The sequence below is a fragment of the Variovorax sp. GW821-FHT09B05 genome (assembly GCF_059418265.1).
Genome location: NZ_JBWKPN010000007.1, coordinates 277651 through 333890, shown reverse-complemented (window position 1 = coordinate 333890; position 56240 = coordinate 277651). Strand labels below are relative to the sequence as shown.

47 protein-coding genes and 2 riboswitches (2 of these 49 only partly in view) are annotated in these 56240 nt (G+C 70.5%); of the genes, 23 read left to right on the top strand and 24 right to left on the bottom strand.

The window, feature by feature from the left end:
- The 10 genes from AC07RM_RS20465 to AC07RM_RS20420 form a co-directional block, all read left to right on the top strand.
- Positions 1 to 54: the 3' end of a shikimate dehydrogenase family protein gene (locus AC07RM_RS20465; RefSeq protein WP_495335681.1), read on the top strand. It extends 780 nt beyond the left edge of the window; 54 of the gene's 834 nt are visible here — the last part of the coding sequence; its start codon lies beyond the left edge, outside the window; it ends in the stop codon at positions 52 to 54.
- Between the two features lie 20 nt (positions 55 to 74).
- The gene (gene pcaB, locus AC07RM_RS20460) at positions 75 to 1274 is read left to right on the top strand and encodes a 3-carboxy-cis,cis-muconate cycloisomerase (protein ID WP_495335680.1); all 1200 of its coding nucleotides are present in this window, start codon (positions 75 to 77) and stop codon (positions 1272 to 1274) included.
- A 159-nt stretch (positions 1275 to 1433) separates the two neighbouring features.
- Positions 1434 to 1859, top strand: a complete 426-nt coding sequence (locus AC07RM_RS20455; RefSeq protein WP_495335679.1) for a carboxymuconolactone decarboxylase family protein — start codon at positions 1434 to 1436, stop codon at positions 1857 to 1859.
- Complete coding sequence (locus tag AC07RM_RS20450; protein WP_495335678.1) at positions 1856 to 3085, top strand: MFS transporter; 1230 nt, start codon at positions 1856 to 1858, stop codon at positions 3083 to 3085. Before AC07RM_RS20455 ends, AC07RM_RS20450 begins: the two co-directional genes overlap by 4 nt.
- Positions 3082 to 3846, top strand: coding sequence for an alpha/beta fold hydrolase (locus AC07RM_RS20445; RefSeq protein WP_208509884.1), 765 nt, complete (start codon positions 3082 to 3084; stop codon positions 3844 to 3846). The genes AC07RM_RS20450 and AC07RM_RS20445 overlap by 4 nt, the downstream gene beginning before the upstream one ends.
- 191 nt (positions 3847 to 4037) lie before the next feature.
- Complete coding sequence (locus AC07RM_RS20440) at positions 4038 to 5921, top strand: bifunctional sugar phosphate isomerase/epimerase/4-hydroxyphenylpyruvate dioxygenase family protein (RefSeq protein WP_495335738.1); 1884 nt, start codon at positions 4038 to 4040, stop codon at positions 5919 to 5921.
- A 55-nt stretch (positions 5922 to 5976) separates the two neighbouring features.
- On the top strand, positions 5977 to 7389 hold the full coding sequence (locus AC07RM_RS20435) for an MFS transporter (protein WP_208509885.1): 1413 nt from the start codon (positions 5977 to 5979) through the stop codon (positions 7387 to 7389).
- A 61-nt stretch (positions 7390 to 7450) separates the two neighbouring features.
- The gene (locus tag AC07RM_RS20430; RefSeq protein ID WP_495335677.1) at positions 7451 to 8146 is read left to right on the top strand and encodes a DsbA family oxidoreductase; all 696 of its coding nucleotides are present in this window, start codon (positions 7451 to 7453) and stop codon (positions 8144 to 8146) included.
- Positions 8147 to 8312: 166 nt separating this feature from the next.
- Positions 8313 to 9851: a DUF1800 domain-containing protein gene (locus AC07RM_RS20425; RefSeq protein WP_495335676.1), complete on the top strand. Its 1539-nt coding sequence runs from the start codon at positions 8313 to 8315 to the stop codon at positions 9849 to 9851.
- A 25-nt stretch (positions 9852 to 9876) separates the two neighbouring features.
- Positions 9877 to 11088: a DUF1501 domain-containing protein gene (locus tag AC07RM_RS20420; RefSeq protein ID WP_495335675.1), complete on the top strand. Its 1212-nt coding sequence runs from the start codon at positions 9877 to 9879 to the stop codon at positions 11086 to 11088.
- 3 nt (positions 11089 to 11091) lie between these two features.
- Here the strand turns inward: AC07RM_RS20420 and AC07RM_RS20415 are convergent, their stop codons facing one another.
- A complete protein-coding gene (locus AC07RM_RS20415) occupies positions 11092 to 11718 on the bottom strand; it encodes a hypothetical protein (protein WP_093344946.1) in 627 nt (208 codons plus the stop codon).
- A gap of 15 nt (positions 11719 to 11733) precedes the next feature.
- Entirely contained in the window at positions 11734 to 12657 is a 924-nt protein-coding gene (locus tag AC07RM_RS20410) for a hypothetical protein (RefSeq protein WP_495335674.1), read from the bottom strand.
- A gap of 224 nt (positions 12658 to 12881) precedes the next feature.
- Between AC07RM_RS20410 and AC07RM_RS20405 the strand changes: the two genes are divergently transcribed.
- The 3 genes from AC07RM_RS20405 (at position 12882) to AC07RM_RS20395 (ending at position 15753) form a co-directional block, all read left to right on the top strand.
- Complete coding sequence (locus tag AC07RM_RS20405) at positions 12882 to 13943, top strand: NAD(P)H-dependent flavin oxidoreductase (RefSeq protein ID WP_495335673.1); 1062 nt, start codon at positions 12882 to 12884, stop codon at positions 13941 to 13943.
- 29 nt (positions 13944 to 13972) lie between these two features.
- Entirely contained in the window at positions 13973 to 14641 is a 669-nt protein-coding gene (locus AC07RM_RS20400; RefSeq protein ID WP_495335672.1) for an alpha/beta hydrolase, read from the top strand.
- 179 nt (positions 14642 to 14820) lie between these two features.
- Positions 14821 to 15753: a DUF3014 domain-containing protein gene (locus tag AC07RM_RS20395; protein ID WP_490877653.1), complete on the top strand. Its 933-nt coding sequence runs from the start codon at positions 14821 to 14823 to the stop codon at positions 15751 to 15753.
- Here AC07RM_RS20395 and AC07RM_RS20390 read toward each other — a convergent pair.
- The 5 genes from AC07RM_RS20390 to AC07RM_RS20370 are packed head-to-tail and all read right to left on the bottom strand — an operon-like array spanning position 15750 to position 22605.
- Positions 15750 to 16346 (bottom strand): glycerol-3-phosphate responsive antiterminator, encoded by a 597-nt coding sequence (locus AC07RM_RS20390; RefSeq protein ID WP_057596439.1) that lies wholly within the window; start codon positions 16344 to 16346, stop codon positions 15750 to 15752. The genes AC07RM_RS20395 and AC07RM_RS20390 overlap by 4 nt on opposite strands.
- Before the next feature lie 10 nt (positions 16347 to 16356).
- Positions 16357 to 17907, bottom strand: coding sequence for an FAD-binding oxidoreductase (locus AC07RM_RS20385; protein WP_495335671.1), 1551 nt, complete (start codon positions 17905 to 17907; stop codon positions 16357 to 16359).
- The gene (locus AC07RM_RS20380; RefSeq protein WP_495335670.1) at positions 17904 to 19583 is read right to left on the bottom strand and encodes a glycerol-3-phosphate dehydrogenase/oxidase; all 1680 of its coding nucleotides are present in this window, start codon (positions 19581 to 19583) and stop codon (positions 17904 to 17906) included. The genes AC07RM_RS20385 and AC07RM_RS20380 overlap by 4 nt, the downstream gene beginning before the upstream one ends.
- Positions 19580 to 21139 (bottom strand): FGGY family carbohydrate kinase, encoded by a 1560-nt coding sequence (locus tag AC07RM_RS20375; protein WP_495335669.1) that lies wholly within the window; start codon positions 21137 to 21139, stop codon positions 19580 to 19582. Before AC07RM_RS20375 ends, AC07RM_RS20380 begins: the two co-directional genes overlap by 4 nt.
- Positions 21136 to 22605, bottom strand: coding sequence for an MFS transporter (locus tag AC07RM_RS20370; protein ID WP_431509387.1), 1470 nt, complete (start codon positions 22603 to 22605; stop codon positions 21136 to 21138). The genes AC07RM_RS20375 and AC07RM_RS20370 overlap by 4 nt, the downstream gene beginning before the upstream one ends.
- Before the next feature lie 270 nt (positions 22606 to 22875).
- On the opposite strand from AC07RM_RS20370, the gene AC07RM_RS20365 reads away from it, so the two are divergent.
- Positions 22876 to 24441 carry an alpha/beta fold hydrolase gene (locus AC07RM_RS20365; RefSeq protein WP_495335668.1) on the top strand — a complete coding sequence of 522 codons (1566 nt, stop codon included), beginning with the start codon at positions 22876 to 22878 and terminating at the stop codon, positions 24439 to 24441.
- Here the strand turns inward: AC07RM_RS20365 and AC07RM_RS20360 are convergent.
- The 9 genes from AC07RM_RS20360 to AC07RM_RS20320 form a co-directional block, all read right to left on the bottom strand.
- A complete protein-coding gene (locus tag AC07RM_RS20360; protein ID WP_495335667.1) occupies positions 24384 to 25115 on the bottom strand; it encodes a Crp/Fnr family transcriptional regulator in 732 nt (243 codons plus the stop codon). The two genes, AC07RM_RS20365 and AC07RM_RS20360, sit on opposite strands and share 58 nt — an antisense overlap.
- Positions 25116 to 25120: 5 nt before the next feature.
- Entirely contained in the window at positions 25121 to 28033 is a 2913-nt protein-coding gene (gene gcvP, locus AC07RM_RS20355) for an aminomethyl-transferring glycine dehydrogenase (RefSeq protein WP_495335666.1), read from the bottom strand.
- Between the two features lie 75 nt (positions 28034 to 28108).
- Entirely contained in the window at positions 28109 to 28480 is a 372-nt protein-coding gene (gene gcvH, locus AC07RM_RS20350; protein WP_093344930.1) for a glycine cleavage system protein GcvH, read from the bottom strand.
- A gap of 83 nt (positions 28481 to 28563) precedes the next feature.
- The gene (gene gcvT / locus AC07RM_RS20345; protein WP_495335665.1) at positions 28564 to 29763 is read right to left on the bottom strand and encodes a glycine cleavage system aminomethyltransferase GcvT; all 1200 of its coding nucleotides are present in this window, start codon (positions 29761 to 29763) and stop codon (positions 28564 to 28566) included.
- A 15-nt stretch (positions 29764 to 29778) separates the two neighbouring features.
- Positions 29779 to 29885, bottom strand: a riboswitch (glycine riboswitch).
- Between the two features lie 20 nt (positions 29886 to 29905).
- A riboswitch (glycine riboswitch) is annotated at positions 29906 to 29989 on the bottom strand.
- Positions 29990 to 30011: 22 nt separating this feature from the next.
- The gene (locus AC07RM_RS20340) at positions 30012 to 30971 is read right to left on the bottom strand and encodes an alpha/beta hydrolase (RefSeq protein WP_495335664.1); all 960 of its coding nucleotides are present in this window, start codon (positions 30969 to 30971) and stop codon (positions 30012 to 30014) included.
- Complete coding sequence (locus tag AC07RM_RS20335; RefSeq protein WP_495335663.1) at positions 30968 to 32311, bottom strand: amidohydrolase family protein; 1344 nt, start codon at positions 32309 to 32311, stop codon at positions 30968 to 30970. The genes AC07RM_RS20340 and AC07RM_RS20335 overlap by 4 nt, the downstream gene beginning before the upstream one ends.
- Before the next feature lie 4 nt (positions 32312 to 32315).
- The gene (locus AC07RM_RS20330) at positions 32316 to 33839 is read right to left on the bottom strand and encodes an FAD-dependent oxidoreductase (protein ID WP_495335662.1); all 1524 of its coding nucleotides are present in this window, start codon (positions 33837 to 33839) and stop codon (positions 32316 to 32318) included.
- Between the two features lie 24 nt (positions 33840 to 33863).
- On the bottom strand, positions 33864 to 34937 hold the full coding sequence (locus AC07RM_RS20325; protein WP_495335661.1) for a porin: 1074 nt from the start codon (positions 34935 to 34937) through the stop codon (positions 33864 to 33866).
- A 32-nt stretch (positions 34938 to 34969) separates the two neighbouring features.
- On the bottom strand, positions 34970 to 36292 hold the full coding sequence (locus AC07RM_RS20320; RefSeq protein WP_495335660.1) for an MFS transporter: 1323 nt from the start codon (positions 36290 to 36292) through the stop codon (positions 34970 to 34972).
- A gap of 153 nt (positions 36293 to 36445) precedes the next feature.
- Here AC07RM_RS20320 and AC07RM_RS20315 point away from each other — a divergent pair, with 153 nt between their 5' ends.
- Positions 36446 to 37405, top strand: coding sequence for a LysR family transcriptional regulator (locus tag AC07RM_RS20315; RefSeq protein WP_495335659.1), 960 nt, complete (start codon positions 36446 to 36448; stop codon positions 37403 to 37405).
- Positions 37406 to 37407: 2 nt separating this feature from the next.
- Here the strand turns inward: AC07RM_RS20315 and AC07RM_RS20310 are convergent, their stop codons facing one another.
- From AC07RM_RS20310 to AC07RM_RS20300, 3 genes are all read right to left on the bottom strand, one after another.
- Positions 37408 to 37950 (bottom strand): hypothetical protein, encoded by a 543-nt coding sequence (locus AC07RM_RS20310; protein WP_495335658.1) that lies wholly within the window; start codon positions 37948 to 37950, stop codon positions 37408 to 37410.
- A gap of 145 nt (positions 37951 to 38095) precedes the next feature.
- The gene (locus AC07RM_RS20305; protein WP_395351619.1) at positions 38096 to 38659 is read right to left on the bottom strand and encodes a L,D-transpeptidase Cds6 family protein; all 564 of its coding nucleotides are present in this window, start codon (positions 38657 to 38659) and stop codon (positions 38096 to 38098) included.
- 148 nt (positions 38660 to 38807) lie between these two features.
- Entirely contained in the window at positions 38808 to 40001 is a 1194-nt protein-coding gene (locus AC07RM_RS20300; RefSeq protein ID WP_495335657.1) for an MFS transporter, read from the bottom strand.
- Positions 40002 to 40140: 139 nt separating this feature from the next.
- On the opposite strand from AC07RM_RS20300, the gene AC07RM_RS20295 reads away from it, so the two are divergent.
- Positions 40141 to 40938, top strand: coding sequence for an AraC family transcriptional regulator (locus AC07RM_RS20295; RefSeq protein WP_495335656.1), 798 nt, complete (start codon positions 40141 to 40143; stop codon positions 40936 to 40938).
- Positions 40939 to 40953: 15 nt separating this feature from the next.
- Here the strand turns inward: AC07RM_RS20295 and AC07RM_RS20290 are convergent, their stop codons facing one another.
- From AC07RM_RS20290 to denD, 4 genes are all read right to left on the bottom strand, one after another.
- Positions 40954 to 42246 (bottom strand): TRAP transporter large permease, encoded by a 1293-nt coding sequence (locus tag AC07RM_RS20290; RefSeq protein ID WP_495335655.1) that lies wholly within the window; start codon positions 42244 to 42246, stop codon positions 40954 to 40956.
- Between the two features lie 11 nt (positions 42247 to 42257).
- Positions 42258 to 42770 (bottom strand): TRAP transporter small permease, encoded by a 513-nt coding sequence (locus AC07RM_RS20285; RefSeq protein ID WP_203201622.1) that lies wholly within the window; start codon positions 42768 to 42770, stop codon positions 42258 to 42260.
- A gap of 93 nt (positions 42771 to 42863) precedes the next feature.
- Positions 42864 to 43838 carry a TRAP transporter substrate-binding protein gene (locus AC07RM_RS20280; protein ID WP_203201621.1) on the bottom strand — a complete coding sequence of 325 codons (975 nt, stop codon included), beginning with the start codon at positions 43836 to 43838 and terminating at the stop codon, positions 42864 to 42866.
- 45 nt (positions 43839 to 43883) lie between these two features.
- Entirely contained in the window at positions 43884 to 44903 is a 1020-nt protein-coding gene (gene denD, locus AC07RM_RS20275; protein WP_208510015.1) for a D-erythronate dehydrogenase, read from the bottom strand.
- 87 nt (positions 44904 to 44990) lie between these two features.
- On the opposite strand from denD, the gene AC07RM_RS20270 reads away from it, so the two are divergent.
- The 6 genes from AC07RM_RS20270 (at position 44991) to AC07RM_RS20245 (ending at position 54213) form a co-directional block, all read left to right on the top strand.
- On the top strand, positions 44991 to 45896 hold the full coding sequence (locus AC07RM_RS20270; RefSeq protein WP_057597662.1) for a LysR family transcriptional regulator: 906 nt from the start codon (positions 44991 to 44993) through the stop codon (positions 45894 to 45896).
- 88 nt (positions 45897 to 45984) lie between these two features.
- Positions 45985 to 46800: a putative hydro-lyase gene (locus tag AC07RM_RS20265; RefSeq protein WP_495335654.1), complete on the top strand. Its 816-nt coding sequence runs from the start codon at positions 45985 to 45987 to the stop codon at positions 46798 to 46800.
- Between the two features lie 140 nt (positions 46801 to 46940).
- Complete coding sequence (locus AC07RM_RS20260) at positions 46941 to 48200, top strand: MFS transporter (protein WP_495335737.1); 1260 nt, start codon at positions 46941 to 46943, stop codon at positions 48198 to 48200.
- A gap of 44 nt (positions 48201 to 48244) precedes the next feature.
- Complete coding sequence (locus AC07RM_RS20255) at positions 48245 to 51901, top strand: hydantoinase B/oxoprolinase family protein (RefSeq protein WP_495335653.1); 3657 nt, start codon at positions 48245 to 48247, stop codon at positions 51899 to 51901.
- 348 nt (positions 51902 to 52249) lie between these two features.
- Positions 52250 to 53137: a 6-bladed beta-propeller gene (locus tag AC07RM_RS20250; RefSeq protein ID WP_495335652.1), complete on the top strand. Its 888-nt coding sequence runs from the start codon at positions 52250 to 52252 to the stop codon at positions 53135 to 53137.
- Positions 53134 to 54213: a hypothetical protein gene (locus AC07RM_RS20245; protein ID WP_495335651.1), complete on the top strand. Its 1080-nt coding sequence runs from the start codon at positions 53134 to 53136 to the stop codon at positions 54211 to 54213. Before AC07RM_RS20250 ends, AC07RM_RS20245 begins: the two co-directional genes overlap by 4 nt.
- A gap of 183 nt (positions 54214 to 54396) precedes the next feature.
- On the opposite strand, the gene AC07RM_RS20240 is transcribed toward AC07RM_RS20245, so the two are convergent.
- Complete coding sequence (locus tag AC07RM_RS20240; RefSeq protein ID WP_495335650.1) at positions 54397 to 56100, bottom strand: electron transfer flavoprotein-ubiquinone oxidoreductase; 1704 nt, start codon at positions 56098 to 56100, stop codon at positions 54397 to 54399.
- Between the two features lie 139 nt (positions 56101 to 56239).
- Between AC07RM_RS20240 and AC07RM_RS20235 the strand changes: the two genes are divergently transcribed.
- A protein-coding gene (locus tag AC07RM_RS20235) for an SDR family oxidoreductase (RefSeq protein ID WP_490878697.1) crosses the window boundary here: on the top strand, position 56240 shows a 1-nt sliver of it. Its footprint extends 782 nt past the window's final position; only 1 of the gene's 783 nt is visible here; only part of the start codon is in view: it crosses the right edge, with 1 base visible at position 56240; its stop codon lies off the right edge, out of view.

Here is a 56240-nt window from a genome sequence, read left to right as displayed (position 1 = left end):
TTCGGCAGCGCCACGGCCGACGAGCTGCGCGCCAGCGCGAAGCTCCAGTACTGACATCCCACGACAAGAACACCATGAGCATCTTCGAAGGCTTCCTCTCCACTTCCGAAACCCTGGGCGCCTTCAGCGACCGCGCCTTCGTCGACGCGATGCTGCGCTTCGAGGCCGCGCTCGCGCGCGCGCAGGCGGCCGAGGGGCTGATCCCCGAGAGCGCGGCGCACTCGATCGTCGGCAGCTGCAAGGTCGAGCTGTTCGACGTCGCCAAGATCGTGCGCGAGAGCGGCCGCGCGGGCAGCGTGGCGATCCCGCTGGTGAAGGCGCTGCGCGAGGCGGTCGGGCTCTTCAATGCCGAGGCCGCGCCTTTCGTGCACTTCGGCAGCACCAGCCAGGACGTGATCGACAGCGCGATGTCGCTGGTCACGCGCGAGGCGGTGGCGTTGATCGAGACCGACCTCGCGAAGGCGGCCGAGGCGCTGCTGCAGCTCGCGGTGCAGCATGCCGCCACGCCGATGCTCGCGCGCACATTGATGCAGCCGGCTTCGGTCACCAGCTTCGGCTTCAAGTGCGCGGGCTGGGCCGCGCCGCTGGTGCGCGGCCGCCTGCGGCTGCGCGAGGCCGCGCGCCATGCGCTGCAACTGCAACTCGGTGGCGCGGTCGGCACGCTGGCGCAGATGGGGCCGCAGGCGGGTGCGGTGCGCGCGCGCATGGCGAAGGAACTGGGGCTGGCCGATCCCGGCGCGACCTGGCACACGCAGCGCGACGAATGGGTGGCGCTGGGCTGCGAGCTCGGCCTCATGACCGGCAGCCTCGGCAAGATCGCGGTCGACGTGTCGCTGCTGGGCCAGTACGAGGTGGCCGAGGTGGCCGAGCCCAGCGAGCCCGGGCGCGGCGGCTCGTCGGCCATGCCGCACAAGCGCAACCCGGTGGCGTCGATGGTGGCGATCGCCGCCGCGCATCGCGCGCCGCAGCGCGTGGCGGCCTTGCTCGGCGCCATGCCTCAGCAGCACGAGCGCGCGCTCGGCGCCTGGCAGGCCGAGCTCGGCGAATGGCCGCAGCTGCTGATGTCGGCGCACGGCAGCGTGCGCGCCATGGCGGCGGCGCTGCCGGGCCTGCAGGTGGATGCCGCGCGCATGCGCGCCAACATCGACCGGTTGCGCGCCGAGCTGCCGCGCGACGCGGCCGACGAATGGTTCGATCCCGCGCTGGCCGTGCGTGCCGGCGAGATCGCGCTGGCCGAGGTGAAGGCGCTGCGCGCGCGGCTGCCGGCCACCTGACAAGGTGTGAATAAACCTACTGCGCGCCCCGATCTCGCACCTGCGGTCCTCACCGTACGTGAGTACGGCTGCGGTCCTCGGCGCGACCTCGGGGCGCTCGCTACGGTTTCTTCACACCTTGCGAGATTTGCAAGAACACACGAACAAGGATTCCCTGACATGACTTCCTCTTCCGACACCCCCGCCGACGACTACGAATCGGGCCTGCTCAACCGCCGCCGCGTGCTCGGCGACGCCTGGGTCGACCGCTCGCTGGCCAACCGCAACAGCTTCAATGCCGAGTTCCAGGAACTGATCACGCGCCATGCGTGGAACGACATCTGGGGCCGCCCCGCGCTGGGCGACAAGACGCGCCGCTACATGGTGCTGTCGATGATGCTGGGCATCCATGCCTATGAAGAGTTCGCGATGCACGTGCGCGCGGCGCTCGACGGTCCGCCCGAGTCGCGGCTCACGCCCGAGGACATCAAGGAAGTGATCATGATGGCCGCCATCTACTGCGGCGTGCCGGTCGCCAACCACGCCTTCGGCATCGCCACCGGCATCCTGCGCGAGAAGGGCCTGCTGCCTGCGGCGGCGCAGTGAGCGCGCCGCAAGGACCGCCAGGAAACCTGAAGGGCCGCTGGCACGCCGGCTTCGCGCTGCTGCTGCCGTTGCTGCTCGCGGCCCAGCCGGTGGCCACCGACAGCTACCTGCCGGCGCTGCCCGCGATCGCCAAGGAGCTCGGTTCGGCCAGCACCAGCCTCACGCTGTTCGTGCTGGCCTTCGGCTTCGCGCAGCTGCTGTGCGGACCGCTGGCCGACCGCTTCGGCCGCCGGCCGGTGCTGTTGGCGGGCCTGGGCTGCTATGCGCTGGCCGCGCTCGGCGGCGCCTTCGCGGGCAGCGTGTTCATGCTGGCCGGCTGGCGCACCTTGCAGGGCTTCTCGATGGCGGCGATCCTGGTCTGCGCGCGCGCCGCGGTGCGCGATCTCTATCCGGCCCACGAGGGCCCGCACGTCATGGCGCGCGGGCTCACGGGGCTGGGCGTGGTCGGGCTGGTGGCGCCGCTGCTCGGCGCCTGGCTGGTGCAGGGCGCGGGCTGGCGCTGGGTGATGGGCGCGATGGCGCTCTATGCGCTGGTGCTGTTCGCGCTGTGCTGGCGCTCCTTCGGCGAGACCCGGCCGACCTTCGTCGACACGCCCTCGGCGCCGCGCGGCAGCACGCGCGTGGTGTTCGCGAGCCGCGCCTTCCGCGCCTGGGCCTCGGTGGCGGCCTCGACCTATGGCGGGCTGTTCTGCTTCCTGCTGCTGTCGCCGATGGTCTACATCGGCTACCTCGGCTGGTCGCCGGCCTGGTACGGCTGGATCCCGGCCGGCGGTTCGCTGGTCTACATCTTCAGCACCACCATGTGCCGCCGGCTGCTGCGCCGCCACGGGCCGGTGCGCACGGTGCAACTGGGCGCCTCGCTGAGCATGGCGGGCGCCACGATCCAGGCGCTGGGCTGCTGGCTCGCGCCGCTGAGCGCGGTGCCGCTGCTCGCGGGCCACGCGGTCTATTGCCTGGGCCACGGCATCCACCAGCCCTGCGGCCAGGCCGGCGCGGTGGGCGACCTGCCGCAGCTCGCGGGCCGCGCCGTCTCGTGGTCCGGCTTCGGCATGATGATGGTCGCCTTCTGCGTCGGGCAGTTCGCCGCGCTGTTCGTCGATGCCGAGTATTCGAACGGCGCGTGGCCGATGGTGATCCCCATGGTCGCCGCCGCCTGCTCGCTGCTGGCCATCGCCTTCTTCTGGCTCCCCCGTCTTCATCCCCTCTCGAAGGAACCCGCCCCATGACCCGTCTGAACCTCGTCCGCGAAGGCAATGGCCCGATCGTCGTGCTGAGCCATGCGCTCGGCTGCGACCTCCGCATGTGGGACGGCGTGGCCGCGCAGCTCGCGCGTGCCCACACCGTGCTGCGCTACGACCACCGCAACCACGGCGCCTCCGAGCGCGTGCCGGGCGCGCTGCGCATCGAGACGCTGGCGCAGGACGCGGCCGAGCTGATCCAGCGCGAGGCCGGCGGCGAGCCGGTGCACTTCGTCGGCCTGTCGATGGGCGGCATGACGGCGCAGGCGCTGGCCGTGCGCCATCCCGAGCTGCTGCGCACCGTGACCATCGCGAACTCCTCGGCCCACTATCCCGACCAGGCGCCCTGGCGCGCGCGCGCCGAGACCGTGGCCGCGCGCGGCGTGGCCGCGATCGCGCCGGGTGCGGTGTCGCGTTGGCTCACGCCGGCCTTCGCCGCCACGCCCGAGGGCCAGGTGGCCGCCCAGCAGCTGCAGGCAGTGCTGCTGGCCAATGATCCGCAGGCCTACATCGAGAGCTGCAACGCGGTGGCGGCGATCGATTTCCGCGACAGCAACCGCCGCATCGCGGTGCCCACGCTGGTGATCGGCGGCCTGCAGGACGAGGCCACGCCGTTCGCGATGTCGGAAGCCATCGCCGCGGCGATCCCCCACGCGCGGCTCGCCAGCATCGATGCGGCCCATGTGAGCGCGGTCGAGCGGCCGGTCGAATTTGCGCAGCTGCTGATCGATTACTGGCGCAGTCTCTGATTCGGCGGGGTCATCGACGGTCCTTCGGACCTAGGTGTAACCCCTGATTCGTGCGAAATTCGCACGATAGCGTTCGATGATCGATCAAAGGCGACGCTAAATGGTTGTGGGCACGGGCCGGCGTTCCTAAAGTCGCTCCCGTGAACACGCTCCAGCCCTCCGCCGACCTTTCGCAGCGCACCGCGCGGCGCATGCACCGCTCGATCGCCACCGTCTCGCTCAGTGGCACGCTGCGCCAGAAGCTCGAGGCAATCGCCGCAGCGGGCTTCGACGGCATCGAGCTGTTCGAGAGCGACTTCGTCAACTTCAAGGGCACGGCCGCCGACCTGCGCGGCCTCGCGGCCGACCTGGGCCTGGCGATCGACCTCTATCAGCCGTTTCGCGATTTCGAAGGCATGCCCGAGCCGCAGTTCCGCCGCGGCCTGGAGCGCGCCGAGCGCAAGTTCGAGCTGATGGCCGCGCTGGGCGTGCCGCTGATGCTGTGCTGCTCGAACACCTCGCCGCTCGCCATCGACGATCCCGCGCGCGCCGCCGCGCAGCTGCATGCGCTGGCCGAACGCGCCGCGGCCCATGGCCTGCGCGTGGGCTTCGAGGCGCTGGCCTGGGGCCGCTTCACGTCGCGCTATGGCCAGGCCTGGGACCTCGTGCGGCGCGCCGGCCATCCCGCGCTGGGCCTGATCCTCGACAGCTTCCACACGCTGTCGCTGCGCGACGACCCGGCCGGCATCGCCGACATCCCGGGCGAGAAGATCTTCTTCCTGCAGATGGCCGATGCGCCGCAGCTCTCGATGGACGTGCTGCAGTGGGCGCGCCACCACCGCGTGTTTCCGGGGCAGGGCGATTTCGACGTGGCGGGCTTCCATGCGCAGGTGCTGCGCGCTGGCTACACCGGGCCGCTGTCCCTCGAGATCTTCAACGACCTGTTCCGCGAGACGCCGAACCGCCGCACCGCGGTCGATGCAATGCGCTCGCTGCTGTACCTCGAGAGCCAGGTGCGCGAGCGCGTGGCCACTGCGCCGGCGCAGCCGCTGCTGTTCGCTCCGCCGCAGGCGCCGGCCTTTCGCGGGCTGTCCTTCATCGAGTTCGCGGCCGACGAGTCTTCGGCCGGCGCGCTCGGCACGCTGCTGCAGCAACTGGGCTTTCGCCGCGCGGGCCGCCATCGCTCGAAGGCCGTCACGCTCTACCGCCAGGGCGACATCCACATGGTCGTGAATGCGCAGCCCGAGAGCTTTGCGCGCACGCGCTTCGAGGCGCACGGCACCTCGGTCTGCGCGCTGGGCGTGTGCACCGACGATCCGCAGGCGGCCGTGGCGCGCGCCACCGCGCTGTGCTCGCAGCGGCACGACAGCCCGGTCGGCCCCGGCGAGCAGGCCGTGCCCGCGATCGTGGTGCCGGGCGGCAACCTGCTGCATTTCATTCCGTCGTCGCTCGGCGCCACGGGGCTCTACGAGGCCGACTTCATCCTCGAGCCCGGCGAAGCGCAGGGCGAAGAGGAGGGCGATGGCGCCGGCCTGCGCGCCATCGACCACGTCGCGCTCGGCCTCGCGCTCGACCAGCTCGACACCTGGGTGCTGTTCTCGCGCGCCGTGCTCGGGCTCGAGGTCGGCGAGAGCCTCGAGCTGGCCGATCCCTTCGGCCTGATCAAGAGCCGCGGCGTGGCCGATGCCGCGCGCAGCCTGCGCCTGGTGCTCAACGTGTCGCTGAGCCAGCGCACGCGCACCGCGCGCACCGTGCATGCGCAGGGCGGCGGCGCGGTGCACCACGTGGCGCTGCGCAGCGACGACATCTTCGCGTCGGTGGCGCGGCTGCGCGCCAACGGCGTGCGCTTCGTGCCGATCTCGGACAACTACTACGACGACCTCGCCACGCGCATCGATCTCGATGCCGCGCTGCTCGAGCGCATGCGCGCGGCGGGCGTGCTGTTCGACCGCTCGCCGGCCGGCGACTACCTGCACATCTACACCGAGAGCTTCGAGGACGGCCTGTTCTTCGAGGTGGCGCAGCGCATCGGCGGCTACGACGCCTATGGCGCACTCAACGCGCCGGCGCGCATGGCCTCGCAGGCCCAGGACTGATTTCCCTTCGTTCATTCATTCACCCGCTCATCCTCGTCCACACCGGAGACAACCCATGGCGAACACCACGGCTCACGAGCCTCAAGGCAAGCACCAGTCGAAGAAGGCCGCCGCCAGCGGCTGGATCGGCTCGGCGCTCGAGTACTACGACTTCTTCATCTACGCCACCGCCGCGGCGCTGATCTTTCCGCAGATCTTCTTTCCCAAGGGCGACCCGACCACGGCGATCATCGCCTCGCTCGCGACCTACGGCGTGGGCTATGTCGCGCGGCCCATCGGCGCCTTCGTGCTCGGCCACTGGGGCGACACGCACGGGCGCAAGCAGGTGCTGATCCTGTGCATGTTCCTCATGGGCTTCTCGACCGTGGCCGTGGGCCTGCTGCCCACCTACGACCAGATCGGCCTGGCGGCGCCCGTGCTGCTGGTGATCCTGCGGCTGATCCAGGGCTTCGCGGTGGCCGGCGAGATCTCGGGCGCGAGCTCGATGATCCTCGAGCACGCGCCCTTCGGCCGGCGCGGCTTCTTCGCGAGCTTCACTTTGCAGGGCGTACAGGCCGGCCAGATCATGGCGGCCGCCGTGTTCCTGCCGCTCGCGCACTACATGCCGGAAGAGGCGTTCAATTCGTGGGGCTGGCGCATCCCGTTCCTGCTGAGCTTCGTCGTCATCATCGCGGGCTACATCATCCGCCGCGAGGTCGACGAGACCCCGGCCTTCGCCGAGGCCGACAAGAAGGGCGAGGTGCCGCGCTCGCCTATCGTGCAGGCCTTCACCGACAGCTGGGCCGACATGCTGCGCGTGGTCTGCATGGCGCTGATGAACGTGATCCCGGTGGTCGCCACCATCTTCGGCGCCGCCTACGCGGTGCAGTCGGCCTACGGCATCGGCTTCCAGAAGGACGTCTACCTGTGGATCCCGGTGCTCGGCAACATCCTCGCGGTGCTGGTGATCCCGTTCGTGGGCAATCTCTCGGACCGCATCGGCCGCAAGCCTCCGATCATCGTCGGCGCGCTGGCCTCGGGCCTGCTGTCCTTCGCCTACCTCTATGCCATCAGCGTGCGCAACGTGCCGCTCGCGATCTGCATGTCGCTGCTGATGTGGGGCATCGTCTACCAGGGCTACAACGCCACCTTCCCGAGCTTCTATCCCGAGCTGTTCCGCACCCGCAACCGGGTGTCGGCCATGGCCATCTCGCAGAACATCGGCACCACCTTCACGGCCCTGCTGCCCGCGCTGTTCGCGACTGTGGCGCCTCCGGGCTCGGCCAACATCTGGCTCACCGTGGGCAGCATCACCTTCGCCGTGACCGTGCTGGCCGCGCTGGCGGCGATGAGCGCGCGCGAGACCTACCGCGTGCACATGAACGACCTCGGCGACCCCGATGCGGTGCCGGTCGACAAGGCCGAGTACGACCGCCTGCGGGCTCAGACCCTGGGCGCGAGCCCGGTGGCGGCGCGCGCCACGGCCTGACGCCGCAGGGCTGGGGCGGCGGAAGACCTTGCACCTGACAAGGCCGCCGCCGCGCGGAAGAATGGCGGCCATGACGACCCCATCCTCCTCCCACCTCAAGATCGATTTCGTCTCGGACGTCTCCTGCCCCTGGTGCGCCGTCGGCCTGGGTTCGCTCGAGGCCGCGATCGCCCGCGTGGCGCCCGGGGTGACGGCCGAGCTGCACTTCCAGCCCTTCGAGCTCAACCCGCAGATGCCGCCCGAGGGCCAGGACACCTTCGAGCACCTGAACCAGAAGTACGGTTCCACGCGCGAACAGCAGGCCCAGATGCGCGAAGCCATCCGCCAGCGCGGCGAGGCCGTCGGCTTCGTCTTCAACCCCGAGGGTCGGCCGCGCATCTACAACACCTTCGATGCGCACCGGCTGCTGCACTGGGCCGAGCTCGAGGACGCGGCCAAGCAGGTCGCGCTGAAGAAGTCGCTGCTCAAGGCCTACTTCACCGATGCCGAGAATCCCTCCGACCCCGAGGTGCTGGTGCGGCTCGCGGCCGCGGCGGGGCTCGATGCGGTGCGGGCACGCGAGATCCTCGCGAGCGACGAGTACGCGGCCGAGACCCGCGCGCGCGAACGCATGTACACCGACGCCGGCATCCACTCGGTGCCCGCGATCATCATCAACGACCAGCACCTGATCTCGGGCGGCCAGCCGGTGGAGGTGTTCGAGCGCGCGCTGCGGCAGATCGCGGGGGCGCAGCCCAGCGGGGTGGTGTCGGCCTGAGGCCTGCAAGCCGTCTTGGGCCGCAGGCGCGTTTCGCCTTGAAACGAAGCTGACTCGCGGCTTTACACGGCGCTGGCATGCTGGGGTCAACCGCGCACCGACGGCGCGGGTTGAACCCACCATGCACATCTCTTCGATCAGGTCGCGCCTCGCGAGGGGCGCATGGATGGCGGCCGCCACACTGTGGCTCGCGGGCTGCGCGCTCGGCACGCGGCCCGATGCGCCGCCGCTCGCTTTGCGCGGCGCACCGCCCGATGCACTGACCCAGCTGCGCTGGCTCGACCGCGTGAGCTGGGGAGCGAACGCCAGCGGCCAGGCCGAGGTTGCGAAGCAGGGCCTGGCGGTGTGGATGGGGCGGCAACTGAAGCCCGCACCGCAGCCGCTGCCGCGCGAAGCCCAGGCGCAGATCGATGCGATGGAGATCGTGCGCACCCCTGTCGACACACTCGCGATCGCGCTCGATGCCGAGCGCAAGGCGACCGACGCGTTGCCCGACGAGGACCAGAAGAAGGCCGCGCGCCAGGCCTACCAGCAGCACCTGAACCGGCTCGCGCGCGAGGCGCAGCAGCGCTCCATGCTGCGCGCGCTCTATTCGCCGAACCAGCTGCAGGAGCAGATGACCTGGTTCTGGACGAACCACTTCAACGTCAGCCTGCGCAAGGGTGGCGACATGCGCGCGCTGATCGGCGACTACGAAGAGAACGCGATTCGTCCGCATGCGCTGGGGCGTTTTCGCGACCTGCTCGGCGCCACGCTGCACCATCCCGCGATGCTGGGCTATCTCGACAACGCGCAGAACGCCGCCAACCGCATCAACGAGAACTACGCGCGCGAGCTGATGGAGTTGCACACGCTGGGCGTGGGCAGCGGCTACTCGCAGGCCGATGTGCAGGAACTCGCTCGCGTGCTCACCGGCGTGGGCGTGAGTCTGCAGCCGGCCGATGCACCGCCGCCGAAGCTCAAGGCCGCGATCGCCGCCGACTACCGGCGCCAGGGCCTGTTCGAGTTCAATCCCAACCGCCACGACTACGGCCCGAAGACGCTGCTCGGCGAGCCGATCCGCGGCCGCGGCCTGGCCGAGGTCGACGAGGCGCTCGACCGCCTCGCGCGCGCGCCGGCCACCGCGCGCTTCGTCTCGCGCAAGCTCGCCGTCTATTTCGTGGCCGACGATCCATCGAATGCGCTGGTCGGGCGCATGGCGGCGAGCTTCACGCGCAGCGATGGCGACATCGCCGCCACCTTGCGCACGCTGTTCGAGTCGCCCGAGTTCGCGGCCTCGCTGGGCCGCAAGTTCCGCGACCCGGTGCACTATGCAGTGGCCGGCGTTCGGCTGGCCTACGACGGCCGCGTGGTGGCGAACGTGGGCCATATGCTTAACTGGATCGATCGCATGGGCCAGCCGCTCTATGGCCACGAGACGCCCGACGGCTATCCGCTGCACGAGGCTGCGTGGGCCAGCGCGGGGCAGATGAACACGCGCTTCGAGATCGCGCGCATTCTGGGCGCGAGCGGTGCCCTGTTGTTTCGCACCGACGCCAAGGCACCGCTCGAGAGCCCGGCCTTCCCGCCGCTGGCCGAGTCGCCCGCGGTGCGCGAGATGCAGACCGGCTTCGGCGCCGGCACGCGCGAGGTGCTCGCGCAGGCGAAGAACCCGCCCGAATGGAACACGCTGCTGCTGGCCGCGCCCGAGCTGATGCGCCGCTAGCGCCCCCTCGAAAAAGGACAAGTCCATGCAACGCCGAGAACTGCTCCGTTTCGCCGCCGCCGCGCCGCTGGCCGGCGCCGCCGCCCGCCTGATCGCCGCGCCGGCCGCCGAGGGCGCCAAGCTGTTGGTCGTGTTCCTGCGCGGTGCCTACGACAGCACCAGCTTGCTGGTGCCCACCTCGAGCGACTTCTACTACGCCTCGCGGCCCGGCATCGCGATCGGACGACCGGGCACCAGCGGCGGCGCGCTGCCGCTCGATGCCGACTGGGGCCTGCATCCATCGCTGGCGCAGAGCGTGATGCCGCTGTTCCAGCAGAAGCAGGCCGCGTTCATCGCTTTCGCCGGCACCGACGACCTCACGCGCAGCCACTTCGAGACGCAGGACGGTATCGAGCTGGGCCAGGCGCTCGACCGCCGGCGCGACTACCGCTCAGGCTTCCTCAACCGCCTCGCGGGTGTGCTCGGCGCGGGGCCGCTCGCCGACGTCTCGCCGATGGCCTTCACCGACCAGTTGCCGATCTCGCTGCGCGGCGATGCAAGGGCCGCCAACATGGCGCTCGCGGGCAATGCGCGGCCCGGCCTCGACGCCCGCCAGAGCCAGCTCATCGCCTCGATGTACCGCGATACCCCGCTCGCGCAGACCGTGGCCGAGGGCTTCCAGGTGCGCGACGAGGTGCAACGCGCCATGCAAGCCGAGATGGACGCCGCCAGCCGCAACGCCATGACCGCCAAGGGCTTCGAACTCGTCGCCCGCCGCATGGCCGCGCTGATGCGCGAGCGCTACGACCTCGGCTTCGTCGATGTCGGCGGCTGGGACACCCACGTGGGGCAGGGCGCGGCCACCGGCTACCTCGCGAACCGCTTCGAGGAACTGGGCCGCGGTCTCGCGGCCTTCGCGCAGGAGATGGTGCCCGAGAACTGGCGCCAGACCGTGGTGGTGGTCATCAGCGAGTTCGGCCGCACCTTCCGCGAGAACGGCAACAAGGGCACCGACCATGGCCATGGCACGGTCTACTGGGTGCTCGGCGGCGGCCTCTCGGCGCAGGCCGGCGGCCGCGTGGTCGGCGAGCAGCAGGCGCTGACGGCCGCCACGCTGTTCCAGAACCGCGACTATCCGGTGCTCAACGAGTACCGCGCGGTGCTCGGCGGGCTGTTCCAGCGCATGTACGGGTTGTCGCCCGCGCAGGTCGCGAAGGTGTTCGACGGCGTGACGCCGAAGGACCTGAAGCTGGTGTGAGGCTCACCAGAACTTCCACCAGGGCCTGCGCACCGGCGCGGGCGCGGCCGAGGTTGCGGGCCGCTTCGCGCGCCCGGGCGCGCCGCCCATCGCATTCGCGCTGAAGCGCACGCTCGGCGAGCCCTTCGCGGTGGCCGCGGCGCGTGCGCGGCCGTAGTTCATCGTCGGCGGTGCGAAGTTAGACGGCATGCCGTCGTCGTGCACGGCCAAGGTGCCGCCCGCGCGTTCCACCAGCAGCTGGTAGTAGTGCCAGACGTTGTCCTCGGGGCCGTTGACGATGCGGTTGTAGGCGCGGCGCCAGGGCCAGAACAGCTGCTCGCGGTGAGTGCTGCGCATGCCGGGGTAGCTGTCGTCGCCGAGCGCGACCACGCCCCATTCGGCGCCATGGTTGCGGCGGAACACCTCGCCCACGTAGCTGCCCAGGCCCTTGGCGTAGTCGAAGACCTGCGCGTCGCTCGGCTTGTCGTTGCGCGCGCGCAGGTGCAGCTGCTGCAGCAGCGCCTCGACCTTGCGGATGCTGGCATCGGTGAAGTCGAGCGCCACGTCGAAGTTGCGGCGCGCGCGCTCGATCATCTCGGTCGCGGCCTCGGTGGCCTCGGCTTCGATGCGGCGGTCGGGGATGAAGCCCATCGCTCGGCGCCCGTCTCAGAACGAGGGCACGGGATTGCGGCCCTGCACCAGCGCATAGGCGCCGTTGCGCAGGCTGTAGACCAGCTGTTCGTCGACGGTCTCGACGCGCAGGTTGTTTGCATCGCGCGTGCGCGCGCCCTTGAAGACGATCTGCAGCTCGCCCGGATCGTCCTGCGTGCCGAGCGCGAACTCGGGCTTGCCATCGATGCGGTAGCAGGCGCCGCGCGGCGCTTCCTCCGGGCGCGTGGCCTGCAGCACCGGCTCGCAGGCGCCATCGGCACCGCCGTTGTCGGCGCCCAGCGGCACGCCCTCGATCAGCTGTCGCACTTCGGCGGCGCCGATCTCGTAGACCGAGAGCCAGCTGCCGCAGTAGCCCTGCCAGCAGCTGCCGCTCGTGACGGTCAGCACGAAGCGCTGCGGCGCGATGCGTTCCACGCGCGTGAGGCCGATGTTGCCGGAGAAGCCGAGGTAGTCGACGCCGTCGTTGCGGCCCGCGAGCTTCCAGCCCGCGTCGCCATGCTCGAAGAAATAGGCGCCCAGCCATGCACCCGCCACGTGGGCGTCCATCGGCTGGCCGCGGTCGTCCACCGGCACGGTCTCGGTGAGCAGCACGGCATGCGTGTCGTCGAGCCGGACCACCTCGCGCGGCGAGACCTGGGCGCGGGTCGGCGCGAAGCCCTCGGTCATCGGCTTGCCGTCGTTGCCGATCTCGGGCAGCTGCACGTCATCGGTGCGGCTCGCGGTCTCGCCGGCGGGCGGCGGCTCGAACAGCAACGCCATCAGCGCATCGCGCTGCAGCGTGGCCGAGAACTCGGGCCGGGGCGTGGCGGGTGGCGCCGGGTCCGCGGCGGCGGGCGCGGCCTCCACGGCGGCGGTGTCCTGCGCCGATGTCGCACTTTCGGATTCGTTCTTCGTGCAGGCCGTGAGCAGAATGAACATCACGGTACTCACGGCGAGCCCCGCGAGCGATGCAAGGGGGCGGCGGTGCCGAGCAGGGCGGTTCGACGGGGTCGGTGTGCGCATGCGGGCATTGTTGCTCAAGCCGCGGCGATGACCCCGCGCGGGCGGCCCGACCGCGCTTCCCTTCAGAATCGGGGCGTGCGGCGCGCGCATCGGCACGCCGCGCCTTCCGAAGAATCCCCGTTCGCACTGGAGCATCTTTCATGACCACCACCTCGACGCTGTTGCAACTGCTGGGCACCGAACTGCCGCTGATCCAGGCCCCCATGGCGGGCGTGCAGGGCAGCGCGATGGCGATCGCCGCGAGCAACGCGGGCGCGCTGGGCTCGCTGCCCTGCGCGATGCTCTCGAACGACGCGATCCGCGGCGAGGTCGCGGCGATCCGCGCGGGCACGACCAAGCCCTACAACCTCAACTTCTTCTGCCACCAGCCGCCGGTGCCGAGTGCCGAGCGCGAAGCCACCTGGCGCACCGCGCTCGGTCCCTACTACGCCGAGTTCGGCATCGATCCCGCGGGCATCGCGGCCGGCCCGGGCCGCAACCCGTTCAGCGCCGAGATCGCCGAACTGCTGGCCGAGTTCCGTCCGCCGGTGGTGAGCTTCCATTTCGGGTTGCCGTCGGCCGAGCTGCTCGCGTGCGTGAAGGGCTGGGGCGCCAAGGTGCTGGCCTCGGCCACCACGGTCGAGGAGGGCCGCTGGCTCGCGGCGAACGGCGCCGACGCGGTGATCGCGCAGGGCCTCGAGGCCGGCGGGCACCGCGGCCATTTCCTCTCGCACGACCTCACGGCGCAGCTGGGCACCTTCGCGCTGCTGCCGCAACTGGCGCAGACCTTGCGCGTGCCGGTGATCGCCGCGGGCGGCATCGCCGATGCGCAGGGCGTGGCGGCCGCGATGGCGCTGGGCGCGGCGGGCGTGCAGGTCGGCACGGCCTACCTGCTGGCCAACGAGGCCACCACCAGCGCCATGCACCGCGGCGCGCTCAAGAGCGAGGCCGCGCGCCACACCGCGCTGACCAACCTGTTCACCGGCCGGCCCGCGCGCGGCATCGTCAACCGCGTGATCCGCGAGCTGGGCCCGATCGGCCCCGCGCCCGAATTCCCGCTCGCCACCTCGGCGATCGCGCCGCTGCGCGCCAAGGCCGAGGCCCAGGGCAGCGGCGACTTCTCGCCGCTGTGGTCGGGCCAGAACGCGAGCGGCTGCCGCGAACAGCCCACCGCCGAGATCACGCGCTCGCTGGCCGAAGGCTTCAAGGCTTCGGTGCGCTGACAGGACCTTTTGCTTTCTCTTCCATCGACATGACCACGCTCCAACTGCCGCTCCAATTCCTCGAACAACCGACCGCCGCGGGCACGCGCGATCCCTGGCTGCTGGTGCTGATGCATGGCGTGGGCAGCAACGAGCAGGACCTGTTCGGCCTCGCGCGCCTGATGCCGCCGCAGTTCCACGTGCTGAGCCTGCGCGCGCCCTATGTGCTCACGCCGGGTTCCTATGCCTGGTTCGAGTTCGAGGTGCTGGCCGATGGCCAGCGCCGCATCGACGAGGACCAGGAGCGCGAGAGCCGCTTCCTGGTCGGCGAGATGCTGGCCTCGGCCTCGGCGCAACTGGGCATTCCGCCCGAGCGCGTGGTGGTCGGCGGCTTCAGCCAGGGCGGGATCATGGCGCTGTCGCTGCTGCTGACCAAGCCCGCGTCGATGCGCGCCGCGATGGTCTGGCACAGCCGGCTGCTGCCGCAGGTGCTGCCCCAGGTGGCCGCGCCCGAGGCCTTCGAAGGCAAGTCGCTGTGGGTGAGCCATGGCAGCGCCGACAACGTGATTCCGCCCGCGGCCGCGCAGGCCACGCGCGAGCTGGCGCGCGGCCTGCCGCTCGCGCTCGCGGGCAGCGATTTCCCTGGCGGCCACGAGATCCGGCCGGCCGAGCTGCAGGGCACGTTGGCCTGGCTGCAGTCGCTGACGGCCGCGCACTGAGCGCCGAGCGCGCGCCCCGGAAACCGGTGGCGCCACCTGCATGTCGAGGGCGGGGCTGAACTTCCGTGTGGCGAGGGCGTCACACGGGGTTACGAGGCCCCGGGCTCCCGGGGGCCCTTGTTGGTGCAACATGACGGTTCGTCATCACGCACCGCACGCCACAGGAAAGACACGCCGACATGCCCGAGAACGACAACAACGAACTCCGTGCCGAACGCGACATGAGCACCGCGGGCGAGACCCGCGACTACGCACCGCGTCGCGAGCGCTCCATGCTGCCGTGGGCGCTGCTCGTGCTGGTGCTGCTGGTGGCCGGCTACTTCGGCTGGCGCTGGTACCAGCAGCAGCAACAGCCCGTGGCGCCGCCGGTGGCCGCCACCACGCCCGAAGACGCACCGCCCGCGCCCGCGCCGGCCCCCGTGGCCTCGGGGCCGCAGAACCCGGTCGACGCGCTCGCGCCGCCCGATGCCGCGCTGCCCTCGCTGGCCGACTCCGACTCGCGCGTGCTGAAGGCGCTGGCCGAACTGCTCGGCGGCAAGAACGCCAACACCTTCCTGCGCCCCGACGGCGTGGTGCGGCGCTTCGTCGCCACGGTCGACAACCTCGCGCGCGAGCAGGCACCCGCGAGCGCCTGGCCGGTGCAGCCCACGGGCCAGCGCTTCATCACCGAGGGCCAGGGCGCCAACCAGACCATCGCGGCCAACAATGCCGCGCGCTACAACGGCTTCGTGCTGCTCGCCGAATCGGTCGACCCGGCCAAGGCCGCGGGCGTGTACGCGCGGCTCTATCCGCTGTTCCAGCAGGCCTATGAAGAGCTCGGCTATCCGGGCCGCTATTTCAACGACCGGTTGATCGCGGTCATCGACCACCTGCTGGCCGCGCCCGAGCCCAAGGGGCCGGTGCAGGTGCGGCTGGTCGAGGTCAAGGGCGACTATCCCTCGCAGCGCCCGTGGACGCGTTACGAGTACGTCGATCCCCAGCTCGAGTCGCTCAGCGCGGGCCAGAAGATCATGGTGCGCATGGGCCCGGAGAACGAGCGCAAGCTCAAGGCCAGCCTGCGCGCGCTGCGCCAGCAGATCGCCACCGGCGAGGTCGCGAAGAAGAAATCCTAGCCCGCCGCGCCGGTCTTCGGCGCCTGGATGTCGAGGCTCCACATCGCGGTGTCGCTGGTCGACACCGCCACCGCGCCGGCCGCGAGCGCGCTGCGCACGTCGTTGGTGGTGATCACGAAGCCCGAGGCGACGATCGGCGGCAGCGCGTTGCGCTCCTTGATCGAGATGTGCGGCAGCATCGGCGCGGGCATCAGCTGGACCAGGTTCGGGTCGCTCTGCTCGAGCGCCTTCACGCTGCGCGGCCAGGTCGAGCGGTCGGTCACGAACACCTTCTGCATGGTCAGCAGGCCGGCGCGGTTGGCGCGCTGGATGGTCGCCACGCGCGTGGACACCAGGCTGGTCGCGCCGATCTCGGCCAGGTACTCCACGCCGCCCTTGTCGGGCGAGATGCCCTCGCAGCTGTCGATGTTGACGATGGCGATCTTGTCCGCGCGCGTGATGGTCGCGACCACGGCCTGCAGCCGGCGCAGCTCCACGTTCGCGACGATGGCGATCTCGCTCGCGCTGTCGACGAAGCTGTCGATCTGCTCCGCGCCGTAGAGCGTCGCGATGATCGGGTGCCGCGCGAGGCGCGCGCCGAGGGAACGGTCCATTCGATGGGGCTCAGTCTGCGGAAGGGGGCAGCTCGTCGGTGAGGCCGAGCTTGCCCGGGTTCAGGATGTTCTTCGGGTCCAGCGTGCGCTTGATCGCCTGCAGCACCGGGAAGGCGCTGCCCAGCGAGTCGGCCATGTAGGGCGCACGCAGCAGCCCGACGCCATGGTGGTGGCTCAACGCGGCATTGTGGCGCACCAGCACCGCGTTGGCCGCGTCCCAGGCCGCGCGGTACCAGCGCGCGCGGTCCGCCACCTCGACCTCGCCGCGCAGCGAGAAGTAGAGGCAGGCGCCGTCCACGTAGGCATGCGACTGGTGGGCCGAGCCGGCCAGCGTGCCGGGCACGGCGTTGATCGCGGCCACCACCTCGTCGTAGATCGCGGGCAGATCGCTCCAGCGGCCGCTCATCTCGAGCGTGTCGGCCACGAAGCCCGGGCTGCGCTTGAAGCCCTCTGCGCTCTTTCCCGTGAGGTAGCGGGTGTCGAGCCAGCGCTCGAAGATCACCGGGCCGTCGAGTTCGCGGCCCAGCTCGCGGCAGGCGCGCTCGCTGATCGCCATGACGGCATCGACCATCTCGGGCGTGCCCTCGTCGGCGATCAGCAGCACGTGCGTGTCGGCCAGCTCGAACTGCACCTTGCTCTCGAGCGCGTCGTACAGCCGCAGCGCGGCCGGGTTGGCGCCGCGCTGCATGATCTGGCGGCAGGCCTCGAGGCCGGAGGCGAAGCTGTCGAAGCCGAAGGCGATGGCGCGGCCGTAGTCGGGCAGGCGGTGCAGCTTGAGCCGCACGCGCACGATCACGCCGAGCGTGCCCTCGGAGCCGATGAACAGCTGCTGCAGGTCGGCGCCGACCGCGGCGCGCGAGTAGCCGCCCACGGTGACGAGGCTGCCGTCGGCCAGCACCACGTCCATGCCGAACACCATGTCCTCGATCTTGCCGTAGCGCGTCGAGAGCTGGCCCGCGCCGCGGCAGGCGACCCAGCCGCCGACCGTGCTGATGCCGAAGGACGAGGGCCAGTGGCCCATGGTCATCCGGTGGTCGCGCTGGATGGTCTCCTCGAACACGTCGCCGAACATGCCGGCCTCGACCTCGACGATCTGGCTCTCGGCATCGAAGCCGATGAACCTGTTGAGTTCGCAGACGTCGAGCACGATGCCGCCGCGCACCGGCAGCGCCGCGCCGGTCACGTTGCTGCGGCCGGCCGACACGGTGACGGGGATCGATGCCGCGTGCGCGATGCGCATCACGGCCTGGATCTGCTCGACGGTGGAGACACGCACGATCGCGGCCTGCGGCGTCGCGGGCCGTCCGCCGGTCTCGCTGACCATGGAGCCGGCCCACCAGTCGCGCGTCCAGGCCACCACGTCGGCGGTGGCGGTGAGCACCTCGTCGGCGGCCTGGCGCAGCGCCTCGAGCTGCGCGGGCGGCACCGCGATCGGCGCGCGCTGCAGGCCCGGCGGGCCGTCGGTGGCCGCGATGGTCTTGGCATAGGCCGGTGGTGTGTGCGCACCGACGATGTAGTTGCGGCGGTTGTAGCCGCGCTGGATGGCGTCCTTGCTGATCATCTGCTTTCTCCCATGAGGATGGATTTTTCGTGTGCGAGGGCGGCGCGGTAGCTGGTGACCTGCTGCGCCGTCTCGGCGGGGGACAGGCCGAGTTCGGCCTGGAGGATTTCGCCCACGCGGTCCGCGGCGCGGCCCGAGGCGTCGCGCGCCATCAGGCGCGCGCGGATGCGCCGCGACAGCACGTCGTCGACGGTGCGGGCGAGTTCGTGGCGCACCGCGTAGACGATCTCGGCCTCGCTGTAGGGCAGGCCTTCGACGATCGGCTTCTGCAGGCCGGGGTCGTCCTGCAGGATGTCGCTGACGAAGCGCGCCTCGGTGCCGTAGCGCTCGCCCAGGTGGGCCGAGAGCCCGCCCGAGGCGGTGATCGCCTGCGCGTCGTAGCCGGCCGCGCCGAGCAGGAAGGCCGACTTGGTGGTGCAGCCGGCGCGCCGGCCCAGCACCTTCTGCGCGGCATCGATGGTCTGCTCGGCCATGTGGCGCGAGGTGGTGAGCTTGCCGCCGACGATGGTCAGCAGCCCGTCGGAGGTGGTGCGGATCTCGTGGTTGCGCTTGATCTCGAGCGTCTTGCCGCCGGGGGGCGCCACCAGCGGTCGGCAGCCCGCGATGCTGCCGACCACGTCCTCGGCGCGCAGGTCGGTCTTGAGCGCCGAGCGCGCGCCCTCGAGCAGGAAGTCGAGCTCCTCGCGCGTGCAGCAGACGTCGTCGAGGTTGCCCTCGTAGTCCTCGTCGGTGGTGCCGAGGTAGGAGACGTTGCCCCAGCGCGTGATGGTCGCGCGCCGGTTGCGGCCCGGCACCGGAATGGTCACGGTGCAGTCGTTGCGGATCTTGAGCCAGGGGATCGCCACGTGCACGCCCTTGGCCGGGCGCACGTTGAGCGTCTTCTCCTCGTTCTTGCGCCGGCCGTCCCAGTCGCGCAGCCAGACGCCGGTGGCCATCACCACGACGCGGGCGCGCGCGCGGATCTCGCGGCCGTCGGCCTGCACGATCGCGCCGTCGACCTTGCCGTGCGCGTCGCGCGTGATCTCGATCGCCTTCGCGTGATTGAGCACCGCGGCACCGTGGAAGGCGGCGGTGCGCGCCACGTTGAGCGTGAGGCGCGCATCGTCCACGCGCGCGTCGAAGTACATGAAGCCGCCGGTCAGGTGCTCCTCGCGGAAGGTGGGGCAGTGCGACAGCACCTCGGCCTTGCTGAGCTTCTGGTGCAGGATGCCCTCGCGCCAGCCGCCCGCGATGTCGTAGGTCCACAGCAGGCTCTCGAAGGCCTTGGCCAGGCGCTTGTCGAACACGCCCTCGCGCTCCATCACGGGGAACAGGAAGGGCAGGCGCTGCACCAGGTGGCGCGCGTTGCGGCGCAGGCGCTGGCGCTCGAGCAGCGAGTGCCGCACCAGGCCCAGGTTGCCCTGCTCGATGTAGCGCAGGCCGCCGTGCACCATCTTCGAGGACTTCGACGAGGTGCCGAAGGCGAAGTCGTCCTTCTCGACCAGCGCGACGCGGTAGCCGCGCAGGCTGGCATCGAGCGCGGCATAGGCGCCGGTGATGCCGCCGCCGACGATCAGCATGTCGAAGTGCTCGTCGCCCAGGCGTGCGAGCAGGTCGGGGCGGTGCAGGCGCAGGGGCTCGGTGGCCGTCATCTCGGCGCGGTCCCTGGCCGGTCGAAGGGATGGCAGGACCCTCATCGTGGAAGTTCTCCTGGCGTGGTGGAAAGTGGTGGGTTCTTGAAGCGCTGCGCATGCGCGAGCTCGGAGTCGACCCGTGCCTGCCATTGCGCGCGCCGGGCCTCGCGCTCGTCGGCGCCGATCGCGGGTTCGAACACCGCGTCGGTGGCCAGCGTGGCGCGGGCCTCCTGCAGCGAGGGCCACAGCAGGCCCGAGGCACCCGCGAGGAAGGCGGCGCCGCGCAGGCTCGCGCGCTCGGTCTCGGCCATTCGGCGCACCGGCATGCCGCTGAGGTCGGCCTGGATCTGCAGCAGGGTCGAGCTGCCCGACAGGCCGCCGCCGACCACGAGTTCGGACACCTGCAGGCCCGAGACCTGCTCGTTGGCCGCGATGCACGCGGCCACCGAATGCGCGATGCCCTCGAGCACCGCGCGCGCCACCTCGGCGCGCGTGGTCGCCATCGAGATGCCGGTGAGCGAGGCACGCGCGGCCGGCTCCATCGCGGGCACGCGCAGGCCCGTGAGGGCGGGAACGAAGCAGACGCCGTTCGCGCTCGCGGCCTCGGCCGCCAGCGCGCCGATCTGCGCCGCGTTCTCGAACCACTGCAGCTTCTCGCAGACCCAGTTGAGCGCGGAGCCGGTGGTGGCCACATAGGTCTCGACCGCGAAGTGCGAGACGCCGCCCGAGCGTCGCGCCGTCATGGCGAGCGTGCCCGGATGCAGGCCGGCGTCGAGGGGCGGCACGGTGCCGGTGATCACGTCGACGAAGCTGCCGGTGCCGTGCACGCACATGGCCTGCGCGCGGTCGAGACAGCCCAGGCCGACGGCGCCCGCATGCTGGTCGCCCGCGCAGGCGAGGATCGGCACCGCGATGCCGAGCAGCTCGGCGCGCGTGCGGCCCAGGTCGCCGGCATCCTCGCGCAGCGCGGGCAGCAGCGCGCGCGGAAAGCCCAGGGTGTCGATCCACTCGAGCTGGTAGCGGTGCTCGGCCAGCACGTAGGCATTGCCCGAGGTCACGTTGGTCGGCGTGGTCACGCATTCGCGCCGCTCCGACAGGTGCCACAGCAGCCAGCTGTCGATGGTGCCGAAGCCGAGCCGGCCCTGCTCGAAGGCATGCGCCACGGCCGGCGTGTCGCGCAGGTGGTGCGTGGCCCAGAGGTAGGGCGAGCGCACGCCGACCGGGCGGCCGAGCTGGCGCATCAGCGGCGCGTCCCATTCGGGCGCGAGGCGCGCCAGTTCGTCGACATGGCGCGTGTCCTGCCAGACCATCACGGGCACCAGCGCGCGGCCCGTGTGGGTGTCCCACAGCACGGCCGAGCAGCGCTGGGTGGCGATGGCGAGCGCGGCGATGCGCTTGCCCTCGGCCTGCGCGCGCGCCACGCTGGCGCGGCACACGGCCAGGGTCTTCGCGAGGATCGCGTCGGCGTCCTGCTCGACCACGCCGGGGCGCGGCGTGTCGACCGAAAGGGGCGCGTACTCGAGGCAGGAGACGTGGCCGTCGCGGCCGACGACCGCGGCGCGCGTGCCCGAGGTGCCTTCGTCGATGGAGAGGATCACGTCCTCGGTGGTGGAGCTCATCGGTTCATTTTTCCCACGGCGGGTTGGAGCGATTCGGAGGCGATGCCGGCGCGCGCGTCGTCCTTGAACTGCGGCGCGCCGGCTTCGTTGTCGGGATTGATTCCGGTACGGGTCGGGTCCCAGCGGATCGCGAAGCAGATCGCGCTCGCGATCAGCGGCACCACCGAGAGGATCAGGAAGGTGTGCTCGAGCCCGTACTTCTCGCGGAACAGCGGGAACACCAGCAGGCCCAGGGCCGCGCCGATGGAGCCGAGCGCGCCGATGATGCCGTTGGCGCCCGCGCGCAGTTCGCTGCGGAAGGACAGCGAGGACAGGCTCTTGCCGTTGGCGCCCGGTCCGCCCGAATGGAACAGGATGAACAGCGAGGGCACCGCCACCGCCAGCCACAACGGCATGCGGCCATGGAACAGGCCGAGCGTCAGCAGCATGAGGAACACCATCGCGAAGCCGAAGGCCGAGGCGCGGCGCAGGCCGAGCTTGCGGCCGATCCACGGCGAGAGGAAGCCGCCGAAGATGCCGAACACGTTGAAGGCCAGCGCGCCGATGGTGGCCTGCGCGAAGTCCTTGCCGAACAGCGTGGCGCTGATCAGCGGCAGGTACCAGCCGACCGCGAAATACTGGATCGACTGGCCGATCTGCACCGTGGCCGCGAGGATGGTGCGCGGCAGGTAGACGCCGCGAAAGATCAGCAGCACGTTGGCCGCGCCGCGGCGCGCCTGGTTCGTGACCGGCACGCGCTCGTGGCGCGGCGCGGCGGCGAAGCGCTCGGCATAGATGCGGCTCATGGCGGCGGCGGCCTCGTCGAGCCGCTCCTTGCGCGCGAGCCAGACCGGGCTCTCGACCAGCAGCGCGAACTGCAGCAACAGGATCGCGAGGCCGAACACCGCGGTGGCGGCCACCGAGTAGCGCCAGATCGAGTCGCCCACGTTCCACGAATAGAACATCAGCGCCAGCAGCAGGTTGCTGCACACGGCCAGATACCACATGCCCTGCCAGGTGTTGAGCCGGCTCTTGAAGCGCGCCGGCGTGAACTCGGCCAGCACCGCCATCGCGATCGCGAAGTCGATGCCGTAGGCCGCGCCCACGAAGAAGCGGCCGACCAGGATCGTCTCGAAGCCCGGCGCGAACACCACGATCACCGCGCCCGTGACGGCCAGCACCTTGGCGAGGATCAGCGGCCGGATGCGGCCCCAGCGGTCGGCCATCCAGCCGCCGATGGGATTGAAGGCGATCGCGACCCACGAGGCCATCGAGGTCATCAGCGCGACCTGCGCGGCGCTCAGCGAGAGGTTGCGCGTCATGGGCCCGAGGCCCGCGCTCAGTGCGGAATTGGAAAAGGCGTCGAGGAACAGTCCGCCGAGTGCGAGCCACCAGATGACGGCGGCCCGGCCCTTGATGCCCTGGCGTGAATCCAGGTAGGCGATGACATCGTCGATGCCGCGGATCTTGAGCGCGTTGGGTTGCACAGTTGTCTCCATTGGAATAATCCGCAAGAAGACGATGCAAACCATGCAGGCGCGACAAAGCCATCTCACAGATGGTCTTTAAATCTGAACCTGCGCCGAAATTCTAAGTGCGAAGTTTTCAATCCGTCAATGAATGTGATTCGAGGCGGTGTTAACCACTAGAACCGCCAGAAGCCACCGTGTTGCATCTGTTCCCGCGGGGACAAACAGCGGCGGCCCGCGTTCCTAGAGTCGCGTGCTTCGAAAGACACGACGAGGAGCGAACGAGACATGAAGACCCTGATCCACGCCATCGCGCTGTGCGCCGCCGCCTGCATGGCCTTGCCGGCGGCGCACGCGGCCACGGTTCGGCAGCACGCGCTGCAATCGACGGTGCCCGATCCGCTCGCGGGCGCTGATGCCGCCAGGGGCACGAAGGTCGCGTTCACGCTGTTCCTGCCCGATGCGAAACCCGAGGGCGGCTATCCGCTGGTGCTGCATGCGAGCGGCTTCGGCCTCGGCCGGCTGCGCGAACTGCCGCCGCGCGACACCGACCCGGGCGCGAGCTACTGGTCGCGCGTCGACCGCCTCGTGCCCACGTTGGTCGAGCGCGGCTATGCGGTGATCAGCTTCGACCACCGCGGCCATGGCGACAGCGGCGGCGACAGCCGCATCATGGATCCGCAGGCCGAGATCGCCGACATCCGCAGCCTGATCGACTGGGCCGAGCGCGAGCTGCTGCTGCGCAAGGGCGCCGACGGCAGGCCGCGCATCGGCAGCATCGGCGGCTCGTACGGTGGCGGCTACCAGATGCAGCTCGCGCAACTCGAGCCGCGCATCGCGACCGCGATCCCGTCGATGACCTGGTACGACCTGCAGCATTCGCTCGCGCCGCAGGGCGTGCTCAAGCAGGGCTTCGTGCAGTTCGAATGCTTCATGGCGCAACGCGGCAAGGTGCGCGACGGCGGCCTGCTGCGGCCGCTGTGCGAGACGGCGCCGAAGCCCGGTGCCTGGGCCTGGAACGACATGGGCACCGATGCGCAGCGGCTGCGCGATGCCTATCAGGCGCACGGGCCCTCGGGCCTGAGCTGGGCCGGGCAGCCGTCGCGCCGCGTCGATGCGCTGGTGGTGCAGGCCAGCGAGGACGTGCTGTTCGACATGGACGAGGGCCTGCGCAACTGGCGCCAGCTGAAGGCCGGCGGCGGCGACGTGCGGCTCATGGTGCTGCGCTCGGGCCATGTGAATCCGCGCGCGGGGCAGCGCGACAAGCCCGCGCGCTGCGGCGGCGTCGATGCCATGGACGCGATGCTCGGCTGGCTCGATGCCAAGCTGCGCGACATCGAGCCGGCCGCGCCTTCGGTGCCACGGCTGTGCATCGCGCTCGACGACGGTACGGCCTTCGAGGGCACGGCGCCGATCGCGGCGCGGTTCGGCGCGGCCCTCGCGCTCACCGAGGTGCGCGCGGGTTCGCCGGCGCCGGTCTTCGTTCCCTTGCCCGCCGATGCGCCGCGCGGCGCGGTGCTGGCCGGCGTGCCCGAGGCCGAGCTCGACGTGCGGGCGGCCGGCGGACCCGGTGTGGCGCTGGTGGGGCTCGCGCTGCGCCGCAACGGCGAGCTGATGCTGCTGTCGGACCAGGTGGTGCCCGCGCCGCCGGGGCGGCAGCGCATCGCGCTCGGCGGCGTGGCCGCGCGCCTGCGGCCCGGCGACGAACTCGGCGTGGCGCTGTTCGCCACCCATGCGCAGTACGTCTGGGCGCCCGCGTCGGGCGCGCCGGTGGCCGGCATCGCCGGCGACAACGCCTATGCGGTCTCGGGCCGCGTGTGGCTGCCGCTCGCGGCCGATGGCGCGGCGCGGTAGGCACGCAGCGCATCGAGGTCGCGCAAGGTCACGACCTGGTAGCCGAGGGTGAGCAGGCCCTCGGCCTCGAGCCGCCGCAGCGCCGCGTTGAGCCGCGGGCGCGACATGTTGCAGTAGAGCGCCAGCTCGGCCTGCGACACCTGCAGCTCGAGCGAGCGCGGCGGAAAGGCCGCCGGGCTGAACAGCGAGGCCAGGCTCTGCGCGACCTTGGCGACCGGGTCGAGCGTGCGGTCCGACAGCGTGACGGCCATCGACTGCATGAGCCGTTCGCTCAGCAGCTGCAGCACGAAGCGGTTGAAGGCGCGGTTGCCGTCGAGCAGGTGGAAGAAGGCCGCCTTCGGCATCTTGATGATCACCGCGTCGGACAGCGCGACCGCATCGCAGAAGCGCGGCTCGTTGCGGATCAGCTCGACCTCGCCGACCCAGCTGAAGGCCTGGCCCATGAAGGTCACGGGCTTGCCCGAGGCCGAGGTGGTGCACAGCTTCATGCTGCCGCGCCCCATGCCGACCCAGTGCTCGGCCGGGTCGCCGCGGTGCCAGATGGCCTGGCCCGCGGCGAGCTCGACGAAGCGCAGCTGCGGCAGCAGCACTTCGGCCTCGTCGTCGCTCAGCGTGTGGGCCCAGACGCAGCCGCGCCAGCGCGACTTGAGCGAGGCGATCTCGCCGGGGTCCATGCGGCTCAGGCCGCTTCGGTTTCCTGGTACTCGCCCACGGGCACGCAGCTGCAGAACAGGTTGCGGTCGCCGTAGACGTTGTCGACGCGGCCGATCGGCGGCCAGTACTTGGCGTCCTTGAGCCCGGCCAGCGGGAAGGCGCCGAGTTCGCGCGCATAGGGATGGTCCCATTCGCTGCCGAGCAGGCTCGCGGCCGTGTGCGGCGCGTGCTTGAGCGGGTTGTCGTCCTTCGGCCAGACGCCTTCCTCGATGCGGCGGATCTCGCCGCGGATGGCGATCATCGCCTCGATGAAGCGGTCGAGCTCGGCCAGCGGCTCGCTCTCGGTCGGCTCCACCATCAGCGTGCCCGGTACCGGGAAGCTCAGCGTGGGCGCATGGAAGCCGTAGTCGATCAGGCGCTTGGCGACGTCCTCGGCGGTGACGCCGCTGGTGTCCTTGAGCGGGCGCAGGTCGAGGATGCACTCGTGCGCGACGTGCCCGTTGGGGCTCGCGTACAGCGTGGGATAGTGGTCCTTGAGCCGCGCGCTGATGTAGTTGGCACTGAGGATCGCGGTCTCGGTCGCGGCCTGCAGGCCCTTCGCGCCCATCATGCGGCAGTACATCCAGCTGATCGGCAGCACGGCCGCATTGCCCAGCGGCGCCGCAGACACGGCACCCACGCCATGGCCCGACACGCCCGCGGTCGCATGGCCCGGCAGGTAGGGCACGAGGTCCTCGACCACGCAGACCGGGCCCACGCCCGGGCCGCCGCCGCCGTGCGGGATGCAGAAGGTCTTGTGCAGGTTCAGGTGGCTCACGTCGCCGCCGAACTCGCCCGGCGCGGCCACGCCCACCAGCGCGTTCATGTTGGCGCCGTCCACATACACGCGCCCGCCGTGCGCATGCACCAGCTCGCACAGCTCCTTCACGCGGGTCTCGAACACGCCGTGCGTGCTCGGGTAGGTGATCATCACCGCGGCCAGGTTCTTGCCGTGCTTCTCGCAGGCGCGCTTGAGGTCGTCGAGGTCGACGTTGCCCTGCGCGTCGCAGGCCGTCACCACCACCTGCAGGCCCACCATCTGCGCGCTCGCGGGATTGGTGCCGTGCGCCGACGAGGGGATCAGGCAGATGTTGCGGTGGCCCTCGCCCTGGGCCTCGTGGAAGGCTCGGATCGCCAGCAGGCCCGCATACTCGCCCTGCGAGCCGGCATTGGGCTGCAGGCTGATGCCCGCGTAGCCGGTGGCTTCGCAGAGCCAGGCGCGCAGCTGGGCGTCGAGCTGGGCATAGCCCTGCAGCTGCTCGGCCGGCGCGAAGGGATGGATGTTCGCGAACTCGGGCCAGGTGATCGGGATCATCTCGCTGGTCGCGTTGAGCTTCATGGTGCAGCTGCCCAGCGGGATCATGCTGCGGTCGAGCGCGAGGTCCTTGTCCGACAGGCTGCGGATGTAGCGCAGCATCGCGGTCTCGCTCTTGTGGGTGTTGAACACCGGGTGCGAAAGGAAGGTGCTCGCGCGGCGCAGTTCCTGCGGGATGCGCGGCGCGGTGTTGGCGGCCAGCTCCTCGAAGCGCGGCATCGGCGTGCCGGCGGGCACGAACAGCGCCCACAGGGTCTCGACGTCGGCGCGCGTGCTGGTCTCGTCGAGCGAGATGCCCAGGTGCTGCTGCAGCCGCTGGCGCAGGTTCACGTTGGCGGCCTGCGCGCGCTCGAGGATCTTCGCGGTGTCGTCGCCGGTGCGGATGGTCAGCGAATCGAAGGCGGTCTCGTTGACCGGCTCGCGGCCCATCTGGGCCAGGCCGCGCGCGAGGATCGCGGTGAGCGCGGCCACGCGCTGCGCGATGCGCGTGAGGCCGTCGGGGCCGTGGTAGACCGCGTACATGCTCGCGACCACCGCGGGCAGCACCTGCGCGGTGCAGATGTTCGAGGTCGCCTTCTCGCGCCGGATGTGCTGCTCGCGCGTCTGCAGCGCGAGGCGGTAGGCGGGGCGGCCATGGGTGTCGACACTCACGCCGACCAGGCGGCCCGGCAGCGAGCGCTTGAAATCGTCGCGGCAGGCCAGGTAGGCCGCGTGCGGGCCGCCGTTGCACAGCGGCATGCCGAAGCGCTGGGTGGTGCCGCAGACGATGTCGGCATCCCATTCGCCGGGCGGCGCGAGCAGGGTCAGCGCCAGCAGGTCGGCCGCGACGCAGAAGGCCGCGCCGTACTGGTGGGCGTGGCCCGCGAGCGGGCGCAGGTCGTGCACATGGCCGGTGGTGGCGGGGTACTGCGCCAGCACGCCGAAGAATTCGCCGCTGGCCATCAGGTGCGGCAGGGTTTCGGAAGCGGTGCTGACCTTGACCTCGATGCCCAGCGGCGCGGCGCGGGTCTTCACCACCTCGATGGTCTGCGGATGGCAGTCGCCCGAGACCAGGAACACGTTGCTCTTGCTTTTCACGCTGCGCTTGGCCAGCGTCATCGCCTCGGCGGCCGCGGTGGCCTCGTCGAGCATCGAGGCATTGGCGATCGCCATGCCCGTGAGGTCGCACACCATGGTCTGGAAGTTGACCAGCGCCTCCATGCGGCCCTGCGAGATCTCGGCCTGGTAGGGCGTGTAGGCCGTGTACCAGGCCGGGTTCTCGAGGATGTTGCGCAGGATCACGCCCGGCGTGTGGGTGCCGTAGTAGCCCTGCCCGATGAAGTTGCGGAACACCTTGTTCTTCGCCGCGATCGCCTTGAGCTCGGCCAGCGCGTCGGCCTCGGTGGCCGGTGCCGGCAGCCGCATCGGCTTGCTGCGCCGGATCGCCGCGGGCACGATGCCGTCGATGAGTTCGGCGCGCGTGGCCGACCCGATCACGGGCAGCATGCGCGCCTCGTCGTCGGCATCGATGCCGATGTGGCGGGCGATGAATTCCTCGGCGTTCTCGAGTTCTTGCAGGGTGGGCAGGGCGGCGGGGGTGGGCATGGCGGGCGGGGGAAGAGAAGGGGGAGCGGACTTCCGGACGCGAGCCTTCGCGTCCGGCCATCCGGTTTCAGGAGCTCAGGATTCCTCGGCGAACTTGCCGTAGGCGGTTTCGTCCATCAGCGCGTCGAGCTGCGCCGGTTCGGACAGCTTGACCTTGAAGAACCAGCCTTCGGCCAGCGGCGCGCTGTTGGCGAGCGAGGGATCGGCGCGCAGGGCCTCGTTGACTTCGGTGATCTCGCCCGAGACGGGCATGAACACGTCGGCCGCGGCCTTCACCGATTCGACGACGCCGGCGACATCGCCCTGGGCGAAGCTCTTGCCGACCTCGGGCAGGTCGACGAAGACCACGTCGCCCAGCGCGTCCTGCGCATGGACGGTGATGCCGACCGTGGCGTTGCCGCCCTCGGCCTGCACCCATTCGTGGTCCTTGGTGTACTTGATGCTCATGTTGAAAAACTCCTCGTGGATAAAAAGTGGCCGATGCCGGGGCGTAGGTTAGCCGCGACGGCGGTCCGCCGGATGTCCGGTCGTCAGCCGCGGTAGTAGCGCGTCGGCACGAAGGGCAGGGTCGAGACCTCCATCGGCACCGGCTTGCCGCGCACGATGGCCTGCACCCGGGTGCCGGGCTCGGCGAAGGCGGTGGCCACGTAGCCCATGGCGACCGGCCGGTCGGCCGTCGGGCCCAGCAGGCCGCTGGTGACCTGGCCGATGTCCTGGCCCTCGAAGGACTGCAGCGGCGTGCCGTCGCGCACCGGGATGCGCTCGAGCGCGACCAGGCCGACGCGGCGGCGCTTGAGCGTGTCGTGGTCGAGATGGCCGGCCGCGCCGGTGGCGGCCACGAGCTGAGCCAGGATCTTCTCGGCGCCGGGGAAGCCGCCCGCGCGCGCGCCGCCCGTGCGGCGCACCTTCTGGATCGCCCAGTTGAGCGAGGCCTCGATCGGCGTGGTGCTGGTGTCGATGTCGCTGCCGTAGAGGCACAGGCCGGCCTCGAGCCGCAGCGAGTTGCGCGCGCCCAGGCCGATGGGCTTGACCTCGGGCTGGGCCAGCAGCAGCCGGGCCAGCGCCTCGGCCTCCTTCGCGGCGACCGAGATCTCGAAGCCGTCCTCGCCGGTGTAGCCGCTGCGCGTGACGAAGGCGGCCATGCCGCCGATCTGCACGGCGCCACCGGTCATGAACACGAAGCGCTCGATGCCGGGCGACAGCCGCGCCAGCGTGGCCGCGGCCTGCGGGCCCTGCAGCGCGAGCAGCGCCTGCTCGGGCAGCGGCTGCACCTGGCAGCGCTGGCCGATCTTCTGCTGGATGTGGGCGATATCGGCCACCTTGCAGGCGCCGTTGACGATCACGAACAGCGAGCCGTTGCCTTCGTTGAAGAACATCAGGTCGTCGAGGATGCCGCCCTGGTCGTCGAGCAGCAGGCCGTAGCGCTGCTTGCCCGCGGGCAGGTCGATCACGTCGACCGGCATCAGGGTCTCGAAGGCGGCCGCGGCATCGGGGCCGGACAGGCGCAACTGGCCCATGTGGGAGATGTCGAACAGGCCCGCGGCCTCGCGCGTGTGCCTGTGCTCGGCCATCAGGCCGGCGGGGTACTGGACCGGCATCGAGTAGCCGGCGAAGGGCACCATGCGGGCGCCGAGTTCCAGGTGCAGCGCGTGCAGCGGGGTCTTGAGCAGTTCGGATTCGGGGGCGGAAGCAGCCACGGGGCACTCCTGGGGGCAGCAATCGAATGCCATGGCTCGCGCCATGGGGCCACCCCTGCTGTCCGCTTTACCTGAGAGATTCGCCCCACGATCGGGGTTTGCTCCTTCGGTGGACCTGGCGCCTGCGGCACCGGCCTCTCTCCAGCAAGGAAACGCCGTCCCGCGAAGGCCGGCGCTGTGTCAGTCCTTTTGCCTGAGCGTTCGGGGGTTCCCTGCGCCTTCGGCGGCCCCGTGCGGGGCTCTCTCCTGACCCGGGCGAGTGTAGTGGATTGCGGGCGGCTTCAGCCGCGGCCGCGCAGCCGGTTCGACAGCGCCTGGCAGATGGCGTCATGGGCCCGGCCGGCGGCGGCCGAGTGGGCGAAGAAGCCGAAGAAGGGGTGGAACATGTCGTCGAAGGCCAGCAGCCGGGTCGGCACGCCGGCCGCCTCGAGCCGGTGCGCGTAGGCCAGGCCTTCCTCGCGCAGCGGGTCGTGGCCGGCGACGGCGATCAGGGTCGGCGGCAGGCCCGCGAGCTCCGCCGCGCGCAGCGGGGAGGGCGGCACCTCGGCGGCGCGGGGGGCCGAGGCCCCCATGCAGAGCCGGGCGATCTCGCGCAGGTCGGCGGGCGCGAGCATCGGGTAGTCGATGCCGCGGGCCTCGATCGCGGCCACGTCGCGCGCCATGTCCAGGCCCGGCACCACCAGCAGCTGGGCCGCGAGCGGCCGTGCCTGGCCGCGCAGCGCCAGCGCGGTGCAGGCGGCCAGGTTGGCGCCCGCGCTCTCGCCGGCCAGGGCGACAAGGGACGGATCGCCGCCGAGCATTTCCGCATGGTCCAGCGCCCAGCGGGTCACGGCCAGGGCATCGTCGTGCGCGGCCGGGAACGGATGCTCGGGCGCCAGCCTGTAGTCCACCGAGACCACCACGGCCTCGACGTCGCGGCAGAGCTTGCGCGCGATGTCGTCCATCAGCTCGACGCTGCCGAGCACGAAGCCGCCGCCGTGCAGGAACACCACCGTCGGCAGCACGGCCTCGGCCGAGACGGGCCGGTAGACCCGCACCGGCACGCGCAGGCCCTGGTGTTCGGCAACGCGGTCCTCGGTGGAAGCGACGACCGGCAGCGTCGTGCGCTCGCGCGCCGCCATCACCGCGCGGCGCATGCGTTCGCGCGCCTCGGCGGGCGTGCCCGAGAACGGCGGCGGTGCCTTGTTCGCGCGCATCGCCGCGACGATCGCGGCGAGCTGGGGATCGAGCGGCGCGGTCATTGCAGCCCCAGCACATAGGCCTGCGAGTCCGCCGCGCGCTGCCGCAGCCGATCGAGGTCCACATCGAGCAGGCGGCCGTCGCGCTTCACCTGCCGCCCCGCGACGAACACGCTGTCGACATTGCCCGGATGCGCCGCCAGCACCACCGCGCCTACTGCGTCGGAGACCGGCGCCAGGTTCAGATCGTCTGCGCGGATCAGCACCACGTCGGCCTGCTTGCCCGGCGTGAGCGAACCCACCTTGTGCGCGAGCCCGTTCGCCTGCGCGCCGGCCAGGGTGGCGAAGCCGAGCACGTCGCGCAGGCCCAGCGTCGCCGGGGCGTTCCTCGTCGTCGAATGGCCGCCGCCCATCCACGAGCGGTAATAGGCCAGGGCGTGGCGCATCTGCGTGAACATGTCGCCCGCGCACTTGGTCTCGGTGTCGCCGCTGAGGCTGGGCCGGATGCCCACGGCCAGCAGCCGGTCGAACGGGATGTCGCCCATGCCCTGCGCATTGAGCTCGCAGTGCACGCCGAGCGAGGCGCTGACGCCGGCGTCGGCCATCATCGAGAACTCGTCGTGGTGCGAGCAGCAGCAGTGCACGAAGGTCAGGTCGTCGCCGAGCACGCCGGCCTCGTGCATCTGCGCGATGCCGCGCGCGGCGGCGTTGCGTGCGTAGGCGCCCATGTGGATGCTCGAGCGGATGCCGAGTTCGCGCGCCAGCCGCAGGTCGCCGAGCCAGGTCTCGCGCTGCGCCATCTCGGGGCCGCGCGCGGCCATCGCGAGCGTGAGCAGCTGGTCGTCGCTCGAGAAGTAGCGCTCGCGCAGCCGCCGAATGTCCTGCGGATGGCCGCGCTCGCTGCCGAACATCCACGAGGCGCCGTCGACCAGCGGCCAGCCGTGCGCGAACACGCCGCGGATGCCGGCGTCGCGCAGCGCCGCGATCGCCGCGTCGGAATGCTCGGGGCTGTTCTGCACGTGCGACCAGTCGAGCATCGTGGTGATGCCGCTGTCGAGCGCCGCGACCGCACCCAGCAGGGTGCCGGTGTAGACGTCCTCGGGCCGGTAGGCCGCGCCCTTGGCGCCCAGCATCTCGGCGAAGTAGACCTGCGAATCGATGTCGGCGTAGCGATGCCGCACGCAGCTCTGCCAGGTGTGGCGATGGGTGTCGACGAAGCCGGGCAGCACGATCATGCGGTCGGCCTCGATCCGCTCGGCATCGGGTGCATCGATGCTGGGCGCGATCGCGACGATGCGCTCGCCCTCGATCAGCACGTCGCTACGGCGCAGCTCGCCGATGTCCGGGTCCATGCTCAGCACCCAGCCGCCCGCGATCAGCAGTTGCCTGTCGTCGTTCTTCATCGCATCACCTCCTCATCCAGCGCGAGAGTTCGGTCTCGACCTCGGCGGCGCGCGCCACGTCCGCGCCGGCCCAGGCCACATAGGCATCGGGCCGCACCAGCATCGCCTGCACGCCACGCATGGCGGGCGGCACGCGCGCCACGCGGGCCGGCACCAGGGTCACGGGCAGGCCCTTCAGGTCCAGCGATTCGAACTGGCGCGAGTTGCCTTCGAGATCGAGCAGCAAGAAGCGCCGCTCGCGCAGCAGCTCGGCGACGCGCACCGAGCGGCCGTCGCGCGTGACGAGGTCGAAGTCGGGCAGCCGCTGGCCGGCCAGCGGGTGGCGGTCGGTTTCTCCCGCGCGACCGGGGTAGGGCTGCTCGAGCCCGCACAGCTCGAGCACCAGCTGGCGCTGCACCTCGGGCAGCGGGATGATGTGCCGCGCGAGCCGGCGCTTGAGCGCCACCGCATCGGGCTCGAAGTTGAACTGCAGCACGCACTGCGCCTTCACGCTCTCGAGCAGCGCATGCATCACTGGCAGGCGCTCGGCGTCGTAGCTGTCCAGCGTGGCCTCGTCGGCCACGCCCGTGACGACGTTCGCGAGCTTCCAGCCCAGGTTGAAGGCATCCTGCAGGCAGAAGTTCATGCCGACGCCGCTGGCCGGGTAGTGGATGCGCGCCGATTCGCCGACCAGGAACACGCGCCCCTGGCGCAGGCGGGGCACGGCGCGCATCTGGTCGTCGAAGCGCGAGGCCCAGCGGAAACCCTCGATGCCGTAGTCGCTGCCGAGCACGTCGCGCAGGCACTGCTTCGCCTCCTCGAGCGTCACCGGCTCGTCCTTGGCGGCATGGCGCCGGTCGCGGTGCACGATGTTGAAGCGCGTGATGCCTTCGCCGAAGGCATAGCCGCGCACCCAGCCCATCTCGTTGTCGGCGCCGGTTCGCCCGCCGGGCCAGGGCGCGCGGAGCTCGGCGTCGATCACGATGCCGCGGAAGGTGCCCGAGTGGCCCTCGAAGGGCAGGCCGCACTGGGTTCGCACGGTGCTGCGGCCGCCGTCTGCGCCCACCAGGTAGCTGGCGCGCAGCGTCGATGTCGCGCCCGACGGGTCGGCCACCTCGATCTCCACGCCCTCCGTGTCCTGCCGCACCGTGCGCAGCTCGGCACTGCGGCGAAGCTCGGCGCCGCTGTCGGCCGCCCAGTCCCAGAGGATCTCCTCGGTCATGTTCTGCGGCAGCCCGAGCGTGAAGCCGAAGCGGGTGTCGAGGTGCTCCCACTCGATCGACTGGAAGCCGGCCCAGATGTGGCTCGAACGGAAGGGGTAGTCGAGGATCTGCCTCGTCCGCTCGATGAAGCGATCGGCGATGCCGCGTGCATCGAACAGCTCGAGCACGGGCGGCAGCAGCGTGCCCGCGCGCGACTGCACGCCCTCGACGCGCCGCTCCAGCACCAGCGTGCGCGCGCCCGAACCCGCCAACTCGGCCGCCACGGTCAGGCCCGAAGGGCCGCCACCGACGACGATCACATCCCACTGCATTGAATCTCCGGTCACTCGATCTCCTTGGAAGAAAACTTTTTAGAAGGCGTGCGTCATGCCGACTTCGAACGCCGACTGGCGGCGGCCGCCCGCGACGGCCTGGCTGCGCAGCACCGCCTTCTGCCCGGGCCCCGCCTTCTGCAGCACGCCGAGCAGGTAGAGGCTCGTGCGCTTGGACAGCGCGTAGTCGATGTGGCCATGGACCTGATCCCAGCGGTAGCTCGCGAGCTTCGTGAGCGAATAGCCGCCGCCGATGCGCAGCTGGTTCGTGAGGTACTTGTAGGCGCCGAGGTCGAGGGTTCGCGCGGTCTCCGTCTGCTGCAGCCCGGCCGCCGACAGGCGCGTATGGCTGTAGTTGCCCATCCAGCGCCAGCCGTCGCTGGTGTAGGCCAGCCCGACCGTGGCCGTGTCCTGCGTCTGCGACAGGGTCGTGCCCGGGGCCTTGGCGAAGTCGACGCCGTAGAGACTGGGCACGCCGAGCCGGGTCGCGGGGGCGTACGGGATGCCCTTGACCGACTCCCAGATCGCGAGCGCCTGCAGCGGCCCGCTGGCATAGCTGAGTTCCGCGCCGACGGCGCGCCCGACGTTGGTGGTCGAGTCCGCTTCCGCGAAGCCGTACATGGCGCCGAACTGGAAGCCGCCGAACACCGGCGACTTGTACTTGACGAGGTTGCTCAGCGAGTTGCCGACCGTGCGGTCCAGGTTGCCGGGATGCGTGGCGAGCAGCGAGGTGTAGCGCTCCGAGGTGAAGGGCGTCGCGTCGGCGAGCAGGTCGTACATCGCGCCCAGCGTGAGCGTGCCCCAGGTGCCCGAAGTCAGGCCCATGTAGCTCTCGAGCGGCGCGAGCGTTCCGCTGTCGACGAAGACCGAGTTGCTCCAGCGGAAGATGGCCCGCAGGTCGCCGCCCAGCGACTCGCTGCCGGTCAGCGCGAGGAAGGGCGCGGCATGCGTCGAGGTCATCTGCAGCTGGCTGCGGCCGCCCGAGTCGCGGGTGTAGAGCACGCCGCTGCCGAGCAGGCCCGACAGCTTGAGTTCCGATTGCGCCTGCGCGCCCTGCGCCAGCGAGAGTCCCGACAGGGCGAGCAGCAGGGCCTGGGTGTTGCGTTGGATCATGAGGGTGTGGCTCCCGGAAGGCTGCTGCGGGATCACGACGACATCCGCCGCTCGAGGGCCACGCCCGAGGTCTCGCGCCGCGCGAGCCGGCCGCCGAGCAGCAGCGCCGCGCCGACCGCGACGCAGCCCGACAGCGCGAACACCGTGGCCATCGCCGAGGGCAGGGCCAGCGCCTGGCCGTCGTAGAGATGGCGGGCCACCAGCGCGATCAGCGTGGGCGAGCCCGACTGGGCGATCAGCCCGTTGAGCACCAGCACGATCGCCATCACCATGCCGATGCCGCCGGCCGGCACGGTGCGCGCCACGAAGGTCGAGGCGACCGCCATGAAGCTCCATGAGCACAGCACCACCAGCGCGTCGAGCAGCCAGAAGGCCGTGAGATCGCCGGTCAGGCACATCGACACGCTGAACAGCGTGGTGGCCGCGGCCACTACCGCGCCGATGCGTGCGACCGCCGCGAGTCCGGTGGCGCGGTCGAGCGCCACGCCGACCAGCCACAGCCCGAGCGGGCCCATCGTCAGCAGCAGGCCGCCCTGCATCAGGCCGATGTCGCGCAGCTCCAGGCCCCAGCGGCGCGCGATCATGGTGGGTATCCAGGCCGCCATGCCGAAGCCGATCATCGAGCTGCCGACCGCGAAGGCGAACAGCGGCACGAACAGCCGTCGCTGGCCAGCCAGCCAGTGCAGCACGGTGCGCAGGCTCTCCTGCGGACGGGCGGCCGCATCGCGCTGCGAGCGCGGATCCTTGAAGCAGAAGATCAGCAGGCTCAGCGGCAGGCCGGCCACGCCGATCATGAACAGCGTCAGCTGCCAGGCCGAGACCTCGCCGACGAAGGGCAGCGCATGGATCCCCGAGGCCTGCACCAGGTGCAGCAGCGGCCCGCCGAGCACCAGCGACAGCCCGGTGCCCAGCATCATCGACATGGTGTAGACCGAGAGCGCGCGGGCGCGGCGCCGCTCGTCCACGCCGTCGCGGATCAGCGAATAGGAAGAGGGAGGCGTCAGCGCCTCGGCCGCACCGACGACGGCGCGCGCGATCACCAGCGCGATGAAGGCGGTGGCCGCCGCGTTGGCCGCCACCGCCGCCGACCAGACCAGCACGCCGGTGGCGATCACGAGGCGGCGGTCGAAGCGGTCGGCCAGCCAGCCGGCCGGCAGGCCGACCAGGATGTTGGCGACCGCGAAGGCGGTGCCGATCAGGAAGCTGATCTGGATATCGCTGACGCCGAAGTCGCGCTGGATCGGACCGACCATCAGAACCAGGATGTTCTTGTCGATCTGGGCCAGCATGTTCAGCAGGGTCAGGCAGGCCACCAGGGCCCACTGCGCGCGTGCGCGCTTGCGTTGGTCTTGCATCTTGTCTCCGGTTGCTTGTTCTGCGAGCTCGCGATGGCTCGTTGGAGGCGGATGATCCGGGCCGGCGATGCATATGCAAAATTCATTCTTTAAATTCGATGCATTTGCCGCGCAAATTCCTGGAAGATCCCGCGCGAATCAAGGAGACGACCCATGCGCTTCAACAAACTCGACCTCAACCTGCTGGTGGTGCTCGATGCGGTGCTGACCACGCGCAGCGTGAGCCGCGCCGCCGAGCGGCTGTACCTGAGCCAGCCGGCGACCAGCCTGTCGCTGAGCCGGCTGCGCGAATACTTCGAGGACGAACTGCTGGTGCCGGTAGGCAAGACGCAGGTGCCGACCGCGCTCGCCAACGAGCTGATGAAGCCGGTGCGCGACGTGCTGCTGCAGCTGCAGACCATCACGCGCGCGCGGCCCGGCTTCGACCCGGCCACCTCGACCCGGCGCTTCACCATCGAGTCCTCGGACTACGTGATCAGCGTGCTGCTGTCCGAGGTGGTGCGGCGCGCGGCCACGCTCGCGCCGCTGATGCAGTTCGACCTGCGCGCGATGAGCCCGCAGATGCGCGAGCACCTCGACAGCGGCGAGATCGAGCTGCTGATCTCGCCCGACTTCGCGATCGTGCCCGGGCATCCGTCCGAGCCGCTGTTCGAGGACACCTTCTCGTGCCTGCTGTGCCTCGACCAGCCGGTCAAGGGCAAGCGGCTCGGCGCCGAGCAGTACTTCGAGTCCGCCCACGTCGGCATCGAATGGGCCGGCGGCCGGCGCGTGACCTTCGACGCGCGGCTCATCTCCACCGGCCGGCGCACGCGCCGCCAGGACGTGATCGCCCCCAACTTCACGCTGGTGCCGGAGCTGCTGCTGGGCACCGCGCGCATCGCCACCTTGCCGACGCGGCTCGCGCACCAGATGGCGCGGCGCTTTCCGCTGCAGTTGCAGCCCTGTCCCATCGAGATCCCGGGCTTCACCGAGAAGCTGCAATGGCACAAGCACCAGGACCGCGATCCGGCGATCGTCTGGCTGCGCTCGCTGCTGCGCGAGACCGCGCAGGGGCTGCCCGAATTGAAGAGCCTGAAGGCCGCGCGTTCAGCGGCGCCGCGGCGACGCGCCTGAACTCAGTGCACCACTTCGGCCGGCGGAAGCAGCCGGTCGATGCGCTCGCGCAATGACTCGGCGCGCTCGGTGCCGGCGGTCTTCTCGACCTCGGTCAGCATCAGCGCGGCGATGGTCAGCATGGCCTCGCGGTCGCGCGCCTCGCGCAGCGCGTCGCGCATCTGCAGCGCGAAGCGCGGATCGCGGCGCACGAACATGCGCTCGCAGATGTCGAACAGGAACATGCGCGTGGTGGCCAGCGAGCGCTTGCCGTCGAAGGTGTCGGCGGCGGTCGAGACGTGGATGGGTTCGACGGCCGGCGCGGGCTGCGGTGCGGGCGTTGCCTCGGCCGCGGCTTCGGCGGTCTTCGGATCGTGCAGGTAGCCGCGCTCCACCAGCGTCATCAGCGCCTGCTCGGCTTCGCCGCGGCTCGCGAACAGCGGGCTGAAGTCGGTCAGCGAACGGCGGCCGTCGGCCATCAGCAGCAACGCCCGTTCGCGCTGGCTCAGGGTGCGCTGTCCGCCCTGGAGTTCGTCGCGCGCCTTGTCGGTCTTGGTGGGAAACATGCGGTGCCGCCGGGTCCGGGAATGGAGCCCGAGCTTCACGGATGAGCGTGACACCCTCATGAAGCGCAGAACACCAAAGACCTCAGTGGCGGCGCACGCTGCAGGCGCGCGCCGTTCACTGCCAGCGACATGCGCGGCGGTGGCGTTAGCCGCCCGCGCTTTCCTTGCGGATCAGCCAGCGGCCATCGACGCGCTGCAGCTCGAGCGTCTTGCGGCCGCTCTCCTTGATCTTGTCGGCGGCGTAGCTCTGCTTGAACTTCGCGGTGGCCGTGTTGCCGTTGATGCTGACCACCAGGTTGTCGACCTTCACGCTGATGCTCGACTTGTTGCCGATGCGCTTGCGGCGTTCCTCTTCCCAGGCCTTGTGGCTGCTGCCCTTGGCGGGCTGGAAGTCGCTCGCGTAGCTGGCGAGGTACTTGTCGACGTCCTTCGAGGCCCAGGCGGCGGCCCAGGCGCGCACGGCGGCCTCGACCTCGGCCGGCGCGGCGGCGGCTGCGGCGGGCGCAGGCGCGGGGGCCGCGGCGGGAGCCGGTGCGGCCGCGGCCGGTGCTGCTGCCGCAGGGGCCGCAGCGGGGGCCGGCGCCGCTGCCGGTGCGGGTGCCTTCGCGGGTGCATCGGCCGCCACGGCCGGTGCGACTGCACAGAGGCCGGCCAGGGCGGCCGCCGCGAGCACGGCACCTGCGGAGAGACGGGGAAGGAATCGATTCATGCGCATGTCCTGGTTGTGTTGATGTCGGAACCGGTCGCCGAGGGCGGATTTCGATTCTGGCAGTGAAACCCGGCCCGCATGTGTCGGATCGTCGCGGCTGTACGGCCGCCGCAACGCCGGGCCCCCGCGCACTCACCGGTTCCGGTGGTCAGGCGGCGCGCGCGGGCCGCGGCGCGACCGTGCCCGCATCGAGCGTACGGTTGCGCATGCGCAGCGACAGCACCGCCGCCACGCACAGCACGCACAGCACCGCGCTCAAGGTCACGCCCAATCCGCGCGCATCGGACAGCAGGCCGAACAGCGGCGACACCAGGCCGCCCACCGAGAGCGCGAGTCCCAGCGTGATGCCGCTGGCCGTGGCCGGGTTGCGCGGCAGGTAGTCCTGCGCCAGCGTCACCTGCGCCGCGAAGGGCAGGAACATGCACAGGCCCAGCAGCGCCGTGCAGGCCAGCGCCCAGGCGGGCGATGACGCGAGCACCAGCCCGGCCATGGCCGGCACCGCGAGCAGGTAGCCCGCGCGGATCGTGCCCATGCGCCCGATGCGGTCGCCGAGCCAGCCGCCCAGCAGGGTGCCCACGGCACCGGCGGCGGTGAAGCCGGTCAGCGCCACCGCGCCCTGGAAGGCCGAGCCGTGCAGGTCGCGCGTGATGCGCAGCGAGAGCATCGACAGCACCGTCACGTAGGGGATTGACCAGCCGACGATGGTGGCCACCAGCAGCGCGAAGGCGCGCCAGTCGTTCGGCGCTCGCTGCGCCGCGGCCTGCGCGCGCCGGGCCGCGCCGGCCCGTGCCGCGTTCGCCGCGCCCTGGCCGCGATTGGCCAGCAGCCACACGGCGCCCATCGCCAGCGCGGGCAGCCCGAGCAGGTAGCTGCGCGACAGCGCGCCGCCGCCGACCACCGTGGTGGCGAGCACCGGCGCGAACGAGGCGCCGATGGTGCCGCCGACCGAGAACACGCTCATCGCCTTCTGCGAGGCGCCGCCGGCAGCGCGCGCCGCCACTGTGGCGCTCGGGTGGTAGGCCGCGATGCCGAGGCCGCACAGCACGGTCGCGAGCCAGGTCCAGAGGTAGTTCGAGCCCAGGCCCGCCAGCACCAGCCCCAGCGCCGCGACCAGGAAGCCCACCGGCACCAGCCAGGGCCGCGGATGGCGGTCGGCATAGAGGCCGAACAGCGGCTGCACCACGCTCGACAGCCCGGTGGCCGCGAGCATCAGCCCGCTCACGGCCGTGTAGCTGTAGCCGCGCTCCAGCACCATCAGCGGCAGCAGCGCGGGCACCAGGCCCTGGTAGAGATCGTTGACGGCGTGGGTGCCGGTGAGAAGCCCGAGGCGGCCCTTGTTCATCGGCGGCCTCCCGGCATGGCCGGCGGCGGATTGCAGTGCATGCGATAGCCCTTTCTGTGAAACCTCGTGTCGAGGCCGGGCCATGCTAGGAAGCCGTGCGAAGATGATCTCGCTACGAAAGAACAAGGATCGTCGAGAAATGGACAAGCTGCAGCCGCCCGTCGAATTCGACCTGCGCCCCGAGCATGGCGAATCGACGCCGCGCGCCGTCGCGGTGCTGGCGACCGATGCCGAGGGCCATGCCGTCATTCCGCTGCACAGCCATCGGCGCGGCCAGCTGATCCATGCGATCTCGGGCGTGATGATCGTGAGCGCCGAGGCCGGCAGCTGGGTGGTGCCGCCGGGGCGCGGCGCCTGGCTCCCGCCCGGCATGGTGCACGGCATCCGCATGGCGGGCGACGTGCGCATGCGCACCGTCTTCGTCGAGCCCGGCACCCGCGCCGGCCTCGGCGCCGACTGCCGCGTGATCCCGGTCGATGCGCTGCTGCGCGAGCTCATCGTGGCCGCGATCGCGCTGCCGCTGGACTATGCGCACGGCGGGCGCGACGAACGCGTGATGGAGCTGATCCTCGACGAGATCGAGCGTGCCCCCGCGCTCTCGCTGCACGTGCCGATGCCGCGCCATGCGCGCCTGGCGGCGCTGTGCGAGGAACTGGTGCGCGATCCCGCGCTGCCGGCCTCGCTCGAGGCCTGGGCGAAGCGGCTGCACGTGAACGCGCGCACGCTGGCGCGCCTGTTCCAGCGCGAGACCGGCATGAACTTCGGCGCCTGGTGCCGGCAGGCGCGGCTGCTGCTGAGCCTGCCGCGGCTGGCGGCCGGCGCCTCGATCCTCGAGGTGGCGCTGGCGCACGGCTACGACAGCCCGAGCGCCTATGCGGCGATGTTCCGCCGCACGCTGGGCATGCCGCCGAGCCAGTACCTGCAGCAGCAGGGGTAGGGCCGGCCCGCCCCGCTACTTGAAGCCCAGCACGTGCGGCAGCCAGGTGCTGAGCGCGGGCACGAAGGTCAGGATCACCAGCACCGCGCCGTGGGCCCAGAGGAAGGGCACCAGCTCGCGCACCAGCGCCGACATCGGCACCTTCGACACGTTGCAGGTCACGAACAGCAGCCCGCCCACGGGCGGCGTGATCATGCCCAGCGTGAGGTTGAAGATCACGATCATCGCGAAGTGCACCGGATCGACGCCGAGCTTGATCGCCACCGGCGCGAGGATCGGCGCCAGCACCATCACGCCCGGCAGCGGCTCGATGAAGATGCCGAACAGCAGCAGGAACACGTTGACGATGATCAGGAACATCCACGGCGAAAGGTTCATGCCGATCAGCCATTCGGCCATCTGCTGCGGGATGCCCTCGATGGTCAGCACCCAGGCGAAGGAGGCCGACAGGCCGATGATGATCAGCACCGAGGCCGACAGCAGCGCCGAGCGCGAGAGGATGTCGGGCAGCATCTTCCACTCGAGCGTGCGGTAGACGAACTTGCCGCACACCAGTGCGTAGAACACCGCCACCACCGAGGCCTCGGTGGGCGTGAACCAGCCCGCGCGCATGCCGCCGAGGATCACCACCGGCAGCAGGATCGCGGGGATCGCCTTCCAGGTCGTGACGAGGATCTCGCGCAGCGGCGGGGTCTGGCCGTCGCCCTTGTAGTTGCGCTTCTTCGAGACGTGGTAGTTGACCAGGCACATCGCGACCGCGATCAGGATGCCCGGCAGGATGCCGGCCGCGAACAGCGTGCCGACCGACACGCTCGCGTCCTGCAGCGCATAGATGATCATGATGATCGAGGGCGGAATGATCGGCCCCACGATCGCGGTCGAGGCCGTGAGCGCCGCCGCGTAGGAGCGGTCGTAGCCGGCTTTGTCCATCATCTTGATCAGCATCGAGCCCGGGCCCGCCGCGTCGGCCAGCGCCGAGCCCGAGATGCCCGAGAAGAAGGTCAGCGAGACCACGTTGGTGTAGCCCAGGCCGCCGCGGCGGTGGCCCACGAACTGGCCCGCGAAGCGCAGCAGCACCTCGGTCAGCGAGCCGCCGCTCATGAGCTCGGCCGCGAGGATGAAAAAGGGCACCGCCATCAGCGGGAAGCTGTCGATGCCGGTGAAGGTTTCCTTCAGCAGCACCATCAGCGGATAGCTCTCGGCGAGGATCAGCGTGGTGGCGGTGGACAGCCCGAGCGCGAAGGCCACGGGCACGCCGATCGCTAGGAACACGCAGGCGGAGACGATCAGAACGACGCTGGCATCCATGGTCGTTCTCCTTACAGCGACGCCGAGGCGTTGGCGTCGAAGTGCGCGTCGGACGCGAACTCGCGGTTCATCACGTAGCCGCGCACCACCAGCAGCCAGTGCACGATCAGCAGCACGCCGCCGATCAGCATCGCGCTGTAGATGTAGGCGAAGGGGATCTGCGTCACCGCGGTGAGCTGGAACATGGTGCGTTCCATGTAGAGCCAGCCGTACCAGACCATGAAGCCGAAGAAGGCGAACAGCAGCGAGGCGACCACGATGCGCAGCGCGATCGCGGCCTGGCGCGGCAGCGCGTCCTGCAGGTTCTCGACCGCGATGTGCCCGCCGTAGCGCAGCACCGGGCCGGCGCCGATGAAGGTCAGCCAGATCATCATGTGGCGCGACACCTCCTCGGCCCACTCGATCGACTGGCTGGTGGTGTAGCGCAGCACGACGTTGGTGAAGATGATGACCGACATCGCGGCCAGCAGGAGGATCAGCGCCCAGCGGTTGGCGGCGAGGAAATAGCGCTCGAAGGCTTGCACGTGTGTTGTTCTCGGTTCTGTCTCAAAACGAAGCGCCCGGCGGGGCCGGGCGCGTTCCTCGAACGTCGGGGGCGCCGCGCGGCGCCGCCTCTCTTATTGGACGTCCGTGATCTTCTTGATGTTGTCCGCGCCGAATTCCTTGGCGTAGCTCGCGTAGGCGGGCTTGAGCGCCTCGCGGAAGGCCGCGCCGTCGACCGTGCGCGTGACCTTCATGCCGTCCTTCTCGAGCTGGGCGATGCCGTTGTTCTCGTCGTCGTTGACCTTCTTGCGCTGGGCGATGGCGGCCTTCTTCGCGGCCTCGACGAACACCTTCTTGTCGCCGTCCGAGAGCTTGTTCCAGACCTTGGGCGACAGCAGCAGCAGGGCGGGCGAGTAGACGTGGCCGGTCAGCGACAGGTGCTTCTGCACCTGCGAGAACTTCGAGGCCAGGATCACGGGGATCGGGTTCTCCTGGCCGTCGACCGTGCCCTGCTGCAGCGCGCCGAACAGCTCGGGGAAGGCCATCGGCGTGGGCAGGATGCCGAAGGTGCGGTAGCCGTCCATGTGCACCTTGTTCTCCATCGTGCGCATCTTCAGGCCGGCCGCGTCGGCGGGCTTGACGATGTCGCGCTTGCTGTTCGTCATGTGGCGGAAGCCGTTCTCGGTCCAGGCCAGCGCGACGATGCCCTTGCTCGGGAACTTGGTCAGGATGTCCTGGCCGATCGGGCCGTCCATGACCTTGCGCGCATGGGCGTAGTCGCGGAACAGGAACGGGATGTCGACGATCTTGACCTCGGGCACGAAGTTGCCGACCGGGCCGGTCGAGGTGTTCACCAGGTCCTGCGTGCCGAGCTGGATCGCCTCGATCTGCTCGCGTTCGCCGCCCAGCGCCGAGTTGGCGAAGTGCTGGCACTTGAAGCGGCCTTGCGTGCCCTTCTCGACCTCGTCGCAGAACACGGTCGAGCCGACGCCGTAGTGCGACTCCTTCGAGGTCGCGTAGCCGATCTTCAGGACGGTGGGTTGCTGCGCGAGGGCGCTGGTGCCCAGGGCGAGCGAAAGGCAGGCGGCGGCGATGTGGCCGAGTTTCATGGTGTCTCCGGGGGGATTGGTCAGGATTGCGTCAGGCGCCCCGGACTATGCCGCAACCGGAAGCCCTACAGCGTCGGGATTTTCACGGACGTACTCGCGGATCACCGCGTCGAAGCTGTCGTCCGACCCCAGGCCGAGCGCGCGGGCGCGCGGCGTGTCGAAGCGGCCGGGCCACGACTTCACGATGCGCCGGATCGTCGGCTCGGGCGTGCGGTCGAGCAGCGCGGTCGCGGCCGGCCCGGCCACGCGCTCGAGGGCCGCGGCCATCTCGCCGACGGTCGTGGACAGCGAAGGCAGGTTCACGGCGGTGCGCGGACCCCATTCGGCCTCGCTCGCCTCGGCAGCGCGGATCAGCCCCTCGATGGTGCGCGCCGGGGAGGCGACGGCCACCGGCGTCTCGTCGGGCACCGGGCAGGCCGCGCGCAGCCCGGCCAGGGGCTCGCGGATCATGCCGCTGAAGAAGCCCGAGGCCGCGCCGTTGGGCTTGCCCGGACGCACGCTCACCGTCATCAGGCGCACGCTGCGCCCGCGGATGAAGCCCTTGCGCGTGAAGTCGGCCACCAGCTGTTCGCCGATGAACTTCTGGATCCCGTAGCTGGTCTGCGGCGTGGGCAGCGTGTGGTCGTCGATCACCGGCGGCAGCGGCTGCTCGGGCGAGTCGCCGAACACCGCGAGCGAGCTCGAGAACACCAGCACCGGCCGGGTGCCGAGCGCGCGCAGGCGTTCGAGCAGGGCGTGGGTGGCGGCGAAGTTGCTGCGCATGCCGAGGTCGAAGTCGGCCTCGCACTCGCCGCTGACCGCGGCCGCGAGGTGGAACACGGCCTCGGCCTCGCGCCAGGGCGTGGCGTCGGCATCGGCGCCCAACTGGTCGTTGAGGTCGCCAGTCACGAAGGCGACACGCGGGTCGGCCGCGAGGTCGGCCGGCGGCGGCGCTCGGTCGACCAGGGTGATCCTGGCGATGGGGGCGGGGGCCGCGCCCGCGAGCGAAAGGCGGCCCTGCGCGAGCAGCGTGCGGGCGAGGCGGGCGCCCAGAAAGCCGGCGCCGCCGGTGATGACGATCTGCATGTCGGTCCTTGTCTCCTGTCGAGGGCCCGAGGATAAGCGCGGCCGGCGCGCGACACTCGGGCCTTCGCCAGTCCGTCGAGCCGAACGATGAACCTCCGATTCGTGGAAGCCTTCCACTGGGCCGTGGCCCTCAAGAGCGTGACGCGCGCCGCCGAGAAGCTGCACCTCACGCAGTCCGCGCTGTCCAGCCGCATCGCCGCGCTGGAGCGCGAGCTCGGCACCTTGCTGCTCGACCGCCGCGACAAGCAGTTCCGCCTCACGGTGGCGGGCCAGCGCTTCCATGCCTTCGCGCAGAAGCTGCTCGAGATGCAGATGCACATCAAGGCCGAGATGGGCTCGGGCGCGGTGCGCGAGACGGTGCTGCGCGTGGGCGCGATCGAGTCGGTGGTGCACAGCTGGCTCACCGGCTGGCTCAAGCACATGCAGGCCACCTACCCGGACTTCGAGCTCGAGCTCACGGTCGAAACCACGCCGGTGCTGGTCGACCAATTGCAGCGCGGCAAGCAGGACCTGGTGTTCGCCGCGCTGCCCGCGGTGGGCGACGGCGTGCGCACGCGCGCGGTGCCGCCGATGGCCATGTGCTTCGTCGGCCACCGCGAGCTGCACCTGCGGCGGCGCTACCGCATCGCCGACCTGCTGTCGCTCGACCTGCTGACCTTCCAGCGCGGCTCGCAGCCGCACGTGGCGCTGCTCGAGTTCTTCCGCGAGGCCGGCGGCGCGGCGCCGCGCGTGCATGCGATCTCGTCGATCTCGGCGATGGCGCAACTGGTGGAGGCGGGCTTCGGCGTGGCCACCTTGCCGCGCGCGGTGGTCGATGGCCTCGCGCGACGGCTGCCGCTGCGCGTGCTGCCGAGCGAAGGCACGTTGGAGCCGTTGCCGATCTATGCGAGCTATCGCGACGATCCTTCCTCCTTGCTGCTCGAAGCAGCGGTGAGCTCTGCCGTGGTGCACGGATCGCACCGCGCTGGCTCATCGAAAAAATCGATGAGCTGAGCAAGAAACTTTGCGTTGGCGTTCGGACGCGCGGATTCCCACAATCCGCCCACCACAACGAAGAGACAAGCAGCCGCTCGCCAACGCCATGCCAGCCAACGACGAATCGACCTCCCTGCCCACCGGCGCGAGCAGCGCACGCGAAGTGCGGCAAGCCGCCCGCGCCGGCCGCCTGGGCGGCCACACCAGCGGCCTCGCCAGCGCCCACGTGCAGGGCAACCTCGTGATCCTGCCGCAGGCGTACGCGGGCGACTTCCTGCGCTTCTGCCAGGCCAATCCCAAGCCCTGTCCGCTGCTCGGCGTGACCGAGGTCGGCGATCCTTCGCTCCCCGCGCTCGGCGAGGACATCGACCTGCGCAGAGACCTGCCGCGCTACCGCGTCTGGCGCGAGGGCGAACTGGTCGACGAGCCCACCGACGTGCGCGCGCTGTGGCGGGACGACATGGTCGGCTTCGTCATCGGCTGCTCGTTCACCTTCGAGCATGCGCTGCTGGCCGAGGGCATCGCGCTGCGGCACGTGGCGCAGGGCCGCAACGTCGCGATGTACCGCACCGGGCTGCAGACGGTGCCGGCCGGTCCGTTCAGCGGGCCCCTGGTGGTGTCGATGCGCCCGCTGCGCGCGGCCGATGCGATCCGCGCGGTGCAGATCACCTCGCGCTTTCCGGCCGTGCACGGCGCGCCGGTGCACCTCGGCGATCCCGCGCTGATCGGCATCCGCGACCTCGGCCGCCCCGAGTACGGCGATGCCGTCGAGGTGATGCCCGACGAGCTGCCGGTGTTCTGGGCCTGCGGCGTGACGCCCCAGGCCGCGCTCGCGGCCGCGCGGCTGCCGCTGGCGATCACGCATGCGCCGGGCGCGATGCTGGTCACCGACCTGCCGCATCACCGGCTCGCCGCGCTGTAGCGCGCCGCCCCTGGTTCCGATCGCCGCCGGTTCCCTGGGCAGGGACCGCGCGGCGCCGTTCCCGCCCCGACCCACCCTGGAGAAGACACACCATGAAAAACAGCACCCTCGAGGCCACCGCGCCGACGCCCGTCGACGGCATGGAGGACGCCGGCGACGCCAACTGGCTGCGCACCCTGAACCCGAACGAGAAGCGCACGCTCGCGGCCTCGTTCAGCGGCTACGCGGTCGATGCCTTCGACTACTACACGCTGCCGCTGGTCACGCCGATCCTGCTGTCGCTGTGGGGCATGAGCAAGACCGAGGTCGGCCTGATCGGCACCGCCACCCTGGTGGCCTCGGCGCTCGGCGGCTGGGCCGCGGGCATCCTGGCCGACCGCTATGGCCGGGTGCGCATCCTGCAGCTCACGATCCTGGTGTTCGCGATCTTCACCTTCGCCTGCGGCCTGGCCCAGACGCCCGGGCAGCTGCTGGTGGCGCGCACGCTGCAGGGCCTGGGCTTCGGCGGCGAATGGGCCGTGGGCTCGGTGCTGATCGCCGAGATGATCCGGCCGGCCTACCGCGGCAAGGCGGTCGGGCTGGTGCAGAGCAGCTGGGCCGTGGGCTGGGGCGCGGCGGTGCTGGTGTCGATGGCGCTGTTCTCGTTCCTGCCGCCCGAGGTCTCGTGGCGCGTGATGTTCCTGCTGGGCCTGCTGCCGGCGCTGCTGATCGTCTTCATCCGGCGCTCGATCAGCGACCCCGAGATCTACGTGCAGACCCGCGCCGCCGTGGCGCGCGGCGAGCGCAGCGGCAACTTCCTCGCGATCTTCAAACCTGGCGTGCTCGGCACCACGGTGCTCGCGAGCCTGCTGTTCACCGGCATGCAGGGCGGCTACTACGCCATCGGCGTGTGGCTGCCGACCTTCCTGAAGAACGAGCGCCACCTGACGGTGCTGAGCTCGGGCGGCTACCAGTTCATGTTCATCGTCGGCGCCTTCGTCGGCTACCTCTGCGGCGCCTACCTGTCGGACCGCCTGGGCCGCCGCCGCGCCTTCATTCTGTTCGCCATCGGCGCCGGCCTGCTGGTCTATGCCTACACGCTGCTGCCGATCACGGACGGCCTGATGCTGCTGCTGGGCTTTCCGCTCGGCTTCTTCATGTCGGGCATCTTCAGCGGCGCGGGCGCCTTCCTGGCCGAGCTGTTCCCCAACGAGCTGCGCGGCTCCGGGCAAGGCTTTTGCTACAACTTCGGGCGCGGCATCGGCGCCACCTTCCCGGCGCTGGTCGGCGTGCTGAGCGACCGCATGCACCTGCCGCTGGGCACCGCCATCGGGGTCTGCGCGGCGGTGGCCTATGCGATGGTCGTGGTGGTGGCGCTGTGCCTGCCCGAAACCCGTGGCCGCGACCTGCGCCAGAACTGATCCGATTCCGCTTTTTTCCTCGCGAACACCTATCCTTGTTCCCCATGACCACGCAAACCCTTCTCCCGTCCCGCTGGCAGTTCTGGATCGACCGCGGCGGCACCTTCACCGACCTCGTGGGCCGCGATCCCGAAGGCGGCCTGCACACGCTAAAGCTGCTGTCGGAGAACCCCGAGCAGTACCGCGACGCGGCCGTCGAGGGCATCCGCCGGCTGCTGAGGCTGGCGCCCGGCGAGGCCGTGACGCCCGAGCGCGTGGAGTGCGTGAAGATGGGCACCACGGTGGCCACCAACGCGCTGCTCGAGCGCAAGGGCGAGCCCACGGTGCTGGTCACGACGAAGGGCTTCCGCGATGCGCTGCGCATCGCCACCCAGGCGCGCCCGCGGCTGTTCGATCGCCGCATCGTGCTGCCCGAGCTGCTGTACCGGCGCGTGATCGAGGCCGACGAGCGCATCGACGCGCAGGGCGGCACGGTGCAGGCGCTCGACGAGGCGCCGCTGCGCGCGCAGTTGCAATCGGCTTTCGACGAGGGCCTGCGCGCCTGCGCCATCGTCTTCATGCATGGCTGGCGCCACACGGCGCACGAGCTCGCGGCCGAAGGCATCGCGCGCGCCATCGGCTTCACGCAGGTGTCGGTGTCGCACAAGACCAGCCCGCTGATGAAGCTGGTGCCGCGCGGCGACACGACGGTGGTCGACGCCTACCTGAGCCCGATCCTGCGCCGCTATGTCGAGCAGGTGTCGCAGCAGATGCCGGGCGTGCCGCTGTTCTTCATGCAGAGCTCGGGCGGGCTCACGCAGGCGAACCGCTTCCAGGGCAAGGACGCGATCCTCTCGGGCCCGGCCGGCGGCATCGTCGGCATGGTGCGCACCGCGCTCGACGCCGGCCATGCGCGCGTGATCGGCTTCGACATGGGCGGCACTTCCACCGACGTGTCGCACTACGCGGGCGAGTTCGAGCGCTCGTTCGAGACCCAGGTGGCCGGCGTGCGCATGCGCGCGCCGATGATGAGCATCCACACGGTGGCGGCCGGCGGCGGCTCGATCGTCTCCTTCGACGGCGCGCGGCTGCGCGTCGGGCCCGAGTCGGCCGGCGCCAATCCCGGCCCCGCGAGCTACCGCCGCGGCGGCCCGCTGACCACCACCGACGCCAACGTGCTGCTCGGCAAGATCCAGCCCGTGCACTTCCCGCAGGTGTTCGGCCCGGGCGCCGACCAGCCGCTGGACCGCGACGCGGCCGAGCGCGGCTTCGCCGCGATGGCGCAACGCATGACCGAGGCCACGGGCCGCGCGGTCGGCGCCGAGGAGGTCGCGAGCGGTGCGCTGCGCATCGCGGTGGCGAGCATGGCCAATGCGATCAAGCGGATCTCGGTGGCGCGTGGCTACGACGTCACGCAATACACGCTGCAGTGCTTCGGCGGCGCGGGCGGCCAGCATGCCTGCCTGGTGGCCGATGCGCTGGGTATGCGCAGCGTCTACCTGCATCCGCTGGCGGGCGTGCTCTCGGCCTTCGGCATGGGGCTGGCCGACCAGCTGGCGCTGCGCGAGCGCGCGCTCGAGCGTCGGCTCGATGCGGCGGGCCTGGCCGAGGCGCGCGAGGCGGCCATCGGACTGGCCGGGCAGGCGGTGGAGGAACTGCGCGGACAGGGCGTGGCGGAGGCCGCGATCAGCGTGCTGCACCGCGTGCAACTGCGCTACGAGGGCACCGACACGGCACTGCCCTGCGCGCTGCCGATGGACACGCCGGCCGCCGAAGCCATCGCCGCGATGCGCGACGAGTTCGAGCAGGCCTACCGCCGGCGCTTCGCGTTCCTGATGAGCGAGCGCGCGCTGGTGATCGAGGCGGTGGCGGTCGAGGCGGTGGGCGCGGGCGAGCGCACGCGCGCCGCGGCGGCGACCGGCACGGCCGCATCGCATGTGCCCGAGTCGCTCGCGGCCGTGCGCATGTACTGCGAGGCCGACGAAGCCGCCGCGGGCTGGCGCGATGCCGCGCTGTTCGACGAGGCCGCGCTGCGCCCCGGCGCGGTGGTCGACGGCCCGGCGATCCTGGCCGGGCGCAACGCCACCACGGTGGTCGAACCCGGCTGGCAGGCACGCGCCACGGCCGACGGCGTGGAGCTGCACCGTGTGCGCGAGCGCGCCACCAGCCACGCGATCGGCACGCGCGCCGACCCGGTGATGCTCGAGGTCTTCAACAACCTCTTCATGAACATCGCCGAGCAGATGGGGCTGCGGCTGCAGAACACGGCCTACTCGGTCAACATCAAGGAGCGCCTGGACTTCTCGTGCGCGCTGTTCGACGTCGAGGGCAACCTGATCGCCAACGCGCCGCACATGCCGGTGCACCTGGGCTCGATGAGCGAGTCGATCAAGACCGTGATCGCCTGCAACCCCGACATGAAGCCCGGCGACGTGATCGTGCTCAACGACCCCTACCACGGCGGCACGCACCTGCCCGACATCACGGTGGTGACGCCGGTCTATCTCGACGCGGCCGATGCGCGGCCCTCGTTCTACGTGGCCTCGCGCGGCCACCATGCCGACGTGGGCGGCATCACGCCGGGCTCGATGCCGCCGTTCTCCAAGACCATCGGCGAGGAGGGCGTGCTGATCGACAACTTCAAGCTGGTGGAGGGCGGCCGGCTGCGCGAGGTCGAACTCCGCGCATTGCTCGGCGGCGGCGCGCATCCCTCGCGCAACATCGAGCAGAACCTGGCCGACCTGCGCGCGCAGATCGCGGCCAACGAGAAGGGCGTGCAGGAGCTGCAGGCCATGGTGGCGCAGTTCGGCCGCGAGACGGTGGCGGCCTACATGGGCCATGTGCAGGACAACGCCGAGGAGTCGGTGCGTCGCGTGATCACGGCGCTCAAGGACGGCGAGTTCATGCTGCCGCTGGACAACGGCGCGCGCATCCAGGTGCGCGTGAAGGTCGACGCGGCGGCACGCTCGGCGACGGTGGACTTCAGCGGCACGAGTGCGCAATTGCCGAACAACTTCAATGCGCCGCGCGCGATCACGATGGCGGCGGTACTGTATGTGTTCCGCACGCTGGTCGACGACGACATTCCGCTCAACGCGGGTTGCCTGAAGCCGATCGAGGTGATCGTGCCCAGCGGCTGCATGCTGAACCCGTTGCCGCCCGCGGCGGTGGTGGCCGGCAATGTCGAGACCTCGAGCTGCGTGACCAACGCGCTCTACGGTGCGCTCGGCGTGATGGCGGCGAGCCAGTGCACGATGAACAACTTCACCTTCGGCGATGGCGCGCACCAGTACTACGAGACCATCTCGGGCGGTTCGGGCGCGGGCGAAGGCTTCGACGGCACGAGCGTGGTCCAGACCCACATGACCAACTCGCGGCTCACCGATCCGGAGGTGTTGGAGTTCCGCTACCCGGTGCGGCTCGACAGCTACAGCCTGCGTTCGGGGTCGGGGGGCGCGGGGCGCTGGCGTGGTGGTGATGGGGGTGTGCGGCGGGTTCGTTTTCTTGCGCCGATGACGGCTTCTATCCTCAGCAATGGGCGGCACCATGGTGCGTTTGGTGGTTCTGGTGGTGAAGCAGGGGTGGTAGGGGTCAATCGCGTGGAGCGGGCTGATGGGAGTGTCGAGGCGCTTGATCACATCGGGCAGGTGCAGATGGAAGCGGGGGATGTGTTTGTGATCGAGACGCCTGGTGGGGGTGGGTGGGGGGCTGCTTTGGGTTGAGGTTGGGGCGGGCGCGCGCCGACGGGGTACTCCCCTCCGCGAATGTCCCCCGGCCTGCGGCCTCCTCCTTTATTTCGCTGCGGGGAGTACCCCATCGACACGCGCCTGGACGCAATGGTTGTTGGGCCGCCGGCACCACCGCAGCGTCCCCGTGCACAGGGCAGTGGGTGCTTCCCGCAGCGAAATCAAGGAGGAGCCGAAGGCGGGGGACATTCGCGGAGGGAAGTACCCGCTGTCCTGTGCACGCGCCCCGAACCGCAACAAAAAAACTGTCCCAGCCCAACAGAAAAACTGGTTGGACGCGATGGAGCAGCGCCCCTACGCTTGCAAGACCCAGCAAGGATCCCCATGCCACCCAACGAAGCACCAGATTTCTTCATGACCGACGGCCAGTCGGACTACCGAATGGTGCGCCCCTGGCAGAAGCCTTCACCACGCGGCAATGTCGGCGTGATCAGCCAGTTGGCGCTCGACAGCCGCGGCCGCGTGTTCGTGCTTCAACGGTCGGCACCGCAACTGCTGATCTACGGACCCGATGGCGAACTCGACACGGTCTACGAAAACCCCAGGCTCACCAGCGGCCACGGCCTCTTCATCGATGCCGCCGACAACGTCTACCTCGTGTCGTACGACGCCCACCAGGTGCTGGCGCTCGATGCCGCACTCGAAACACGTTTCGAACTCGGCCGCTTCAATGCGCCGCGCTGGGGTGCGCCGTTCAATCATCCGACCGACGTGGCGGTGGCACCCGATGGCGAGATCTATGTGAGCGATGGCTATGGCAATGCCTGTGTGCATCGCTTCTCGGCCGAGGGGCGGCATCTGCAGACCTGGGGCGGCGTGGGGCAGGGGCCCGGCGAGTTCTCGACGCCACATGGCGTGTGGGTGCTGTCCGATGACCGCGTGGCCGTGTGCGACCGCGACAACGACCGCATCCAGCTCTTCGATCGCGAGGGGCGCTATCTCACGCAGTGGACGGGCCTGTTGCGGCCGATGGACATCTGGTCGAACGACCGCGAGGTGTTCGTGACCGAGCAGGCACCGCGCGTGAGCCGGCTCGATCTGTCGGGCGCGGTGCTGGGGCGTTTTCGCACTTTCGGCGTGTATGGCCATGGCCTGTGGGGCACGGCCGATGGCAGCCTGTTCGTGGCCGAGCAAGGGCACGGCATGCATTGCGTGACCAAGTACGAACGCATCGGGCCGGCAGGGGTGGCTGCGCTACGCTCTCGTGCATGAAAGCGTTGCCTCAGGATTTTCTCGACGTTCTGCGCCTGCCCGTGCTGCACGAGGACGACCTCGATGCGCAGGCGAGCTTCTACGACCGCGATGCGGTGTCCGACTTCTATCGCGCCACAGTGAAGGAAGGCACGGGCGACGAGGTGCTGCAGGCCGCGGCCGCGCTGCTGCCCGAACTGCATCCGCTGCGCGCCGCGCTGTTCGCGATTCTTTGCGGCGGGCTGGTGGAGAACGGTGCCGATCCGCGGCTGCTGTTTCCGGCGGCGCTGCGGCGCCTGGCCCAACTGCTCGCATCGCTCGCACCCTATTGCGCCGCGGAGCCGATGGAGGACGACGATGAAGAAGAAGCGCCCGAGGAGGACCCGGCCGATGTCCTTGCCTGGCGTGCCGCCGAATCCACGCTCGAGGCGCTGCCGCCGGCCGAGCGCCTGCAGGTCGAGGCGAGCCGGCAGGCGGTCGATCTGCTGGTGCTGCCGCTGATGGCGATGCTGATGCGCGACGTCCGCAACCACCGAGACCTGCTGGCCAACGAGGCGCTGCGCGCGCGCATCGAGGCGCTGTCGGTCAACGGCACCTTGCCCTTCGAGGAGCTGCACTTCCTGCACCGCGCCGCCCAGATGGCCTACGAGGACGAGCTGGTCGTGCTGCTGCCTGCCTCGAGCGCCGGGATGATCGTGCGCGCCCACGGCATCAACAACAACTTCCACGCCTTCTCGCTGCTGCAGGACCTGTTCAGCGTGCATGCGAAGGCGCTGGGCATCCGGCAACCACTGGCCGACCGCCTCGGTGCCGACGACGAACCGCGCGACAGCGACTCGGCCCAGTACCTCTGGTTGCAGGCCAAGGCCTATGCCGGTGGTGAACTCGTCGACCGCATGGCCTGGGCCTGGGGCGAGGGGACCTTGCGAGAGAACGCGCGTCGGCAGGGACGGCTGGTGCTCGTCGCGCTGGAGACCGAGGACAAGCCAGCACGCGGCTGGAACGGTTTCAACCAGGCCTTCCATTCGGAGCAGAAGCCACAGGTGACGCTGGTGCGCTTCCTCACCGCCGACGAGGTAGCCACGTACCTCGCTTGACCGACAGCCCCGCAGCGCTTCCCGTGCGCAGGGCAGCGGGTGCTTCCCGCAGCGAAATCAAGGAGGAGGCCGAAGGCCGGGGGACATTCGCGGAGGGAAGTACCCGCTGTCCTGTGCACGCGCCCCGAACGAGAACGGCCAGAAGCAAAAAGGCCCTCCGAAGAAGGCCCCAGAAAACAGACCTTACATCCCCACGTAGTTGGGCCCACCGCCCCCTTCAGGCGTGACCCACACGATGTTCTGCGTCGGATCCTTGATGTCGCAGGTCTTGCAGTGCACGCAGTTCTGCGCGTTGATCTGCAGCCGCTGCTTGCCCGAACTGGCCTCGTCGGGCACGAACTCGTACACGCCCGCCGGGCAGTAGCGGCTTTCGGGGCCCGCGAACTTCGCGAGGTTGACGTTGACCGGCACCGACGCGTCCTTCAGCGTCAGGTGGGCCGGCTGCTGTTCCTCGTGGTTGGTGTTGCTGATGAACACGCTCGAGAGCCGGTCGAAGGTGAGCTTGCCGTCGGGCTTGGGGTAGGCGATCGGCTGGCATTCCGCGGCCGGCTTCAGGTACTGGTGGTCGGGCTTGGTGCGGCGCAGCGTCCAGGGGATGTTGCCCTTGAGCAGCCACTGCTCGATGCCGTTCATCAGCGTCGCGACCAGCAGGCCCTTCTTGAACCAGGCCTTGAAGTTGCGCGCCTTCTTGAGTTCGGCATGCAGCCAGCTCTTCTCGAAGGCCGCCGGGTAGGCCGTGAGCTCGTCGTGCTGGCGGCCGGCCTGCAGCGCGTCGAAGGCGGCTTCGGCGGCCAGCATGCCGGTCTTGATCGCGGCGTGGCTGCCCTTGATGCGGCTCACGTTGAGGTAGCCGGCCTCGCAGCCGACCAGCGCGCCGCCCGGGAACACCGTCTTGGGCAGCGACTGCAGGCCGCCGGCCGTGATCGCGCGCGCGCCGTAGCCGATGCGCTTGGCGGGCTTGATGCCCTTGGCCTCGTCGCCCTCGAGGTACCAACGGATGTTGGGGTGCAGCTTCCAGCGCTGCATTTCCTCGAACGGGCTCAGGTAGGGGTTGCTGTAGTCCAGGCCCGTGATGAAGCCCATCGTGACCTTGTTGTCCTCCATGTGATAGAGGAAGGCGCCGCCGTAGGTGTCGCTCTTCATCGGCCAGCCGGCCGTGTGCAGCACGAAGCCGGGCTCGTGGCGCTTGGGATCGATCTCCCAGACTTCCTTGACGCCCAGGCCGTAGGTCTGCGGATCCTTGCCCTCGTCGAGCTTGAACTTGGCGATCAGCTGGCGGCCCAGATGGCCGCGCGCGCCCTCGGCGAACACCGTGTACTTGCCCAGCAGCTCCATGCCGAGCTGGAAGTTCTCGGTCGGCTCGCCGTCCTTGCCCACGCCCATGTTGCCGGTGGCGACGCCGCGCACGGCCCCCTTCTCGTCGTAGAGCACCTCGGCGGCCGGGAAGCCCGGGAAGATCTCGACGCCGAGGTTCTCGGCCTGCTGCGCCAGCCACTTGGTGAAGGCACCGAGGCTGATGATGTAGTTGCCGTGGTTCTGGAAGCAGTCGGGCAGGAAGGCGTTGGGCGTGCGCAGGCTGGCCTTCTCGCCGAGGAACACCATCGCGTCGTCGGTGACGGGCTGGTTCAGTGGCGCGCCGAGTTCCTTCCAGTCGGGCAGCAGCTCGTTGAGCGCGCGCGGGTCCATGATGGCGCCCGACAGGATGTGGGCGCCGGGCTCCGAGCCCTTCTCGAGCACCACGACCGAGACCTCCTTCTCGTTCTGGGCGGCGAGCTGCTTCAAGCGGATCGCGGTCGAGAGTCCGGCCGGCCCGCCACCGACGACGACGACGTCGTACTCCATGGCTTCGCGGGGACCGTACTGGGCAAGGATTTCGTCGTGGGTCATGGGGGTCTCGTCGATATGATGGGAGGCACTGGCGCTTCGTGGCTGCCGGGCATTTTATGCGGGCGCCACGGGCCGCCCCCGCGGGGCGTGTCGCCCGTGTTTTCACGTCGCCTTCGCGACTCCACAGGAACAGCACTCCA

What these genes read in the sequence shown, in the direction of transcription:
- AC07RM_RS20415 (WP_093344946.1), bottom strand. Translation starts at nt 11,718, where the DNA reads ATGGGCTTCATCCCCGACCGCCGCATCGAAGCCGAGGCCACCGAGGCC.
- AC07RM_RS20420 (WP_495335675.1), top strand. Translation starts at nt 9,877, where the DNA reads ATGCAACGCCGAGAACTGCTCCGTTTCGCCGCCGCCGCGCCGCTGGCC.
- AC07RM_RS20315 (WP_495335659.1), top strand. Translation starts at nt 36,446, where the DNA reads ATGCGCTTCAACAAACTCGACCTCAACCTGCTGGTGGTGCTCGATGCG.
- AC07RM_RS20445 (WP_208509884.1), top strand. Translation starts at nt 3,082, where the DNA reads ATGACCCGTCTGAACCTCGTCCGCGAAGGCAATGGCCCGATCGTCGTG.
- AC07RM_RS20325 (WP_495335661.1), bottom strand. Translation starts at nt 34,937, where the DNA reads ATGATCCAACGCAACACCCAGGCCCTGCTGCTCGCCCTGTCGGGACTC.
- AC07RM_RS20380 (WP_495335670.1), bottom strand. Translation starts at nt 19,583, where the DNA reads ATGAGGGTCCTGCCATCCCTTCGACCGGCCAGGGACCGCGCCGAGATG.
- AC07RM_RS20310 (WP_495335658.1), bottom strand. Translation starts at nt 37,950, where the DNA reads ATGTTTCCCACCAAGACCGACAAGGCGCGCGACGAACTCCAGGGCGGA.
- AC07RM_RS20435 (WP_208509885.1), top strand. Translation starts at nt 5,977, where the DNA reads ATGGCGAACACCACGGCTCACGAGCCTCAAGGCAAGCACCAGTCGAAG.
- denD (WP_208510015.1), bottom strand. Translation starts at nt 44,903, where the DNA reads ATGCAGATCGTCATCACCGGCGGCGCCGGCTTTCTGGGCGCCCGCCTC.
- AC07RM_RS20270 (WP_057597662.1), top strand. Translation starts at nt 44,991, where the DNA reads ATGAACCTCCGATTCGTGGAAGCCTTCCACTGGGCCGTGGCCCTCAAG.
- gcvT (WP_495335665.1), bottom strand. Translation starts at nt 29,763, where the DNA reads ATGGCATTCGATTGCTGCCCCCAGGAGTGCCCCGTGGCTGCTTCCGCC.
- pcaB (WP_495335680.1), top strand. Translation starts at nt 75, where the DNA reads ATGAGCATCTTCGAAGGCTTCCTCTCCACTTCCGAAACCCTGGGCGCC.
- AC07RM_RS20295 (WP_495335656.1), top strand. Translation starts at nt 40,141, where the DNA reads ATGGACAAGCTGCAGCCGCCCGTCGAATTCGACCTGCGCCCCGAGCAT.
- AC07RM_RS20455 (WP_495335679.1), top strand. Translation starts at nt 1,434, where the DNA reads ATGACTTCCTCTTCCGACACCCCCGCCGACGACTACGAATCGGGCCTG.
- AC07RM_RS20250 (WP_495335652.1), top strand. Translation starts at nt 52,250, where the DNA reads ATGCCACCCAACGAAGCACCAGATTTCTTCATGACCGACGGCCAGTCG.
- AC07RM_RS20360 (WP_495335667.1), bottom strand. Translation starts at nt 25,115, where the DNA reads ATGGACCCCGGCGAGATCGCCTCGCTCAAGTCGCGCTGGCGCGGCTGC.
- AC07RM_RS20365 (WP_495335668.1), top strand. Translation starts at nt 22,876, where the DNA reads ATGAAGACCCTGATCCACGCCATCGCGCTGTGCGCCGCCGCCTGCATG.
- AC07RM_RS20410 (WP_495335674.1), bottom strand. Translation starts at nt 12,657, where the DNA reads ATGTTCATTCTGCTCACGGCCTGCACGAAGAACGAATCCGAAAGTGCG.
- AC07RM_RS20375 (WP_495335669.1), bottom strand. Translation starts at nt 21,139, where the DNA reads ATGAGCTCCACCACCGAGGACGTGATCCTCTCCATCGACGAAGGCACC.
- AC07RM_RS20395 (WP_490877653.1), top strand. Translation starts at nt 14,821, where the DNA reads ATGCCCGAGAACGACAACAACGAACTCCGTGCCGAACGCGACATGAGC.
- AC07RM_RS20385 (WP_495335671.1), bottom strand. Translation starts at nt 17,907, where the DNA reads ATGATCAGCAAGGACGCCATCCAGCGCGGCTACAACCGCCGCAACTAC.
- AC07RM_RS20405 (WP_495335673.1), top strand. Translation starts at nt 12,882, where the DNA reads ATGACCACCACCTCGACGCTGTTGCAACTGCTGGGCACCGAACTGCCG.
- gcvH (WP_093344930.1), bottom strand. Translation starts at nt 28,480, where the DNA reads ATGAGCATCAAGTACACCAAGGACCACGAATGGGTGCAGGCCGAGGGC.
- AC07RM_RS20430 (WP_495335677.1), top strand. Translation starts at nt 7,451, where the DNA reads ATGGCGGCCATGACGACCCCATCCTCCTCCCACCTCAAGATCGATTTC.
- AC07RM_RS20240 (WP_495335650.1), bottom strand. Translation starts at nt 56,100, where the DNA reads ATGACCCACGACGAAATCCTTGCCCAGTACGGTCCCCGCGAAGCCATG.
- gcvP (WP_495335666.1), bottom strand. Translation starts at nt 28,033, where the DNA reads ATGCCCACCCCCGCCGCCCTGCCCACCCTGCAAGAACTCGAGAACGCC.
- AC07RM_RS20320 (WP_495335660.1), bottom strand. Translation starts at nt 36,292, where the DNA reads ATGCAAGACCAACGCAAGCGCGCACGCGCGCAGTGGGCCCTGGTGGCC.
- AC07RM_RS20305 (WP_395351619.1), bottom strand. Translation starts at nt 38,659, where the DNA reads ATGAATCGATTCCTTCCCCGTCTCTCCGCAGGTGCCGTGCTCGCGGCG.
- AC07RM_RS20280 (WP_203201621.1), bottom strand. Translation starts at nt 43,838, where the DNA reads ATGAAACTCGGCCACATCGCCGCCGCCTGCCTTTCGCTCGCCCTGGGC.
- AC07RM_RS20440 (WP_495335738.1), top strand. Translation starts at nt 4,038, where the DNA reads ATGCACCGCTCGATCGCCACCGTCTCGCTCAGTGGCACGCTGCGCCAG.
- AC07RM_RS20245 (WP_495335651.1), top strand. Translation starts at nt 53,134, where the DNA reads ATGAAAGCGTTGCCTCAGGATTTTCTCGACGTTCTGCGCCTGCCCGTG.
- AC07RM_RS20390 (WP_057596439.1), bottom strand. Translation starts at nt 16,346, where the DNA reads ATGGACCGTTCCCTCGGCGCGCGCCTCGCGCGGCACCCGATCATCGCG.
- AC07RM_RS20400 (WP_495335672.1), top strand. Translation starts at nt 13,973, where the DNA reads ATGACCACGCTCCAACTGCCGCTCCAATTCCTCGAACAACCGACCGCC.
- AC07RM_RS20290 (WP_495335655.1), bottom strand. Translation starts at nt 42,246, where the DNA reads ATGGATGCCAGCGTCGTTCTGATCGTCTCCGCCTGCGTGTTCCTAGCG.
- AC07RM_RS20340 (WP_495335664.1), bottom strand. Translation starts at nt 30,971, where the DNA reads ATGACCGCGCCGCTCGATCCCCAGCTCGCCGCGATCGTCGCGGCGATG.
- AC07RM_RS20260 (WP_495335737.1), top strand. Translation starts at nt 46,941, where the DNA reads ATGGAGGACGCCGGCGACGCCAACTGGCTGCGCACCCTGAACCCGAAC.
- AC07RM_RS20255 (WP_495335653.1), top strand. Translation starts at nt 48,245, where the DNA reads ATGACCACGCAAACCCTTCTCCCGTCCCGCTGGCAGTTCTGGATCGAC.
- AC07RM_RS20300 (WP_495335657.1), bottom strand. Translation starts at nt 40,001, where the DNA reads ATGAACAAGGGCCGCCTCGGGCTTCTCACCGGCACCCACGCCGTCAAC.
- AC07RM_RS20265 (WP_495335654.1), top strand. Translation starts at nt 45,985, where the DNA reads ATGCCAGCCAACGACGAATCGACCTCCCTGCCCACCGGCGCGAGCAGC.
- AC07RM_RS20425 (WP_495335676.1), top strand. Translation starts at nt 8,313, where the DNA reads ATGGCGGCCGCCACACTGTGGCTCGCGGGCTGCGCGCTCGGCACGCGG.
- AC07RM_RS20335 (WP_495335663.1), bottom strand. Translation starts at nt 32,311, where the DNA reads ATGAAGAACGACGACAGGCAACTGCTGATCGCGGGCGGCTGGGTGCTG.